We start from the raw sequence: 57,671 nt of genomic DNA on the forward strand, positions 1-57,671 counted from the left end.
TTGGCTGATTTACTCGTGAATTTTCACGATTTACTCGTGAGTTTCTGGTTTACTCGTGAGTTTTCACGATTTACTCGTGAGTTTGGCTGGTTTACTCGTGAGTTTTCACGATTTACTCGTGAGTTTTCACGATTTACTCGCGAACCTATAATTCACACAAAAAAAAAGAACCAAATTTGGTTCTTCCTTCTCGACTTATACAGATCGTTTCCTATTTATATTAATGTTTACGTTTCTCATGATTGTCTATTCCCTTATGCTTCCGATAATTGGCGCAGGAGAGCTTCATACAGTCTCCTTGGACATCCGGACCATATTTTTCACGAAAAGCTTCCAGGCAATAGCATCTATCTTCTTCCTTTTTTGGTCCATCCATTGAGTGCTTCCCTCCTACTATTTAACCGGAGATAACGCGCTTCTCCAGTCTTACATTGATTCGGCCCAACAGCGCGGCACCGATTGACTGAATGACTGTTTTAACAATGATTTGGCCAAAAATCGCAGCGGGGACGGCTTCCCATGGCAGAACGTTGGCACCCAGTGGGCTAAGTCCAATCACAACAAATATCACCGAATCGAAAAATCCTCCGACAATCCCGCTGTAAAATACTCTCCAACTCATCGGAAGTTTTAACCGGGTATATATTTCAGTATCAGCTGTTTCTGCCACCACGAACGATAGTGCGGAAGCAAACACAATTAATAGGGTATCTCCTAATAAAAATGATACGCACGCTGATAAAATTAGTGCCGTGACAATGCACACATACGTCTTCACTCTGCCAAATTTATTCTGAACTAGATCCCGAAAGATAAAGGTTCCCCCGATTAGTAATGTCCCCATCGGAATAATAAACACACCAAGCTGTAATGGTGCAAAAGCTGCTGTAACCACATTCGCGGTGACAATGGACACTAAATACAATATAATTCTTAACATTTCTTACATTCTCCTTATACAGAAAAAACAGCACCCTAAGAAAGAGCACTGTTCTTCTTAGTTTTTTTGAGAGGGTAGCTAGAACCTCTTCCGCATGAGCGGATTATCTTTTTCCTAATTTATCGTAGCTTGAAAACGAATGGAAATCAAGAAGTTTCCACATTACCTATTTCTAAAACGAATTCAGTAAATACTTTATTAATAATTAGACTTATGGCTGATGTTTCGAATTTTGTTACTACATATGTGAATTGGAGTAGATCCTGTTAAATCATTTTATTCTAATATTTGACAATTACAAAACACTGCTATATGATGTTATTAACCACTGGTCAATAACTATGGAGGTGATACTATGTCCCCAAGGAAATCAGAAGGAAAAGAATTATCTAAGGAAATGGTATTGAATGAAGCCCGGAAACTTTTTGCATCCGTTGGGTATTCAAAAGTTTCAATGCGGCAATTAGCTAAAACATTAGATTGTAGTCATGGCGCCATTTATTATCATTTTAAAAATAAGGCCGAAATATTTTATAGTTTGGTAAAAACGGATTTTTCTCTATTGAATAATAAAATAGATGATATCATCCTAACTGAAAATAATGCTTCTCAAAAAATAGAGAAGATATTACTATGCTTTATAGAGTTTGGGTTAACCCAGCAAAATCATTATGCAATCATGTTTTTATCTAAAGAAAAAGAAATTCAACATTTACTTCAACTTGATTCTAATAAAACATATGAAAAACTAATCAGTTCTCTGACTGACCTTACAGAAAATAAACTAAACCCCGCATCAATATGGTCTATTTTCCTTTCGCTCCACGGCTTTATAACTTTTTATATTAATACACAACTTTCATATCAGGATGTAAAAAGCTTAGCTAATTTTCACGTTAAAAATATTATGAAGAGTATTGAATAATTTTTTTCACATTCATTGACCAATGGTTAATAAAGAATAGGAGGCTTAAATATGGTGAAAAAATTAATACATTCTGAAGGGCTTATGGTTCTTATAGCGATAATTTATATCTATTCAATAAATGAATTTAGCTGGTGGATTTTCCTTTTATTACTATTAACACCTGACATTTCTATGTTAGCCTATCTAATCAATAATCAAATTGGTGCCAAGGTTTATAACTTGTTTCATACTTATACAATATCAATACTCGTCATTTTGCTAGCTGTTTCTCTAAGCCAGGATACAATTTTAATGGTAGGTTTAATTTGGACGGCTCATATTGGAATGGATCGTTTTTTAGGATATGGCCTTAAATACACAACGGCTTTCAAGGCTACACACATTCAAGAGGTATAATCAGTGGTATTTAGCTTATTGTCCGCATAAAAAAGCAGTGTGATTGATCTTGCGCATCACACTGCTTCTTCCTCTCTTACTTTACACTCCCCGCTTATTTCCCCATATATACGTATGCAGCTGCGGCAGCACTTTCACATTTCTAAGTTCATCATCAGCTATTACTTTATCAATTAGCTCTTCATATTTTTTCAAAAGTCCGCTAATCAGCTGTTGATCATTAGCCGTCCTGCTGTCATCATTGCCAACCTGCAAATAAAAAGGAATATCCGGGTACCGGAAATGTACGTTTTTGGCATACTGATAATCTTCATCATCAAAGACTACAACCTTCAACGAGACATGATTATCGGGATTTCGATTGGCAAGATTAGATATTATTCGATCAAGCACCTCAAAGTCCGTGTTCATCCTAGAACTCGGCGGCTTAGGTGAAATAGTCAGTTCATCAATATCGAGAAACCAATCCTGCCAACGGCTTCCCTGTGTTTCCACGCCGATTTTCATTCCATTATCTTTTAAAATTGCTATCAAGCCATCTAGATTTTTCAGCAGTGCTGGATTTCCACCTGATATTGTAACGAAGGAAAAGCCCTCACCGCCAATTCGCTTCAGCTCATTCCATATTTCTTCGGCAGTCATTTGATCTGTATCTTCCTTACCAGTGCCGTCCCAAGTAAACGCGGAATCACACCAGGCACAAGAATAATCGCATCCTGCCGTCCGAACAAACATGGTCTTTTGTCCGATGACCATGCCCTCCCCTTGGATTGTCGGACCGAAGATTTCCATAACAGGCAGCTTACTCACTTTCCATCCACTCCCGTCTAGCTTCAGCATAACTCGTCGGCGTTTCATATAGACGAACAAATTCGACTCTAGCACCCTCATAATTCTTGGTTAAAAGGGCTTCGGCCATTTTTTCATAAATCCAGACAACCATATTTTCAGCTGTTGTATTCATGAGCGGCAGTGTTTCATTCAAATAACGATGATCAAGGTGTATTTCAATCTCATTTTTCCAAATTTCTTTGATGTCACCAAAATCTATCATCAAACCGCGTGAATCCGTATATCCGCTCAATCCGAAAATGACCCTATACGTGTGGCCATGTAAGTTCTTGCATTTGCCTTCATAGTCATGAAGATGGTGAGCGGCATCAAAGGTGAATTCCTTGCTGACCATGACCCGCTTACTTGAGTAGTTTAATTGATTCCGCTGAATATCTTTATCTATTTTTTGAAGCTTATCCACGATAGTAAAACCGTACATTATTTAAGCACCTGCCGTCTGCTTACATAGTCATCCAGCCCTTTTTTCCGAAGCTTACATGCCGGACACTCACCACAGCCGTCGGATATAATCCCGTTATAACAAGTCAGAGTCTTCTCACGGACGAAATCAAACGCGCCAAGCTGATCCGCAAGCTCCCATGTTTCCTCTTTATTCAGCCACATAAGCGGCGTATCAATCACAAATGACTGGTCCATCGACAAATTCAAGGTCACGTTCAACGATTTAATGAATACATCGCGACAGTCTGGATATCCGCTGAAATCCGTCTCGCAGACACCAGTGACAATATGCTTAGCCCCAATTTGGCTTGCCAATACACCGGCAAACGAAAGGAACAGCAAATTCCGCCCTGGTACAAACGTTGACGGCAGTTCCCCGTCTTCTCCGTCCTCTACTGCGATATCACTTCGCGTTAACGCATTCGGCGCTAGTTGGTTCAACAGCGACATATCCAGAATATGATGGGTAATGCCCAGTTCCTTAGCAATCTTTTGCGCGCATTCGATTTCCAAGCTGTGCCGCTGATTATAATCAAACGTAACCGCTTCTACTTCCTCAAATCGCTCCATTGCCCAGAACAAACACGTCGTACTATCCTGTCCCCCGCTAAACACAACCACTGCCTTTTCCTTCTTCATCATTTCTATAAAACTCCTTTTTACGGAAAAAAACAGCACCCTAAGAATAGAGTACTGTTTCTCCTTAGTTTTTTTGAGAGGGTAGCTAGAACCTCTTCCGCCTAGCGGAATATTATATTTTTCCAAATTAATAGTAACTTGAATATGAAAAGAAATCAAGAAGTTTATATCAAACTGATTATTAGACGAAATGGTAAAGTTTGTTATACAACATATCTTCCTTTACCTCCTTAAATATCCTATTATTTTTCCGATAAAAAAGGGTAAACAAAAATATAGCAAAAGGGGTCCATTAACGTGAAAAGTATTAAAGGAAAGATATTGGTGGCATTTTCACTCATTATATCTTTGTGTATCATCTTAGGAGCATTTAATATCTATAGTAGCAATAAGTCACTTGTGCATTCCAAAGATATTATTAAACATGAATTGCCGGTTCTTATTGATGAAGAACAACTACTCAATAATCTTGCACAAAGAAGCGCATTCGCAAGAGGCTATATTCTATTTGGCGACGAAAGTAATAAAGAGAGGTTCTTAAAATATACCGAAGAAAGCAAAGTCATTCAGGAGGATCTTTTAGCCTTAAGTGATTCTGACAAAATGAAGGAATTGATTCAGAAAAGCGTGGATTGGAGAACGATTATTATTGACCGCGTATTTACACAATATGATCAAGGAAATGTAGAACGCGCTAAAGAAATACTAAAGGATGAAGTTGCACCAATAAGCAATGAATTGATGGATGGGTTTAGGGAGCTAGCTTCCGAACGCGAGAAATCGATTGTCGCTTCCGGAGAAATCGTCATCGCAAGTGGAGAATCAGTTAAAACGACTAGTATCATTATATCCATTGCCGCGGTCATCATAGGCCTTCTGCTTGCGCTTGTAACAGCCAATATTATTACAAAACCTCTCCTTAAAATTAGGGACAGAATGAAAGTAGTGGCGAATGGTGAGCTGAACCATGAACCTTTAGAGCAAAAGTCAAATGATGAAATTGGAGAATTAACGCTGTCCTCCAACCAGATGCAGAAAAACCTTAGTGATACTATCGAAAAAATGCTAGTTGTATCTGAATCCGTTTCGAACCAAAGCGAAGACTTAACTCAATCAGCAAATGAGGTCCAACAAGGCAGCAGACAGATTGCGACAACCATGTTCGAGCTATCGGAAGGTTCAGAGTCTCAAGCCAACCGAGCAGCTGATATGGTCCATATGATGGAAGAGTTCACCAGAAAGATCCAGCAGGCCTATTCTTGCGGGGAAGAAGTTTCCCAAAGCTCCACCGAGATTCTATCCTTGACCAAGGAAGGAATCATATTAATGCGCAACTCGGTCCAACAAATGAAAATGATTGATGAGATTGTCAAAAATGCTGTCGAACAAGTGAAAGGACTTGACTCACAATCAAAGGAAATCTCACAGCTTGTACAGGTCATCAAGGATATTTCCAATCAAACCAATTTATTGGCCTTAAATGCGGCTATAGAAGCTGCACGAGCCGGCGAACATGGAAAGGGCTTTGCCGTCGTTGCAGAAGAAGTACGAAAACTCGCAGAAGAGGTCACACATTCAGTTGGAGATATCACAAATATTGTCACAGCTATCCAAACTGGTTCAAAAACCGTCGTCCACTCTTTAGAAGATGGATACACACAGGTAGATGAAGGCACGAGACAGATTACCCTCACCGGCCAAACCTTTGAAACAATTAATAATTCGGTCGGGAACATGGGTACAAAAGTACAACATATTACAAATGACTTAAACTATATCACTACCAATAGTATAAAAATCAACCAAGCTATCGAAGACATCGCAGCCGTGTCTGAAGAGTCTGCGGCAGGTATTGAACAAGTCTCCGCCTCCGCCCAGCAATCCAGCTCTTCGATGGATGAAATCACTAATCATGCCCGTGAGCTCGCCTCTGCTGCTGAACAACTAACTGACCAGGTTAAAAAGTTCCAATTATGATACTAGCAATTTCCTGCGTGTTGCACGAGGGAAATTGCTTTTTTTGCTTTTCTTTCCTTTCCCCCCTCTACCTTCTATTTCCCTAATGTCTCTATAGATTGTGTTTCGTTTTCGTTAATTTAGGGAATATATTACTAAACACATTAATAAAAAACATATGGATCTAGGCACGTATCAAACAAACATTTTGATTTATTTTCAGAATATTTAGTGTATAATATATATAACTACAAGAATATTTTTTTACCACTAAAATTAATAGTATCATCTACTTCCACTTCACCTACTTACTGGCAAGTTCCAGTATCAAACGCTCATGATCCAAGCATCCCATTTTAACCAATTGCATAGGAACTTCTTCTCAAGAAGGTTCTTTAGTTATTATTCTTTCAAAAGTGAATAAAACACAACCAAATAACTAATAAAACGTACTTTTCTCTCCATTATTGTAAAAAAGGGTTAGGTTTCACCAAACCTATGTTACTATTAAACTAAGACCTTTTTAACCCCACAAGGAGGAATTCATATGAAACGTTTTTTCAAATTCATAGCAGAGTTTAACGAACGGAAAGCCCTAGAACGAGAAACGGACGAGTTCTTTCGCAAAGAATACGAAAATTATATGAAGATGAATTCTGAAAAACAAGGAAAAACGAGATTAGCTCCTAAGCTTTATGTTATTGATGGTGGTAAAAAGGACTCCAATCCTCAGATTTCTGACAGAAAGAAATCCAGTTAACCTTAATTATTCCAGAATCAGCTACTTTCGTCGTGGCTCCTTTCCCTCAAATTACGAATACTCCATAACTAGCGGAGATTTCTTACCCATTCTATTATTCTAAAAAATACAAACGGAAAGCTCAGATATCCTTCTGAGCTTTTTTTCTTTTCATTCTTCTATTAACACTATATTAATAGAAGAAACTAGGCATTTTTCCAAAAAAATTTGCTTGAATTTAGTTTATTTCATTTTAAAGAAAGAAGTCACACTATAGCCCCATGGGTATTTCCCATCTAAAAAACCGAAAATCATAAAAAAAAGAGGGGTGTTCTTTTACTCATCTTTGTTCATATTCAAAAGAGTCCAACTATTTGAGTCGATAGATGCAATCTCTTACATTGAATGACAAATGCATGATTATTGTTACGTAGAAGTCAAACAAATGGGTATAAACAATTATTAAACTGTAATAAACCTTACTTTCAGAAACAATTCATTATACAAATATAGCCATTAAGAATTGGGTTCAAATACTCACGAAACTATTTTGATGCTGTTCAAAATGAGTTTTTATTTACACTTTCCATATTTTAGTGTGAATAAGCCAAGGTTTTACTGGATTTTCACCCATATCTTTGTACTCATAAAACATTTAATCATTTAGATACTATTACACTTATATATACATTTATTTGTAAAATACGATAATAACTATATTGCGATAGAATTTTTGACCCTTGCCTATTAAGTTTAAAATCATGTAGTGTGTATTCAGTAATTCAATATTTGAAAAAAAGAGAGGTTAAAAAATGGCACCAATATTTATTTGTGCGATCTTTTTGCTTGGCTATGGCATTTTCGAACAAAAACGCCATCAGAAGCGTCTCGACTCCATCCCGGTACGTGTGAATGTGAATGGGATTCGAGGGAAATCGACTGTAACGCGTCTAATTACAGGTGTGATCCAGGAAGCTAAGTACAAAACAGTAGGTAAAACAACCGGAACATCAGCAAGAATGATCTATTGGTTTACGGACAAAGAAAAACCGATTAAACGCCGTCCAGAGGGACCGAATATCGGAGAGCAACGCCGTGTAGTTAAAGAAGTTGCCGATTTAGGAACAGAAGCACTAGTTTGTGAATGTATGGCTGTACAGCCTGACTATCAACTAATCTTCCAAAATAAAATGATTCAAGCCAACATCGGAGTTATCGTAAATGTACTAGAGGATCATATGGATGTCATGGGACCAACATTGGATGAGGTTGCACAAGCCTTTACAGCAACTATTCCCTATAATGGGCATTTAATAACCATCGAAAGTGAATATTTGGAATTTTTTAAACAAATTGCAAAGGAACGTAATTCGAAAGTAATTGTTGCTGATAATTCAAGAATTTCGGAAGACTTTTTACGCGAATTCGACTATATGGTATTCCCGGATAACGCATCCCTTGCTTTGGCCGTTGCAGAAGCATTGGGCATTGATGAAAAAACGGCTTTCCGTGGCATGTTAAATGCACATCCGGATCCAGGTGCCATGCGTATCACTAAATTCGGAGACCCAATTCAGCCATCTTTCTTTGTAAATGGCTTTGCCGCAAATGACGCGTCATCGACGTTAAACATCTGGGAACGTGTAAGTACGTTTGGATACAGCACAGAAGCCCCTATCGTCATCATGAACTGCCGTGCTGACCGTGTGGACCGTACAGAGCAGTTTGCAAGAGATGTATTGCCGTACATTAAATCTGAAATCGTCATTGCCATTGGTGAAACTACATCACCGATTACCCGGGTATTTGAGCAAGGTAAATTAGATACAAAAGAGTATTGGGATTTAGAAAACTGGTCAACAGAAGAAATCGTAGCCCGTCTCCGCCCATTAATGAAAAACCGAATCGTATACGGAGTCGGTAACATCCATGGTGCAGCAGAACCATTAATTGAAGCATTTATGAAATCTAAAACGAAGCAAAAAGCGAGTTAAGTAGGAGGAACCTTAATGTTTGGATCGGATTTATATGTAGCCCTAGTACTAGGGGTAACGCTTAGCCTTATTTTTTCAGAAAAAACGGGTGTCGTACCCGCAGGACTTATTGTGCCAGGTTATTTGGCATTAGTATTTGATCAATGGGAAATCATGCTGGTCATCTTGATCATTAGTGTAGTAACTTATTTAATCGTCACTCACGGCCTTTCAAGATGGGTGATTTTATATGGAAGAAGAAAATTTGCAGCTATGATGGTAACCGGAATTTGTTTAAAGCTCCTATTAGATTTCGTCTACCCTGTCATGCCATTTGAAATTTTCGAGTTTCGAGGAATCGGTATAATCGTACCAGGTTTAATAGCGAATACCATTCAAAGACAAGGAATGCCATTAACACTTGGCAGCACACTTCTATTATCCGGTTTAACTTTCGGCTTAATGAACGTGTACTACCTATTCTGAGGTGCATAAAATGAAACGAACTTTAAATGCAAAAGAAAAAACACTTATTTTTATTAAACATACGAAAACAAAGAATCTTAAGTATGCTGGAATCATTCTCCCTATTTTACTTATAGCATTAGTCATTACCACTTGGATGGGACGGGCTGAAGAAGTGAACACAGTCGCTTCAAAATCGGATCAAACATTAACGATGACAATGGTCGGTGATGTGATGATGGGACGATATGTTGAAAAAGTGACAGATAAACACGGGTATGATTACCTCTTCCGTTACATGAAGCCCTATTTTACTGCTTCAGATTATGTTAGCGGAAACTATGAACACCCTGCTTTAAAAGAAGATGTATCTAAATACAAAGAAGCAGACACAGCGATTCGATTAAACTCACATCAAAGTGGTGTAGAAGCTGTAAAAAATGCTGGCTTCTCTGTAATGACCCTAGCCAACAACCATATGATGGACTTTGAAGAACAAGGCCTGCTTGACACAATTGATGACTTCAAAAGTGCGGATATGGATTACGTCGGTGTTGGATCAAATACTACAGATGCTAAAGCAAGTATCAATTATTCAGATGTTAATGGCGTACGTGTGGCTACTCTTGGCTTCACCGATGTTTATGGCAAGGATGCAGTATCCAAAAATAATCAAGCTGGTTTATTAAACTCTAATCCGGATTTATTATTTGAAATGATTGGTAAAGCTAGAGATGCTAAGCAAGGAAACGCAGACTTAGTTGTGGTAAATATGCACTGGGGACAAGAATACTCTACATCTGCTACATCACGTCAAACAGAATTGGCTAAAGCAGTCATTGATGCTGGTGCGGACGTTATCATCGGTCATCACCCCCATGTCCTTCAATCGTTTGATGTATATAATGACGGAATTATCTTTTATAGTTTAGGAAACTTTGTATTTGACCAAGGTTGGACACGCACAAAAGATTCAGCCATGGTTCAATACCATTTAGCAGAAGACGGACAAGCTACCATTGATGTCGTTCCCCTGCAAATTGAGGAAGCAACACCAAGACCAGCTACCTCTTCGATCGACCAATCACGAGTTTACCGTCAGTTGACGAAGGAAACTAGTGAAAAAGTTCAATGGTCTAAAAAAGAGAATCATATTGAGATTACCATGAATCATAAGAAGGTAATCGACCATAAGACACAACGTGAACAAGAAGAAAAAGTAGCGCAAGAAAAGAAAGCTGCACAACAAAAGAAAGCTGCGCAAGCAGAGAAAACTGCTGTACAACAAGATATCCAACCAATACAGTAAACAACTATGAACAAACACGTGAATAAGAATCTTATTAGAGACGCACGACTTAGATGCTCACCGAAAAGAGGGGATCAATTAGTGATTAATCGTATGACGAGGAAAGTACTTCTTTCCCTATGTTTGCTTATATATTTAGCAGGATGTTCGGAGCCATCCCCTCTTTCTGACACGAATAAACCGATAGACAGTAAGTCAGCCAATCAATCGTATGGAGTTAGTTCTTCCAGCCCTTTCGCAATAGATGTTGGAATGGAGATTTTGGATAACGGCGGAACAGCTGCAGATGCCGCTATTGCCGTATCTTATGTATTAGGTGTAGTCGAACCTTATGGATCTGGAATTGGTGGCGGCGGCGGTATGCTGATTGTACCCGAATCCGAAGATCCCAATTTTATCGATTACCGTGAAACGTCACCTGAAGACCCAAGTTCAAAACACAATACGGGCATTCCTGGCTTAGTAGCCGGCATGCAGGTTGTTCACGATAAGTATGGAAGCGTACCGATGGAAGATCTTCTTCAGCCGGCGATTGACCTGGCTGGAGAAGGATTTACAGTTGATGAAACGTTAACATCACGATTAATTGCATCCCAATTCAGAGTTTTTTCTGAAGATACTCAAATATTTTATCCTGATGGTGAGGCCATTAAACCAGGCAAAACTCTTACTCAAAAAAAGCTTGCTGAAACATTGAAACTTATTCAGCAGAAAGGCCCTGATGGTTTTTATAAACAGGACATCGCACGAGATATTAAAAGAAAAACAGACATCGACTTGATGGATTTAAAGCACTATGAGGTTAAAGAGCGAAAGCCGGTTCAAGGAACATTTGCCGGGTACGACATTTTGTCAGCCCCTCCTCCCTTTTCTGGAATTACAGTTCTTGAAATGTTAATGCTTGCTGAGAAAACAAACCTTGGTGATTCTTCCGGCAAATCAGATTACATGAAGAAGCTAGGGGCCATCACAAACATTGCCTATCAAGACCGAGTTTCTCATACTGGGGATGGAATCAGTGCCTCTAAGGCTGAACAACTTCTATCCCCCATTCACCTAAACAATCTGGAAAATAAGATCCAAGAGGGAGAATGGAAAAATATAGAGTCTGGAGATTCCGAAGAACATGAAAGTACGACTCACTTTGTGATTATGGACAAATATGGTACTGTCGTTTCTGCAACAAATACGCTCAGTAACTTTTTCGGTTCAGGTGATTATACGAATGGTTTCTTCCTTAACGATCAATTGAAAAATTTCCGATCCGGTTTGAATTCTCAAAATGCGTATAAACGGTCAAGAACCTTTACAGCACCAACAGTTCTCAAAAAACCTGGCGAAGAAACGATTGGCATCGGTTCACCAGGTGGTGACAGAATACCTCAAGTACTGATGCAAGTCCTTTATTCATATACACAGAATAAAGGCTCATTTCAGGATATTATTGACCGCTATCGGTTCGTCTTTGATGGAAAGACCATCTATACGGAATCTCGGCTTTCAAATGAAATAATCTCATCATTAGAAGATTCAGGGTATAACGTCGTTCAAAAGGTTTCCCCCATGTATTATGGCGGAGTTCAAGTTCTAGTTAAAAACGAGCAGAACGGCCGGTTATCCGGAGCTGGAGATCAAAGAAGAAATGGTAGCTGGAAAGCACAGCAATAAAAAGAGCATCCAGCGTACCAGTTCATCTTTAAACATATAAATTTTTAAAGATCTATAAGGGGACGAGAATATGAATATTGTAAAAAAAGTAGCAAGCTGGGTTATCCCTGTTATTCTTATAGCAGGCCTGCTTGTAACTATGAATACGTTTAAACGGTCGGAAACATTAACACCGGATGAGCAAAAGAAAATAGAACAATATACTAATTTCCAAGAATAAAAAAAGCCAGGGTTCCCCCCTGCTTTTTTTATTTTTGATTTCAAGGGGTAATAATCTAATCTACAAATTGGGAGAGGAAATCATGCTGAAAAATAGCTATACAAATTTTGCTGAACTGCAACAGAAAGAACAAGAAAAAATTGATTACAGCATCACCGCTTATTACAGAAATCCTGATATAGCAGTCCTAGCCATACATGGAGGAAATATCGAACCAGGCACAAGCGAAATTGCTGTAGCTCTTGGAGAAAAACTGAATGCTAGCACCTATCTATTTGAAGGTCTGAAAAAAAGAAATAACCAAATCCTCCATATAACATCCAACTTATTCGATGAACCAATCGGTGTTAGAATAGCATCTAACGCAATGACCAATCTCTCCATCCATGGTCATTATGACATTCATAATGCGCTAGTCTATATTGGCGGGAGAGATGAAGCCTACAAGAGATTGATTGAACATTCCCTAAATTCAGCCGGATTTCAAACGGATGACGCACCTAGGCACCTTTCAGGCATGGGTGAAAGGAACCTCACAAACTTATGTAAAACTGGGAAAGGCGTTCAATTAGAGCTCTCGACTAAACTACGAAAAAATTTTTTCAAAGAAGATAACTTCACTAGAAAAAACAGAAAAAACCAATCGGAACTTTTGAATCGATTTGTCAACGCATTAGAAAAGGCGACTATAAGTTATAAACAAAACTTTTATTCATAACATTTTTTAAATGTAAAATTAATTCAAAAAAAGACTACCCAGAAACATCTAAGTTAGTCTTGTGATCACTCGTATATATCATTAGTTCATAAGGTTTTCGACTTGACCAAAGCTTTCGAACTTCTCCGCAAAATAAGCTGACTCAAGATTGGATATATGAACACCAGCGTTTTCTGTTGTATTGATAAAACGGCCATCCCCTAGGTATATGCCTACGTGGGTCACGCCTAGTCTTGTGCCTGTATCCCTAAAAAACACTAAATCCCCTGCCTTTGGATTTTCGATTTTCGGCAGCAAGGAAAAGTAGTCCTCTGCTGAACCGCGTTTTACTGAAAGGCCCTGCTCCTTCATGACCCAATAGATGAAACCGCTGCAATCCATTCCAATCATTGGATCATCTTCTCCGAAAACATAGGTAAATCCACGTAGAGTGTAGGCATACTTAATGACATCATAAGCTTTATCATAGGAAGCCTCTTGATTTTCATAAAACGGATACAAAGTATTGCTGTATACTTGAAGATACTGCCCCTGCATCAAGCTATCAGTTGGTAAAGCGTTACGCTTTTTGATTGTCTTAATCGAAATACCGTAATTAACCGATATGCTATTAAGTGTTTCCCCATTTTGGACGATATGCTCTCCCTTAGGTGTATACGTTTTATACACGGCTTGGTATTTTGCAAAATATTCTTCTGTGGTCGATCTCACCTGAACTGTTTCTGCTCCATATCCAGAATTGACAAACTGATCTTTCCCCAAATAGATACCAGCGGTCACGACTTTTGAACTGCCTCTTTCTAGAAAAAATATAATGTCTCCATCCTTAGGTGTATCTGTATCCATTCCTTGCTTATAATAACCTTCTACTGTCAAACGGTCGATGGGCACATTTTGTTGGGAGAGTACCCAATGAATCAATCCGCTAGAGTCAAACCCTTTTTTAGGCGTCTCTTCTCCAGCTGTTTTTTTAAATCCTGTAAAGGTTTTCGCGTAGTTTGCAATTTGTTTTCGTCTCTCCACCCATTGATAAATTGAAGGGGTATAAACCGTTTTAATGATTCGTAACTTCTGCCCCGCATATAACTTACCATCCGGTAAACCATTCGTCTTCATTAATTGCTCTTCCGACATATCATAAGTCAATGCAATCGATTCTACCGTGTCTGTAGAGGATACAGTATGAACTCGATCAGCCGCTTCAACTTTTACACCAGGGGAAAAAGTAAAACTAAACATGACTAGTAATAAAAGCAAAATACTTCCTAATGTTCTTTTACCCATTTTAACCCTTCCTTTATAACCAGAAATATTTATTAAAACATGCAGTCATCTAGTCAAAACACTTGATTACAAAGATGTTTTTTTAAAATAAATCAGGTATATATATAACTTTTATCTCAATACCTTATTCAACATTACAACTTAATACTCACCCTATTTTATAATATCGGTAATTAGCCTATGCCTTTTATCCTGTTATCAATAAATATATATTTGTTTAGTTTTTTAACAAATTCCCACACCATTAATAGTTTTTTATACTCATATCACATGATAATAAATCAACATCCAGTCGATTTTTAATTAAACATAAAAAAGGAGCCTCTTCTTCTGAAATTCAAGAGACCCCTTCTCTTACCTTATCAGAACACTTCTTATGAAAAACGGATATAATTTAATGGGGAGGGATTTAGTTGAACAAAAATTCATTAAAACAAAAGGCTATCGAAATAGGGAAGGTACATAGTGGATATACATTAGAAATTGAAGATTTTCATAAAAAAAGTGGGACATTGATGTTCGCCTGGAAATCAGCTTGCGGATATAAGGAGATAATCGTAGAGCTGGATGTATTCGGCAATCTGCTAGATTTTCATCTTGATAAGGAGTCTGTATCTAAAGTGGTATTAGCGGAAAAATCACTTCATGAGAGGGCCTTACAATATGTCATGGTCTACTATCCCGAAGCACTGGATAATTTTATCCTGGAAAAAATAAGCGTGAACAATGATAAGAAATCTATGCAATTTACCTATGTTCAGCAGCAATTAAATTTACCGCTTCCTCGTACTGGATTTTTCGTGGAAACTGCTCTAGACGGCGAGGTTATCCACTTCCATTATTATGGAGCTGTAAAAGAAATCACCCTGCCAGAAAACCTTCTTGCTAAAGAGCTAGTGATGGAAAAATGCCTGAAAGATCTCGATATGAAGCTTTCTATTACTATGATTAACTCGGATGTCCATGAAAACGGCAAGGACTTGCCTCGTCTAGTATATGAACCGGTTCTCCCCTTTTATAGCCACCCTGCCAACCCTTCATCTGTAAAGAAAAGGGATGAACAAGTGGATGAAAATGAAGAGAACTCATTAGTACTCCCGCTTCCTCAACAGGAAATGCCATTACCTGATATTAATAAAGCTATCGGTTTTGACCTCGATGCCTATACGAAAGTACGGGAAGTCGATTTAGGTGATGAACTTGTTACAGTTTGGAGACAGGGAGAACCGCCAGAAGTTCAAGATTTAAGTGTAGACAGCTATTTCATTACTCAGAATGACCAGGCCTTCAAAATCAAGACAAACAAAGAAACTGGCATGGTATCATCGTTTGCCAATTTCGAAGACACGAGGGGCCCCCTGTCCTTATCCATCACAGAATGTAAAAAAATCGCCAGCCAATTTCTTTACAAGTTGTATCCTGATGCTAACCGTTACTTTTATATTAATGAGGTTATATCGGATACAGAGAATCATAAGGTCGCTTTTCACTTTACGCTGAAATATGAAGGAATACCTTTTGGGCTCGCTTATCTATCAGTTAATGAAACAACCGGTAACATTGATTCCTTCTTCGGACCTGATCTTGATCCACTTACCCTGTCGCAACTCCAAACGCTGCCTGCAATTTCCCCTGAACAGGCCAAGAAACTATTCATTTCGGCTTTCGAGCTCGAACTGCTCTGGGATATTAACTACAAAGAGAACAGCGATGAATATTATGAACTTGTCTATAAACAATCCTCTAGGAGAATATCATACATTGAAGCACAGACTGGTGAAATCATATGGGCGAAGTTACATTAGAGACATTCCATATCCAAAGATATCACTACTAACGCATTTATTTAAAAATTTCAAAGGTGTAAAAAATGCATACCACTTATTGAATTATTGTCATGAATTCAAATTTTTTAAGAGGTTCTAAAAATCGGTTGAGTAAAGAGTAAATGGTATCGATTGTAATGTTTATCATGATAAAGTGAGCCTAATGTATTGGAGTGAACATCTTGATAACAATAACAGTTAAAGCCCAGGAAGTAATTAAAGGCATGCAGCAAAGTATGGAAGAGGAAACATTTTTGAGATTTGGTGTAAGAAGAGCATGTTGTAATCAGATGAACTATTCATTAAGTTTGACAAGATTTAAAACAGAACAAGAAGAAGAACTAGTTTTACATGGTATTAAAATTTTAATCGATCCATCTGATGCCCGATTTACGGATCAAACAGAAATTGATTATGAAGGTGATGGTTTTTTGATAAATAACCCTAATCCGTTAGTTTCACCATTAATCTATTAGAAGAAAAAGGGGGAACCACATTTGTAGCTTCCCCCTTTTCTCTAAATCTATGTCACTACCCTGAGTAAATCTATGCACATGTAACATCGGAAAATATAGAAACTGTTGTCCATTAAATAACACAAGAATATCTGAACTTAGATCTGTAAAAATTCCTCTATAAGATTTACTTCCTGAGAGTTGAGCATCAATCTGTTCACCTAGTAATGCACCCTCAACACTAATTACTAATTCCTCCTAGGGTATTATTAGCTAAATACCATTTGCACCCAATAGTATAATAAAAGCAGCGTCACCACGGTAGATAATGGTATGACTATTAGGGATACGTTTAAATAATCTTTCCAACTTATTTTCATTTTATTTTGTTTCAAGATATGCATCCAGATAAGGGAGGCAAGCGTACCAATAGGTAATAACAATGAGCCCATGTCACTCCCAATTATATTCGCGAGATAGATCGTTTTTAACGTGATTGGATCAAGTCCCATTTCTGTTAAGGTAATGGTACCAATCATTAAGGCTGGATGATTATTAAAAATGTTTGATAGAATCGAAACTAATCCTCCCATGACAAAACTCGCACTTAATAACCCCTGGTTTACAATTGGTTCACATATTTGCACGAGTATTGCTGTAAGTCCTACATTGTGGAGGCCATAAATAATGACATACATAGAGAATGCAAATATCAGAATATGCCATGGTGTCTTTTTTAAGATATCAACAGGATTGGTTCGCAAATGATACCATCTCCACACCAGTAAAGATAAGGACCCAAGTACAGCAACCAATTCAATTGGTATGGAAAGATACGAAGCAACAAAGAGTAAACAGCGCACCACAAAGACATAGAGCAATACCTTTAACATAAATTTAGTACGTTGACGTTTTGTTTTAACCGACATTTTTCCCTTTAAAGGATGGAAATTCTTAGTAAAAAAACTATCCTCAATGTCATAAGTCAGATCGGGCAACTTTTTGGGCAATTTTTTCTTTACCACTACGAACATCAACCATGACATAAAGATTAAACCCAATGTTGCAGGTACAAACATCATGGCTGTATGCATATAAAGTGTCATATGCACAATTTGCAATGCGATTAAATTGACAATGTTACTAACCCCAATAGGAGCGCTAGAAGCAGTTGCAATCAGTGCTCCGCTCAAAAGATATGGAATGGCTTCATGCGGTTTCAGTCTAAGATTTTTCAGAAGCAATATCAATATGGGTGTCGTAATCATGATGCTACCATCGTTATTAAATAACAGGGTCATTAAAAAACATAATAATTGAATGTACCAATATAGGCGATATCCTGAACCTCTAGCAAGGGTAGCAAGTTTTGCAGCCGCCCAATGAAAAAAACCAAAACTTTCTAGTATGACAGCCATGACAATCGTTGCCATGATGGTGATCGATGCGCCCCCGATTTTATTGATAATATCCAAAATATCTCCACGTGATACTATGCCAGTTAGTAAAATAATACCCGCACCGATTGAAGCTGGCCACGCTTCATTTATACCTCCTGGCCTCCATAATATGACTATCATTGTCATGACGAACACAAAGATAGCCATTCCAATTTCGATATGCATGTTATTCTCCCCTTTTCGGGCCTTGAGCCATTGGACCCTACTTGTCCGATCCCTATATATATATTCCTCCTTATTAAAAAAGCACAAGATAGTAAACCACTTCTTCTAAATTGTACCTTTGTCCTTCTAGTAAAAATGTCCACTAAAGAGAGAAGTCTAGACCTTTTAATCATGGTTAGGTACCTACTACATTTCACATATCTTCTAATAAGATCTATAGATTCCACTATTCCGGTTTGAAAAGAGAGAAACCACTATAGTGCTTTCCCCCTTTTCAAACCCTATATGGCCATCTGCTATTTCTACATCTAAAATTCTCCCAACATATGCTCTAAGTCATTTATTAATTGTGTAAGCTAATTCGTATATTGAGCAAATTCAATGGCTGAAGCCGCTTGTTCCTCCATCGACGATGCAATCTCTTCAGATGAAGCAGTTGTTTGCCGAGATACAGTATTTCTTCTATCATTCTTACCCCTAATGGAAAAACCCTTGAATTCTATAGAATCCAAGGGTTTCACATGGGGAATAATACGATTTATGTTGTAAGCAAAGATTTAGCGTAATGCTGCAGCTAAGCTTTCACCAAATTCTCTAGCTCCATCTGGGCCGTCACCTGTGATAATATCATCATGTGCAACAACATGTTGTTCAACATATTCAACATGATTAGCTTTCAATTCGTCAATTTGGACATCAACTGGGTAACACGCTGCTTTTCGTCCAGAAAGTAAACCTGTTTTAGCCACAGTTACAGATCCTGCACAAATTCCTGTGACAAGAACCTTTTGCTCATGAGCTTGTTTCAAGTAGCTTTGTAATTCTTGATTGCCCCATAGATGATCGTTCGTACCAGATCCTCCAATTACAGCTATAGCATCAAAATCACTAGCTGAAACGTCAGAAAAGATCACTTCAGCATTTGCCTTACCTTGATAGTCACCAGTAATCTCACCTGTCTTTATACTTGCAATCGTTACTGTAACGCCTGCATTTTCTAATACTTCTTTTGGTTGAAATAATTCATCTTCATTAAAACGTTCTGGTGGTATAATAAGTAATGCTTTTTTACTCATATATGTCTTCCTCCTAATAATTGAAAAAGATTGTCTGTCCGACTACTCATATTGTAGCGCTGGTTTTAAACGTTGTGAAGAACGCACTTTTATGTGCGGAGGTTACCTAAAAGTTACTGGTAAAATAAAAAAGGAGTTAAATATCCATGTCAGAAACATTAAGAGATGAAATCAAAGAAAAAATCTTAAATGGCTATTATAATTGCGAAAAAGAACTTACTTTATCAATTTTCAGCGGCAAATGGAAAATCGTTATTTTATGGCATTTAGGTGTAGAAGGCCCACACCGATTCAGTGACTTACAAAGACTTTTCCCAAAAATATCTCATAAAATCTTAACGAATCAGTTGCGTGAACTTATAGAAGATGGTGTTGTTCACCGAGAAGTTTATCCTGAAGTTCCTCCAAAAGTTGAATATTCCATGACTGAACTTGGAATGACTTTACTGCCAATTGTTGAAATGATGTATGAGTGGGGAAAAAACAGAATGAATGAAATCAAACAAGAAATGCATTCTGAAAATGATAAGAACAATTAATGCGTACGTTTTTTTCACATAAAGTAGACCGACAATGAGATGTGTCGGTCTTTTATTAACACTGTGCAATTGGATATTTCCGAAAGTAAATGAATAAAGTGATTATATATAAACCAACTATTGCTTAAAAAAATCAATTAATGACAAAACATCACTGATTGACTACGATAATATACTTTTCATGCAATTTTTCCCATTCTCCTTTTGGAAAGTCCATATAATGACCATTCAGTAAAGCACTCAGCATATCAAGACAAACATGCCATCCTGCCAAATCTTTTGATGTATGGTCACTTAATGTGGGGATCGATTCTTTTAATACTAATAAACAACCATCAGTTTTAGGGGATAATTCGAAACGAACCCAACCGTCACCCCATTCGAATTCTAGGACGGAATGTTTTTGGAAGTCTCTTATCTTCATATCAAAAGATGAGCCAGTCCCATCATTCATATTAAATTTTATTGTCCCTTCTTTCTTAAGTTCCTCAATTTCAAGATTCGACATCCATTTTTCTAACTTATCATTTTCAGTTAAAGCAGCCCAGACCTGTTCTACTGAATGCTTTAGTAGACGTTCAAAGCGAGCGATATTTCCACCTTCAACTTTTTCTATTACTGCTAGCATATGTAATTCCTCCTCATTCAAATTTTTTAAGTGTATCAATCCTGCCGGTCAATAGTTACTTTGTACCCAATGCGGTTTTTAAAATAGAAAATAGTTGAATGTAATTTACCATCCCTTACGATTCAATAAAGAAGTAATATGCGCAAGATGATGTCGACCATGCCACGAGTAAATACCTATATTTTCACCTACTGAAACTTCTCCTGAATCCGGATGGATGAATGTTTTTTTTAGATCAGTTGAATTAATACTATATAAAAGGTTAGCCCAGCGTATATGTAACGCTTCAAGTAGGGATAGCGAAATATCAACCGGCAATTTTTTATCAGGTAGCTCTGCCCATTTTCCCTCATCATAAGGCTTAATGACAGGATTATCTTCCGTAAGAGCCAATTTAAAGCGAATATAAGCATTCATATGGCTATCCGCAAGATGATGCACGACTTGGCGAACAGTCCATCCTTCCGTACGATAAGCCGTATCAAGCTGTTCTTCATCCATGTTTCGTACTGCCTCTCGCAGCAATCCAGGCAAAGCTTCAATCTCCTTAATCCAGCCCTCAGCCACACTATTCGTTATCTCCCCATCAAACTGAAACTTCCCTATTGGGTATCTTGCTTCCATCTTTATTTCCTCCTGGTGTTTTTATAGTACCTTTATTTATTACATTCTTTATCCTTACCAATAAATCCTTTATGCCTACATATCTTCTCTTCTCTTCTCTGACTACCTTTTCTTTTCGAATCCAAACCAAAAAGGCTGGCGCAGCAGCCTTGATATTTTAGTGACACTATTTAGAACTACTTCATAGACCCGGCAATTTCTATCATTTTCTTCATAGGACCCGCGAACTATACATTTCTATATACGTTCCTTCTTGTACCCAACGAAGTAAACAACCAGTAATCTTCCTCATCTAATTAAATAGCCTAATGGGCGTTTTATTTTTTGTCTTAGCATTTGCACCCTAATTTCTAGGTTGATTCGACGTCGTTTTCATTTCATGTCTCCCTAGCCAGTCTTCCTCTATCAAGATAATACTTTTAGTTTCCTTTTGATATGCGTTGCGAAGATTTCAAGACAGATTGCAATAATTAGGATAAAATAAGTGATTGCTCCAATTTCACTCAAGTCAAAGTAAAATCCACTTGCCATAAACATATCGAAGCCGATTCCTCCCGCGCCTGCAGCTGCGCCCATTGCGACTGCCACTGCAAAATTGATTTCAAAGCGCATGAAAGTCCATGAAATGATATAAGTAATGGAAGATGGAATGACTACTTGGAAAACGATCTGCCACCAATTCGCACCGCTTGCTTGTAGGGCTTCAATAGCACCTTTATCAATTTCTTCGAAGGATTCTGAGTAGGCCTTTACAAGGTAACTTATTGAGTGAAACGTCATTCCTATAACTGCAGCTACACTACCTAATCCTGCTGCGACTGCAAAAATGAGGACCCACAACACAGTTGGAACGGCTCTAATCAAGGCAACCGTTCCCTTTATCACAATCGATAATGGCTTAGTCGAGATATTTCCAGCCGCTAAAAGTCCCAACATCAGGGCAATGATTGCACCAAATATTGTCGTTAAGAAAGCTAAACCTAATGTAATCGACACCTGATATAGTGCTTGAGTAAAGGTAAAGTGCTTCAGATGCGGCTCAAAAAACATGATCTTCAAATTGTCCATAGTCAATAATAGTGCGTCCAGAAGTTTAACATCCTTATAATCAAAACTGACAAATGCGTACATAGTCAAAATCGCAAGGATCAGAACACTCAACCTTATAACGATTGTAGATTTTGAGAAGGGCTTTTTGGATAGTAGATCAAGTAGCCGTTTATCTAAATCCTGGCCAGTATGAGAGGGAAATGGTTTGATAGGACCTTCTGCCTGCATTATAAAATCACCCTCCTCACGTAATTTGAGATATATTCAATACATAAAATCGAAATAATAATCGTGATGACGACAAGACTAGCAATGTCATAATTCAAGTTTTTATAATACAGATTAAACGTAAAACCAATACCTGATCCTGTAAGCAGTCCGACTAATGTTGCATTTCTTATATTTGTTTCAATCATAAAAAGAACCCAACTAATCATTTGCGGGATTGTTGAAGGAATAACAGACTGCGAAATAATAGTTAGATAGCTTGCACCCGTTGCCTGCAAAGCTTCTACGGAACTACTGCTTACTTCATCGATCGTTTCTATAAAGGCTCTTGTTAAAAAACCGAAAGATCCGAAAAACAAAGCAAAATAACCGGTTAAGGAACTTTGTCCAAATGAAAATAACAAGACCAGCGCCCATATTGAGACATCAATATTTCTAAATAAAACCGCTATCCCACGGCTAAAACCTCCGAAAAAAGCATTCACTCTTGTAGTATTAGAACCCAAAATAGCAAATACAAAGGCCAATATTCCAGCGAGTGTCGTTGCAGCAATAGAAATTAAAAGTGTTTCTTTCAGCTTTATCAAAATGTCTGGCAGTTTAGTCAGGGAATCCTTTGTTGGATAAAAATTCGATAACGACCATTGTATAGCCTTAGGAACGGAGGTAAATCCTTTTGCCATGCTGAATTCTGTAATGATAATAGAAACAACCGTCGCAGCCCCAATAATCAAAAACAATACAAGCGAATTTCTTCTCTTTTTTGCAAAAATATCAGCCGACATGGGAACCTCCCAAATCAAAAATCAACTTTCCTTCATCTGACCCATAAATCTGATGGATATCACTCGAGGTTATATTTTGAGATGTGCCATTGAAAACAATCTTGCCACTATTCACACCAATAATTCGATCCGAATATTTTAGCGCAACATCGACTTGATGCAGATTAACTACTACTGTGATTCCCATGGATGTACAGATATTCCTTAAATGATCCATGATCACTTTGGATGAATTCGGATCTAGAGAGGCAATCGGTTCATCACATAAAAGCAATTTAGGATTTTGGATAAGTGCCCGCGCAATACCAACACGCTGTTTCTGGCCTCCGCTCAATTCATCAGACCTTTTATAGAGCTGATCTTCCAGACCGAGAATTTGGAGAATATTAGCAGCCTGAAGTTTCTCATCTTCACTGTGCAGACCAAGGATACCTGCCAAAGTAGATTTATAGCCTAATCGTCCATGCAGGGTATTTTCAATCACGCTAAGTCTATTTACCAGATTGTAATGTTGAAAAATCATCCCTATTTTCCTCCGTACTTTCTTTAACTCCCTTTTATTTAACTCGTATACATGATCATTATCAAAAATGATATCTCCACTAGAAGCATCAATCATCCTATTAATGCACCGAAGAAGAGTTGATTTTCCTGCTCCAGATGGCCCTATGATAGAAACGAATTCTCCTTCTTTCACAGAGAAGTCAATATTGGATAACGCTTTTGTATCATTTCCAAAGTGTTTTGAGACATTTTTCACTTCCAATAATGTTGTCATGTATTATCCCCCTACATTTTACTACTTTAGGATCTGCAAATTATTTAGATAATTCCCGAATTGGATTGAACCAGTCATCCTCAACTTGCACCAATCTTTCTTTTCCGCTTGCCTTTTTAAATAGACCTGATACCTTAGAGTCCTCTGGTACAAAAACTTTCTCGTTATTTGCTATCTCATCAGACATCAAAGTTTCAAGAATTATTTCACGTGTTTCCTCACTAACTAATTCGGTATTCACCACGAAGGGTGCATTCAAAACTGGAGTCACTGAAATGAGTGAGAATTCTTTGTCTACAACTGTGTTAAAGGGTTCAGCTGCATCCTTCTTTACCTTATACACAGCACCTGCTTTATTCTCTTCTCCATCTGCCAGCTCCACATAATTATTAACACATGTGTCACAAAAAGCTGCCACGTCTGCTCTCCCAGTCAAAAGATTTACAGCCGAACCTTGGTGGGAACCACCATAAAGTACTTCACTAAAGAATTTATCCTTCCCGCCTTCTAATAAATCCTCGGCCTTTAATTCCTTAAACTTATCTTTTTGAGAAAAATAATCAACGATTCCTGTGGAAGGAACTTTGAAACCAGATGTAGAGCTATTTGATACGAAAGAGAATTTTTTTCCTTGGATATCGTCTATGGAATATTCGTCGTTCATTTTATAATCCTCTGCATTTTGAACAGCCAGCCAGCTATTGTAGACTGCATCATCCAAGGTTCCTGATTCACCGCTTGGAACAACTAGAGATTGAACCTTATCATTTTTGTTTTTTGCTTCAATATATCCTTGTGCTCCTAGGAATGCTAAATCAGTGTTTCCATTAGCAATTGCCTCGATTGCAATATTATAATCTGTTGTGGTCTTATGTTCGACTTTCTTTCCTGTGGCTTCTTCTAAGATCCGCCCGATTTCATCGCGGGCTTCCCCTAAATCTTCCCCAGATTCATTTGGCAGCCACGCTATTGTTAATGTATCATCTTCTTGTCCCTTAGCATTATCTCCTGTTGAACTACTAGAAGAGCAGCCTGTAAACACCACCAAAATTACAAACATCAAGATGGACATAATCGATTTTTTCATGTTAAATCTTCCCTCCTATTTAAAAAATCATTTCTTATTTCAATAACTATCAATTTAACAATACAGGTACAATACTAACCTGCCATTAAGCAAACCGAATATTCAGTAAAGTTTCCGTGAAGCAATCGTTAAATTTTTTGAATAGCTTGATTAAAACATCCATTCTGTATGCTATATTCTTTATTTACTAACCGATTCATGAACTCCAAGTCATGAAAAATACCTAGCATGGTCGTTCCTTCTTTCATTAGCTGTTCTAGCAGGGTTTTCACCTTCAATTTAGAATCGTGATCCAAACTTGCTGTTGGTTCATCCAACAAGAGCAGCCGTGGCCTTTTTACCATTGCTCTTGCTATATTTAACCTTAGCTTCTCTCCTCCTGAAAAAGTAGCAGGGTAACTGTCCCGCAGCTCTTTTCCTATTTCAAAGTGGTCGAGGATTTTTTCTGTTTCCATATTGGCTATTTCTCTAGATTGTCCCATTTCAAGGATAGCCTCGGTTACGAGCTGCCTTGCTGTAGTTCTTGGCATGACATTTAAAAATTGAGAAACATAGCCTATCTCATGCTTACGCAGGTAAATCATTTCTCTTTCTGTAGCTTTTGCTAGATTAATCGGACCATAGTGGGAAGACTCATACCAGATATCTCCTTCTTGAACCCGATAGGTACCATAAATCGATTTTAAGATCGTCGATTTTCCACTGCCACTCTTGCCTGTAATGCCAATAAATTCACCTTTTTTCACTCGAATCGTAATATTGTTAACTGCTTGAATGTCTTTGCATTGATTATGTAAAATAAAAGACTTGGATAAATCTTTAATATCTAATATGTTTTCCACTTTACCACCCGCTTTCTAAAAAATTTATATCCTGTAATTAGTCTTTTGAATCAATTTTCCATCTACAATCACACTTGTTATCACAGGGAAATCACCAGAAATTTTTTCAATAATAAGTATGTCAGCCTTTTTCCCTTCATGAATCGATCCAATTTCGTCATCCATTTTGACTGCCTTTGCGGGATTAATCGTAACTAGCTTAAACATGTCAACAAGATCCATCCCATGGTTATCCACTAATTCAAACATTGAATGTAGGAGGGCTGCAGGGTAATAATCACTGCATAATATGTCTATGCTTCCATCTTGAATGGCTTCAGAGGCACTTAAGTTCCCACTGTGAGAACCTCCCAAAAGCACATTTGGTGCACCCGCTATTGTATACATCCCCATCTCATGTGCCTTACGGGCAATCTCAAGTGTGATTGGAAATTCACTTATATTCGTTCCAAAGCTGTGAACTAATTCAAGCTTCTCTTTCGAATCATCATCATGTGAGGCAACTGCAATATTGTTTTCTCTTGCTAGCAGTGCAATTTCTTTCATTCTTTCAATCGTCAGCTTTTCTTTCACTTGATGAGTCTGGATCATTACATCAATAGCTTCATCACTATAATCGTTATACCCTCTTAAAGTGTTTCGATAAATCTCTAGATGTCTATATTGTCCTTGACCTGGAGTGTGGTCCATGAATGAGACTAGATGCACTTTCTTTTCCGAAATATATTCTTTTAAATTATCAATATCCTCCAAATTATCTATTTCATAACGGGCATGAAACCGATGACGGACTAGGTGCTTCATCTTATGTGTTTGATCAATTAAGTCAATTAGCTTTCTTACATTCTCAGGCTCCCGAATTGGCTTATATGCGTATTCAGTTGATTTATAGAGAGATAGAGAGTGAAACATGGTCGTAATCCCATGCGTAATCAGTTCCTTTTCTGTTTCTCTTAAGCTCAAATGAAAATTCATTAAAGATGTAGGGCGCGGTGCAGTCATATGTTCAATGTAATCCGAATGGAGATCAATAAAACCAGGTGTAACATATCCACCCAAAGCGTCCAGCACTTCCATCTCAGGACTCGTTTCGATTTCTCCCACAGGTGCAATTCTGCAAATTTTATCATCCTTAATTAAGAGATCATGGTCTATCAATATCAAGTCTTCCGTTATAATTTTTCCATTTTTAATCAGCAACAATATCTCTTCCCCCATTTTCCTTTAGTTTCTATTACAGCAGCGAATGTACTAATTGTTGGGTATAAGGATGCTGTGGATCTTCGAGTATTTGATCTGTTAATCCTCGCTCGATTACTTTACCCTCCAGCATAACAAGCGTACGGTCTGCAAGCATTCGGATTACACCCAAATCATGAGAAACCAGTACAATACTAATATTCAAATCTCTTTGGAGGCCTTTAATTAAATCCAATACACTTGCTTGAACTGATAAATCTAAACCTGTGGTGACCTCATCCAAAAGCAGTATGGGTGGATTGTTAGACAACGCTTTGGCTATCTGGACCCTTTGCTGCATACCACCAGAAAAATTCTTTGGTTCTTCTTTCATTCTATGAATGGGAATATTCACTTCTTCAAGGAGCTCGGCACCTCTTGTTTCCATGCTGCCGACATGTCTATTCCCAGCTGAAATTAACTTCTCAGCAATATTGCCAATCGAGGAGAAATTCATTTTCAATCCTAGAATAGGGTTTTGATAAACCTTCCCCATTAGGTGGTTTCGAACATATCTTTTTTTCTGAGCAGACTCTATGAATAAATTCTTTTTTCCATCCTCAAAGCCAGCCACATACATTTCTCCATCGGTTACTTCTTCGTCAAAATACAAACTTTTCATTAAAGTGGATTTGCCACTGCCACTCTCTCCTACAATTCCAAGAACTTCACCTTGATACAAATCAAACGTCACATCTCTACAGGCATAAACCGTTCCACATTTGTGACAATAGTTTTTAGTCATCTTTCCTAATTTCATATTTTTGCATGTTGAACATCCGTTTCCAAACTGTTTGTTCATCTGTTTAACTGATAATACGGGTACTTCAAGTACAGACATTTATTTCACTCCCAATGATTGTTTTTGATTGACTATTTCAAGACAATTGCTTGTATCATTACATTGGAAATACGTTTCTCCTGTATCCTCATCAACAAGTTCATCAAAAAACACATCATTGGAACCGCAGAGAATACAAGCTTGATTTGTAAAGGACTCTATTTCAAATTCATAATCATCAAATGCTAAAGATGATACCTTTGTATAAGGAGGTACAGCATATACCTTTTTCTCCCTACCTGCGCCTAACAAAATGAGCGCTTCACTATTGTCTAGCTTTGCATTATCGAATCTCGGAATTGGACTTGGTGCCATGACATACCTGTCGTGAACCATTACCGGATGGTCTGCATCTGTCGCCATTATTCCGTACTTCATAATTTTTTCAAATAACATAAGCCATGCTCCACTATACTCTCTCTCAGCATGTAGCTTTTTCGTTTCATGTTCGCTTGGCTCAAAACCCCTTAAAGGTTCCGGTAATGGAACTTGAAGAATTAAAATCTGGTCTTTTTGTAACGGCACTTCAGGCACCCTGTGTCTAGACTGGATTAAAGATGCATCAGCTGTGCTATCCGTTGTCCTTACCCCAGTAGTGTCTGATACGAGTTTTTTTATGTTAACGGCATTAACGGATTCATCCGAGCCTTGGTCGATCACTTTAAGAACGTCATCCTTTCCGATTAATGACAATGTCAACTGTAGGCCACCTGTGCCCCAACCACGCCCAATCGGCATTTCCCTAGAAGCGAATGGAACTTGATAACCGGGAATAGCAATCGCCTTTAAGGTTGCTCTTCTAATTTCTCGTTTCGATCCTTCATCAAAGAATGCAAAATTATAGGTTTTATTCATGCAATCCCACCTCCTGCTCTGTGGTCTGATCTTTCGACTTTCGAATACTATCAAGTTTGGATTGAAACGTAACGTAATGAGGCATCTTCAAATGGGAGATGAAGCCCGTTGATTCCACTGAATCTATATGATAAAGAACGAATTCCTCGTTATGACTTGGAAATTCATTGTTTGGTCTTTCAAGGCAATTATCTAAAATTCCCATTGCTATTGCTTTTGTTTCATTTTGTCCCATACACATGCCATAGCCAACTTCAAACTCTATTTCTTTTTTGCCTTGTTCTTTCTCTACCGTTAGCGGAATGAGCATCTCTACTTCCGTCGCTGTGAAATCTCCAATATAATAGCTATCTTCCTCTTGACCATCGTCCAGCGGATGATCGAGATAGACAGGCAGCTGACCTACGCGTAACTCTCCTACTGTCGGGTGCAGGGCACCATATCCACGAATTACTGCATAAGCTAGTGATGTTACTGCACCTGTTTGGCCTCTTGTTAGAATTTGTAAGCGTTCACTCCGCTTTGAAGGAAACTCTAGACTCTTCCTTGTAACATCTCTAGGCTGCAAATCATTGTTTTCACAGCTTGCTAATAAGCCTTCACTTCTTAAATAGTCCAAAACTTTAGGTAAATTGTTTAAATCATCCATGTGCTTCTGATTATATTCTGTTGAACGATTCTCTTCTTGATAAGCCCGTAACCAATCTTGAATGCTTTTATCCGATTCTTTTTCCAACTCCGAATCTAGTAACCGATGTGTATAATCTGTCGTAGCACCCAAAATCTGTCCGCCAGGTACATCCTTAAAACTGGCTGAAATCCTGCGCACTACTTTCATATTTTCAGAACTGATAATTCGTGAAACATGTTTTCGCGGCAAAGTTGATCGATAGGCTCTTAAGAGGAAAACAGCTTCTTCCGGATTGCCTTCAGCTTGTTTAATTGCAATTGCAGACAGTGATTGATCATACAAACTGCTTTCGGACATAACCTGATCAATTAACCCTCTCATGCCAGCTTCTATCTTATGTAGCTCTATTGCCGTCCCTTTATGAACTCTTTCATACTTTAAGCGTTTTATGGATTCCTCAATGGCCTTTGTTCCGCCCTTTACTGCAACATATCCCATTTAATCTCACCCCCATTTTCTTTGATTTGAGTAGTTCTCGGTAAAGCTATTAAACGATCTTGTTCATCCACAAAATACATATCGATTCCTAAAGGGAATTCTATGTTTTTTTCGTTTCTTACACTCATCCAGGTGGAGACATTTGGGAGACATATAAAAGACTCCTGATGAATTCCTGGTCCTGAAAGGATCATTGAGTTCCCTTTTGTTACATCCGAGACTTCTAGAATAATCATTGCTGATTCATGAGGATTCAACAGATTTCCTACCTTTGCTTTATTTATTGCGTCTTTCCTTTGCTCGTTGGAAGCATCCTGTAAAATAAAGATAAAATCTGCTTCTGACAAATCAACAGCCTTTGAATAGGTAAGCTGATTAATCATTCTTGACACTATCTCCTCTTCCTTTGAAATAATCTTAAAAGTGACTTCTGGGTCAAGTACCGTGAGTGCAAGTAGGATAGTAGAAGATAAGCATTCCATTTGAACATCCAACATCTTAGCTTCCCTCTCCAAAACCACTAAAGTACCAGGTCTTGAAGTCGCCGCTACAAGCTTTTTATAAACAGTCTGTATATCATGAACTACATCCAAATTCATCGCTTTTCCCCCCTTATTGAACATCCATTGTTTCAAAATTCACCTTGGTTCTTAAGATTGATTGATTTAACTCTTGAAGATTTTTCTGTATATTCTTCTTCTCATTTTCTAAAACATGTGACCATAATCTTGTTTCTACAAGATCAGCCTGATATGCCGCATCAATGATAGCTAAACAATGAGCCAGCTCTTCTCGATGCCCTTTAACGATACCAATACCGATTGAATCCTGGATTTGGACAGTGCATTCTGTCACCAGTAATTCCCCTAGATAAAACAAACTCTTTTTTGCCGTTTCCCTTGCCTTTAGCAAGACAAGAGCACTCTCTGGCTTTTGAATGACGTTTACTTTATATCTCATTTCTATTTCCTTGGCAAAATCCTTCGCAATGTCTGCAGTGCCTTGAATCAAAATCTCTGTTCTTTCCTTTCTTCTCATTCCATTGGCCTCCAAATGTTTTAGTTTCTCTCTACATCTTCAATGTATCTTGTTGCCAAGTGAACCTACGTTAAGAATGAGTAAATCTTTGTATGTAATTTGTAAAAGCACTAACGTGAACGGGCATATTCTATTCAAAGTTTCGTGCTTTACTCGTGAATCTGGAGCATTTACGTGCTTATATTCGTGAATTCGAGCGTTACTCGTGAATTCGGAGCATTTACTCGTGAGTTCCGTGCTTTTACCCGTGAATTTGGAGCATTTACTCGTGAGTTTCGAGTATTTACTCGTGAATTCGAGCGGTATATGGGATGGAAGTTTTTTACATAACATAGGTGAAACAATCGCTGCGATAGACAATGACCGTATGCTCAAGGACTTGATTACTCCCCTTATCCACGCATACTGATTCCACTTGCAAAAGTGGAATTAAACTTGAACACTGCAAAATATCTCGTTCAAATAGAGTTGGAAAAATAACATTCAGCGTGCTGCTACTGGATCCGAATTCTACATAACCACGCTGCCTATAGTATAGAAACATAGAGGTAATATCAGGACCATCCTTATCTATTTCAGGAAAAGTTGATTTTGCTACATAAGATGTATGAAGAGCAATCGGAAATTCGTCTATTAACCTCAGCCTGCCAATTTTATAGACTTTCTCATCACTTTCCACATCGAGGCTTTGAAAAATCTTCTGATCATAAGAAATTTCTTCGCAAAAAATAGTAATCGTTTGAAAGGCAAACTGGAATTCCTTCATTTTCTCAGTGAAACTTACATCTCCAGACAGAATTAACGGAATTTGCTTCTTGCTGTCCTGGACATAACTTCCCTTCCCTTGCTTTGAATAGATATAACCTAAATCTTGAAGCTGTTCATATGCCTTTCTAACAACCATTCTTGGAACATTAAATTGATCAGCGAGTATATGCTCTGAAGGTAACTTTTTATCCAATTGAAAGGTCCCTCTCTTAATTTCTGAAATCAAATGATCCACTAAAAAGTTTTTTTCTGCCAACAGACATCTCCCCCTTTATTTATCCGGTCTGCCTTACACCTGTACCTTTTTCTTATTAGTGTTAGTGTAATGAGAAAATATGAAGCTACCATGATTTTCTTGTAAAAAAAAATAGTCCTGGTCAATTACCAGGACAAAAGGAATACCTATTTTCTGAATCTTTCCATACACTACTCTACATTGTCTCTTTCAAAATTTAATAGCCATGCTTTTTTTCTTTAATGTCAAAGCATTCACACATTCTGTTCCAGGGCTATAATTACCTAGCCGAATCGGTTTATCCCCATACACCCCATGAAAATCTGAACCTCCTGTCTTAATGAGTTTGTATTGATCTGCATATTGAATCGCTCTTTCTTCTTCTGCATGACCATGATGTGGGTGAAGGACTTCAATCCCTTCAAGTCCTGCTTCTACAAGAGCTGGAATAATTTCGAAGCTATCGTATTGTCCAGGATGAGCAAGGACCGGAACGCCTCCGGCAGCACGAATCGCCTTTACAGCTAGAACAGCATCCACATACTCCATAGGAATAAATGCAATACCTGGCTCTTCTCCATTTTGACCGCGACTGAAGATTTTCTTATACAAATCTCCATAGATAGAATCCGTATATCCCGCTTCCCTTAGCGCTTGCATAATATGCTGTTTATAAACCCCGGTTCCCCCCCTAAACTTAGAAACCTGCTCCCAAGTTATTTGATATCCTGCATTGATTATTCGCTCCACCATTTTTACAGAGGCTGCATTCCTCTTTTCAATCAATGGATTACATAGCTCCTCAAGTGCCTTATGACCATACTCAACAAAATATCCCAAAATATGTACACGTCTACCTCTTGCAAAATCATAACCAGAAACTTCTATACCAGGGATGATTTCAATCCCTTTTTCTTTTCCCTTTTCCACCATCTCTTGCAACCCCATCGTAGTATCGTGGTTGGTAATCGCTAAATGACCAATACTCTCCCTTTTTGCAACCTCCAATAGTTCTCCAAACGAACAAGATCCATCTGAGATATTCGTATGACAATGTAATTCAACCTTCATTGTTAATCCCCCCCCATTCTTATTGGTTACCTACTAGCATCCTAACTTGGTGCCAAGTTGGCCACGTTAAGCTGATGTAAAAAAAACGTAAAAGGGCATGGGATTTTGTATGGACTCTAATTCCTAAGTCACTTCCTACATGCAGAAAATCTTTTAAAATGACCGAGAAAAATGGAGTCTTTGAGGAAGGCTTCATTTTTTCATTATTAATTCTATCTCACTGCTTACATGCTTAAAAAGTTCTTCATAAGTAAAATGAAACCTAATCATTGAGCAGTCGTATATGTATTTATATGTAAAAAGGCAGGTGTTATTTTGAAAATATTACTCTTTTTAATCGGAGGTATTGGACTATCTCTATGTTTGATTCTAGGAATTGGGATGTGGATGTTTAAGAAGGATATCAACAAAGAGGATCCAGAATATATAGTTCAGTTTATCAAGGAGAATGCAGAGAACAAGAACGTTTCTTTATCCATTCATCTTAATGATGAGAAATGGGTACATGTTAATGCCAACACGCCGCTTCCTTTAGCAAGCACCGTCAAAATCATCGTAGCCATTGAATATGCACAACAGGCGGCAGTGGGGCAAATCAATCCAGAGCAAGAAGTGAAATTAGCCGACCTAGACAGATTTTATGTTCCTAAAACAGACGGGGGAGCACATGAGGCATGGATTACTCAGGTCAAAAAGGATAAAGAGATAGATAGAGTTCCTTTAAGTGAAGTAGTAGATGGAATGATTGCTTACAGTTCTAATGCGAATACAGATTACTTAATAACTATGCTTGGCCTTCAAAACATCAATCATGTTCCAGGGAGCTTAGGCATTACCAGTCATGAGCCAATGTATCCCATTGTAAGTTCGCTGTTCATACCTGACCAATTAATGAAAGAAAAAAAATTAACTAAACAAGATACCCTAAAGGCCCTGAAAAATATGGACAAAGGTGAATACCGTGATCGGGCGATTGCTATTCACAAAAAGTGGCAGACTCACCCCCCAACAGATCAGGAAAAGAAACAAGCAATGAAAATGATGGGTAGTGATTTTCAAAAAAATTGGTCTGATCGTTTGCCCCGAGCAACTACAGAAGACTATGTCTCCATAATGAAAAAACTAAATAGCAAGACGCACTTTGATAAAAACGTTTATGTGTATCTCGATCCGGTATTAGAACAGATAATGAAAAGTCCAAGCAATCGTGAGTGGCTTGTTCATGCAGGTCAAAAGGGAGGCTCTACTGCCTTTGTTCTTACGATTTCGATGTATGCGAAGGATAAAGATAATAACCAAACAGAGCTTGCATTTTTTGCAAACGATTTAACCTCTATTGAACAAGCAAAACTTTCCAAAAATATGAATGCGTTTCAGCTTAAATTTCTAACAGATACGAAATTTCGAACATACGTCAAAAAAGAAGTATCCAATCTATGAAGCATTAGGCAATGAATCGAACAGTTTATTCACAGCCACTTATCAATAAATGGTAAATTAAGAGTATTCTATAAAATAAACACTGGAGGTTCATTACATGGGTATTCAAAAAGCTACTTTAAATGAGCTTGATTCCTTAACAGAACTTTTTGATTTATACAGAGTGTTCTATGAGCAAACGTCAAATCTTGAGGGTGCAAGGGAGTTTTTAAAGGAAAGGTTAACGAACGAAGAGTCGGTCATTTTTATGGCCTTTGATGGGGTTAACCCTATTGGTTTTGTTCAATTATATCCTTCATTTTCATCAGTGAGCATGATGCGGTCATGGGTGTTAAACGATTTATTTGTGAAGGGAAATGCTCGCAAAAAGGGATTTGGTGAGAAGTTATTAAAAGCCGCTATTGCTTTTGCAAAAGAAACTGGTGCAAAAGGAGTGTCGCTTGAGACAGATAAGGATAACGGCAATGCGCAAAAACTTTACGAAAAAATTGGTTTTATTCGAGAATCTAATTATTTTTATTACTTCTCCATATAAAATGAAAAAAGTGTAGAGAAAATAAAATTTTCTCTACACTTGAATGCTTTTTATTTAAAATGAATTATTTAGCAGTTTCATAGCTTGCTTGAATTTCTTTAATTAGAAGTTCAGCACCTTCACGGCTAAGTATTAATTTACCGTTTGCAAGTTTCATATTGTCATCAGATATATCGCCCGTTACCTGACAAGTCATGTTTGCTTTGTATTTTTGAAGGATTATACGCTCTTGTTCTACGTAGATTTCCAAAGCATCTTTCTCTTTAATTCCTAAAGTACGGCGTAATTCGATAGGAATTACTACCCGTCCTAATTCGTCAACTTTACGTACAATACCTGTAGATTTCATTTTTATTTACCTCACTAATTTTCTTTCAAATTTTACATCTATACTTTTCGTCAACATTCGACATAATTTGCACTCCTATAAATATACCACTCCCTCCCAAATTCGTCAATTCTCGTATCTTCGTATATTATCTACCTCTATATGATTATTATCTTATAACTCAATAAAACCTCTATAAATAGCGCTATTATGCTATTTTAAAGGTTTAAATTAGGTATTTTTTGTATGATAAACATAAAATTGGCATATTAATTTTTTCCATATCCAAACATCAATACTCTTATTTAAAGATATAATTTATGTCGAATATTGCAGAAGACATATTCACAGTCTTAAAGAATGCAGTTGATTTTTTTGTATAACTGAAGGACAATTTAGTATGATTGTTAGATTTAATATTTAGAATATTCACCTTATCTTTCCGTAACAAATCTCCTCATTAGCTCTTGAAGGGAAAGTACGTTAAAACATGACAACCTGGTTCGTTACTCCAACCCTAAGGTTTGAATCTCGTAAAAGGTATGTTCTAAATTCTTTTCTAATCATAAGAAAGCCGAAACGATTGCCATACTTCAGAGGCTTGGCTAATTATTGGCTCATAAAACAGATTGAGGTGAGTCGATTGCGACCAATTATATTAGGTATTTGCTCTGCTTTCTTTTTTGCATTTACGTTTGTGTTAAATCAGTCAATGGAATTATCTGGTGGAAGTTGGATATGGAGTGCTTCGCTTCGATATATCTTTATGGTTCCTTTTCTAGTATGTATCGTCCTAAGTAGAAAAAACCTCCGACCACTCTTGCAGGTGATGAGAGAACGACCAGGGCCTTGGTTGCTATGGAGTTTTGTAGGGTTTGGATTGTTCTATGCCCCCTTATGCTTTGCATCTGCCTACTCACCTGGCTGGCTAATCGCCGGCACTTGGCAAATCACGATTATCTCAGGTGCTTTACTTGCTCCGTTATTTTTTGAAAATGTTCAAACACAAGATGGACTCGTAAGGAAAAGAGGAGAGATTTCTTTGAAAGGTCTTCTCATGTCCCTTATCATTCTGTTGGGGATCATACTTATGCAACTAGAACACACTAAGCATATTTCTATGGCAAATCTCTGGTTGGGGGTAATCCCAATCGTCATCGCCTCATTTGCATACCCTTTAGGGAACCGCAAAATGATGGAAGTGTCTCAAGGACGTTTAGATGCTTATCAGCGTGTGTTAGGGATGACTTTAGCGAGTCTGCCATTCTGGTTCTTACTTTCGTTGTATGGTTTTTTTACGGTAGGAGCACCAACGAAAATGCAGAGTTTTCAATCCCTTTTGGTAGCACTATTTTCTGGAGTTATTGCAACGGTCCTTTTTTTCAAAGCGACCGATTTGGTAAGGGGAAATATGCAGAAGTTAGCTTCCGTTGAAGCCACACAATCAATGGAAGTCCTTTTTGCTCTTGCCGGGGAATTACTATTTTTATCTTTACAATCCCCTTCTCCTTTATCGTGGTTCGGCATCTTTATCGTTATTATTGGGATGATTTTGCATAGTTATGTTTCTCATATAAAAGAAGTCAATCCTCGAAATCAGTCAGTGAGTGACTAATATAAGAGTAAGGCAGGACTATAAATGCATCTGATAAGACCAATGTGTTGGTACTTGTCAGATGCATTTTTATTGGAACACTAGAGAAAGTATGTAATTTAAAATCTTAATTAGCGGTAATTTATTGAGGTTTCATTCGAGCATTTTATTTGTCCTCATCCTGTTATCGTAATTATAGAAGGCTGGAAAGGATTTGGATGCCTTTTTCGAATAGATTCATACATTCATTGGAAAAAGTAAATAGCCCTTTAACCTTGAGTAAATTTAAAATGTATGTATAATATAACTTAATTGTATATGTTAAATGTTTTCTAGGGTTCCGTTGCAAGTGTCTGTGCTAGTCTGGTCCGAGAGAAAACTCACAGTTTTGCTGTGTCACGGAAGGATAAAAGCCTGGGAGAAACTGTTTTACAGTTATCTCTTAGGCTTTTTTTGTTTTTTGGTAAGAATAAAATTGGAGGTGTTATTTTTAATGAGTACAAACTGGATTAAGGTATTTATTGCTGCTTTTTTTGAAGTTTTTTGGGTTATTGGTTTAAAACACGCAAATGACTTTTGGACTTGGACTGGAACTGTTATTTCTATCATCATCAGCTTCTATTTAATGATAATGGCTGGACGAAAACTTCCCGTTGGAACCGTATATGCAGTATTTGTAGGAATGGGGACAGCAGGAACCGTTTTTTCCGAAATCATATTCTTTGGAGAATCATTTAAATTGAGTAAAACACTTTTGATTTTACTGTTATTAGCAGGGGTAATCGGCTTGAAACTAGTGACTAAGAATAATGTTGAAAAAGGAGATGAATCCTAATGGCTTGGGTCTCTTTAATCTTAGCTGGGCTATTTGAAATGTTTGGTGTTGCGATGATTAATAAATTGCACAAAGACCGTAATTGGCAATCCTTGGCGCTGTTGTTTTTCGGATTTGGGGCAAGTTTTCTATTTCTTGCTTATGCCATGAAAACATTACCCATGGGGACGGCTTATGCAATCTGGACAGGAATTGGTGCGTCTGGTGGAGCAATAATCGGCATGCTTTTATATGGGGAATCAAAAGACTGGAGAAGAGTCGTTTTTATTGCAATGGTGTTAGGTGCAGCAATAGGATTAAAACTTGTTTCATAAGAAGTTTTCACTCCTTCTTTGTATAAAAAGTTCTTATATCAATTTAGAACAAATCGATTTGGGTTTTATCACTTACCTACCTACTGCTATAAAAATTTGGTATGATAAATTAGTTAAATAAAATAGTGAAGGTGATTTTACTTTGTCTGAAGAAATTCCAGAAGAAAAAAAGGAATATGACACCACAATTATTTATGACTACGCAGATTATCCTGACATCGTTAGTGGTCGCTGTGACAATTGCGGTAAAGCTCAATTTGAAAGTTCGGTTAAGAACTATGTATATATTCGTAAATGCAGAGAGTGCGGCATGAAGAAATCGATTTGACCCTATATAGTTATAGGGTTTTTATTATTTTTTACTTTTTGTTCGTTTGGATTTATCACATATACTCTTTCCTTTCTTCGGAGATCAAAATCAGAAAAGGTTATAGCAATAAATGAATTCCTTCAGCGAATCATGGTAGATGCCAGATTTCCCTCGCAGTATGACCTGATCTGATTGTTTTCTTTTTAATCAGCTTTCTTCTTTCATAGTGGCGCCCGGAACGCTCTCAAATTTCATGTTACCCTTCAATAGTCAAAACTTAAAAGGCCGCCAATTGGAGGGCGGCCTTCTTGGGCTAACACTATAATTGACTAGGAACGCCGTTAAAAGTCCTACTACATTTTGTATAGTTGGAATGCTATATATAGCGACAATCCATATCATAATTGCAGATACTTTGTTGATTTCGTTTATAAATCTCCCATCGGTATCGATATCTCCTACCTTTTTCCCCACGATAGCCAGACTGAAATACCAAATCCAAGAAATTAATATAGTTGCAGCGGTAAACGTCATTTTCTCTATCCCGGTATAGCTAAGAGAACTGATTCCAATAACCCCAACGGTATCAATAATCGCGTGGGGGTTTAGTAATGAAACAGACATAGCAAACATAATCTGTTTTTTAGAACATTGCTGCTAACATTCTGTAATTCCCCTAGCTCTCTATATCATCAATATTTCCCGAATGTCCTCTTCAGTAAGAGCAGATGACGATTTCTCCTCAGGGTCGATGATTTCTTCAATCAGATGCCTCTTTTTCTCTTGCAGTTCATTCATTTTTTCTTCGATTGTGCCGCGGGCAACAAGTTTGATGACCTGAACAACATTTTTCTGTCCCATACGATGAGCACGGTCTGTTGCTTGTTCCTCGACTGCTGGATTCCACCAAAGATCATATAAAATGACAGTATCGGCACCCGTCAGGTTAAGACCTGTACCGCCTGCTTTCAATGAAATGAGAAATATATCACGTTCACCTGCATTAAATCGATTACAGATTTCAACGCGTTCTTTTGATGGTGTTTGTCCATCTAGGTAGAAAAAGGGCTGCCCTTGATTCGCTAAATCTCTACCAATGATCTGAAGCATTTTCGTAAACTGTGAGAAAATCAGTACCCTTCTTCCAGAAAGCTTTGATTCCTCAACAATCTGCATTAGTTGCTCATATTTAGCTGAGCTTCCTTTATAACCGTCCACAAATAAGGCGGGGTGACAACAAATCTGTCGTAACCGAGTCAAGCCAGCGAGGATTCTAATACGATTTTTCCGAAGTGTATTTTTATCCAGATGTTTCAATGTGTCTTGTCGCAGCTTTGCCAAATAAGCAGCATACAGTTTCTTCTGATCAGGTAGCAGTTCCATCGATTCCATCGACTCGATTTTTTCTGGAAGCTCCGATAATACATCCTCTTTCAACCTCCGAAGTAAAAATGGCCGGATCCTACGAGCAATTTTTTCCCTTGAGAGGTTACTGTATTCCTTTAACCCCATGAATAGTTCAGGAAAGACAACGTGAAAAAGGGACCACAGCTCTTCTAGTGAATTCTCAACCGGGGTACCAGTGAGGGCGAAGCGATGATCCGCTTGTATCTTCTTCACCGCTCGTGCCGTTTGTGTCCCTGGGTTCTTAAATGCCTGTGCCTCATCAAAAAACACCGTGTGAAAATCTTGTTTCTCAAACCACATAATGTCCTTACGTAATAACGGATATGAGGTAATGACAACATCTATGCCCGTTATTTCCTTCTGTATCTTTGACCTTTCTGTTTTATTGCCATCCACGACGATGGCTTGTATATCCGGGGAAAATTTCATGAATTCACTCAGCCAGTTATATGTCAAAGATGATGGACAAACAATAAGAGCGGGGAGGTTCTTCTTACGGATGTCTGGAAGCTCGGATAAAATGAATGCGATGCTTTGCAGAGTTTTACCCAGTCCCATATCATCTGCGAGAATTCCTCCAAAGCCATAGCAAGCAAGTATTTTCATCCATTTGTAGCCGCTTTTTTGATAGTCCCGTAATATTGACTCTAAACTCTTTGGCACCGCGAACTCCAGGTTACTTGGATTGCGGATGTTTTCCAAGAACTTGCGGAATGACTCCTCTATTGTAAATGTATTGCTGTCATTTACAGAATCAAGAAGCTGAAGCCCTCTTACGATTGGTACATTTAAGCGACTTTCCAAATCTTCATTCTGGACCGGAAGTGCATTCAGAAAACGATTGATTTCTTCAAACTCCCTTGTCTCAAGGGAAAGCAACGATCCATTCCTCAAACGATAATACTTCCTTTTTTCCTCTAGAGCTTCTAGAACTTCTCGTATTTGTTTTTCAGGAATGCCATCCATTTCAAATTTGAATTCCAGCCAATTAGTCCGTTCTTTTTTGATTTTCACCCTAATTTGCGGAGCAGCATTCCCTCGGGAAATCCGATTTCTTACAGCAGTCGTGGCATATATTTGAACAAGCTTTTGAAGTTTCGGAACGACATGGTACAAAAACTCATACTCCAACTCTTCATTATGTAAAAAATATCCACCGTCTGTCTTGGCAAACATGCTATCATCCATCAGTTGCAGGATCTCTTCCTCTTTATCCACATCTCTTATAAGCTTGGAAACTGACTTGAGTTCCTGATTTTCCAAAGGATTAATCACGATATTTTCATAGTGAAATTCCAACCCTGCAAGCAGCCTATTTTTTACGCGATCTAAGTATAGCTTAGCAATCAATGGTGTCTTCTCGAACTGCTCAGAAATGGCCCCCGAGAAATGAACATCACCTAGTTTTTTCAAACCTGGAACCACTTTTTCCAGGAATAACTCTAATTGCTCCTGATGAATTGGAATTTTATTCATTCCTGAATCTTCCAACATCTGTTTTAAATCTGAGAGACGTTGGCAGTCTTCACTTTCGAGGGGAACCAATTTCCCTTCAGATAAAACAGATCTGTATGCATTCATCACAATTATTTCATTCAACCCTTTAATATTCAGTTTATATCCTTTGCCCTCACTTTCGGCAAATTCAAACTGTAAAGGAAGCGGTTCGCCGGATATCTGAAAACTGTCAAACGTATTCCCGTCATACGCAAGCTTCACCAATGGTGCGATTGTAAGGATAGGGACAAGCCTTTCAAAAGAAGTTGGCGGAATGAGTAACAGGTGATTGCTCATTGTATAGTCAGATTTGTACGGAAGGGCGTCAAGATAGACCTGTTCATCATAAGTCACTTGGATAAGCTGCTGAATAACTGCATCTGTTTCACGCTGAAAACAATGGAGATCAGGATCATACAGAAATGAAAGGGACACTTGGGCAGGTTTTCCTTCTTTTACCTGCTTCAGAAAATCCCTGAGATTTAGTACATTTGTCGGACCAATCTTCACTTCAATTCCGAACATGTATCTGCCCTGGCCTATCGTGATGGGCTTACATGTAAACTCCGCATCAAGCACCTGCCTGTTTTCAAAGTGGAGCTGATGGCCACTTGAGCGTACAGGCTGATTATTGAAAAGCGTAAGCAAACCATCTGTCAGCTTCATATTTGCTGAAGCGTCAGACTGAGGTTCGTTTAGACCTTCAGGAATTGTTCCTTGACGCTGGTGTTCGTATACCGACAGTAATACGGCCGCAATATGCTGACAATCCCGTTGAAAAGAAGCAAGCGTTGGGCAGCTGCATTTCGTGCGAAAGCCTCCGGCAGCATCCACTTCAATAGAGACATGGAAATCTTCTATTCCTTTAACAGTTGCTTCACAACCATCAGGACGGTAACTTTCAAATGTCACTTTATTAGCACGATAAAAAGCATCTCCTCTTTTGAAGGAGACTGTCCCGCACATATCTTTAATGATTTTTTGATTTAATTTGATATTCAAAATGCCGTTCTCCTTCCTGAGGACCTCTGTGCTATTGTTATTTATGTAAAGGTGGTTTTCCATTCTATATGAAAAATAAGCTCATTTTATCATCATACTATGAAATGGGAATCCGAGGTGGTAAAAAAGCAAAAAGACAAACCCCCTTATTCAAATCAGATTTGAAATAGAGTTCATCTATAGTGCAGCAACGGGAATATGTAAATCTTTATTGTTGTCCTTTGGCTTTGTTTCCTTTCTTTTTTTTTCGATAAAAGAAACTAAACAAAAGCATAACAAGAAGAAAAAGAAAGAGGACAAGTTCAGTCACATCCTTCACCAAAAAAGGATTAAATGCATGTTTAATGGAATTATCCAAATCAAACCCTAAAAGATTATCTAGGCCTAAAGACAAGGCCACTAAAAGGATTAGCATCAAAATAGTAATACCGAAGATTTTCATTTTTATCAGCTCCACCTTTTAGGGTTTTGGTGGTACAAAGCCCTGCTTTTTTTTTCTATTCTTAAAATAAGCAATAACCAAAAGAAATACTGGAATTATCACTTGAAATGGTAAATGAACGTAGATGGGCACAGCACCTAGCCCTTCATGGATATGTTCCGAATAGCTACTTGCAATCACAATGGATATTAGTAAAATGACAAAACCAACTGGATAAGCCAGCCGAGAAGGTTCTTTAAAGTTGAAAACATTTGCCGTACCCGTTACCGCTACATATGTAAACACACTTATTTTGATGAACCCTCCAATCATGAGTTTAACCAAAAAATAAACATCGAGTCGTTCCAAAAAGCCAGCGATCTCAATTGACTGAATGAGGGAAAGAAAAGGATATTGCGAACGTATTGTAAGATCCACCCCAAGCACAGCTACATTCAAAGCCATTATAAACGCGAGAAAAATACCGCTTGCAGCCAAACTCCCTATACCAATTTTTTTTAGCCTCTGAGGTTCGTTCAAATAAGGAAAAATCATTAAAAAGACAATGATTTCGCCAAATGGAAAAAATAAGGTTTCAGTAAAGGACATTTTCATCATCTCTACCCCACTGATTTCAAAAACAGGTTTTAAGTTGTTTATATGGATCATTCCTGAAACAACAATCAGAAGAATGAATGTCATGAAAAGTAAATTCTCTAACACAAAGAAAAGTTCTCCCGTCCTTGCCAGTACCTCTATCCCTTTACGAACCGTATACACCACCACCAAAATAAATACTGCGTTCGCAAAAAATAACGGAACATGAGGATAGGCGAAGGTAAGCAGGGTCTCTCCGAAATCCCTCAACACTCTTGCAGCAAGATACATGAAATATAGAATGTATAGAAAAGCTACTATCCTTCCTAAAAAATTCCCCATTATATGTCTTACATATTCAGTTAGCAGCTGATCAGGGTAGTATTGAAAAAGGCCATAATAAACGAAAAATAACAAAAAACCGCCTATCATCGCAATGAGAATGACTAGCCAAGCGCCCTGTTTGGCTTCACCTGCAAGCGGAACCAAAAGTGCACTTCCTATTTCAAACAGGAAAATAAGGACGAATAGCTGGAAGCCGCTGATTTTTGCCTTTTCCACGAGGATGCCACTTCCTTTCCATTATTGATCGCTCTTTTTTAAATTTGAAAGATACGGCTTGTTACGTAATCCTGTACGGCGAATGAAAGTCTCTACCTGTACATCTACTTCCAGCTTAGGAAAAGAAACATCGTCCCAGTCCTTTTCGATTTTTTTCCATTCTTTCGGATGGGATTCGTGCATGATTTCACCAAAGCCAAAAATATCGGATTTATTTTTTTGTGCACGAACGATCGCATCTTCCATCTCCTTCTTTAAGTCTTTTGCTAACCTCTTTTCAATGTCTATCAGAACGTGCGGACTGTTTAGATTCACGGGAATATTTGCCTCGCGGATATCTCCTTCAACAAGGACCTTTATCAACATTTTAGGTTTGCCATTTTTCATTTTTGCCGCGACGTTGGTTTTTTGGCGTTGCACTTGATAGGTGATTGCGTCTTTTTTATCATTCCAATCAATGTTTAAATTGGTATGTGCAATCCTATCTAAAACCCACATCGAGCCTATTGCCTTATTACCATCCAGCCAGTCAATCAATTTACCATCTTTAAATACACCTATTCCAGCGGTAGTTGGGTTAGCCTCAATATCAGAGGTCTGAGTATTCTCCATTTTATCCTCTTTATCTGTGTTACCCTTCACGGTAAAACCACTAATTATCGGTTCTTTTCCGGTACTCACAAGGTTTTTAATCACTTCTTGAAGATTGACACTGATACTTCTCCCCTGCTGTTTTTCCGAAGATTCAATCGTCCTAATGACTTTTTCAGCTGATACTTTATCGATTGCCGTTAATGTTTCGACTATATCCCTGGCTTTTACACCTCGGGCTATCACGATCCTCGAAGTTGCCCTAAATTCAGGGGAGCGCTCAAAGGCATCGAAAATAGCGTTAATGCCCTCTTCTTTTGCTATTTCCTCACCTATGACGATCAGGTTTGCATGAGCGAAATACATATCTCTTGAAATTTTTGTTGAAGCAATACTATCTAGTCCAAGCACATTATTTCCAGTGGCCCTATAAACGGATATGGCGGGATTTGTCCCGCCGCCTCCCTGAAGAGACCCCGCAACATTGCCTGGGTTAATGATTTGAAACGTTCCCACTAACTTTCCTTCTTTATCTTTATCGATTCCCATTGCCGAGACGATGGCTATCTCGTTTAACTCTTTTTTATCCCAGCATCCAGAGGTGAACGTGGTGCCGATCATCAAGAGCAGAACGAGCCATTTACGATTCATTGCCTTCACCTTTTTTCTTGTCAGAAGTTTTCATTCCCCGCGATTCAGGAGGCAAAGGTCTTTGATTATCGCCTTCCCGTATCAGATTATTATTGGAGCTTAATAATTTTGGTCTTTCTTTGAACGCCCACATAGGTCTTCTAAAGAATGTGTCACCTAATCCTTCTGGGTTAAGAGGGGCGAGAGGTGACATATAAGGAACGCCGAATGAACGGAGGCTGCATAAATGGACGATGAGGACGATAAAGGCTAAAATCATGCCATAGAAACCTAAAACGCCGGCACAAATGATAAATCCGAACCGCACTATACGTGCAGAAATGGCGATGGAATAAGAAGGAGTCGCAAAACTGGCAATCGCCGTGATCGAAACGATGATGACCATTGCCGGTGATACAGCGCCAGCCTGGACTGCCGCCTGCCCAATCACCAATGCTCCGACAATGGACATGGTTGAACCAACCACCTTTGGCATCCGAAGGCTTGCTTCCCTTAAGATTTCAAAGGTTATTTCCATGACGAGTGCTTCAACAACGGCCGGCAAAGGAACCGTTTCCCTTTGCGCTGCAACAATGACTAGCAACTTGGATGGGATCATTTCCTGATGAAAAGTTGTGGCTGCAACATAGACAGCCGGTCCCACTATAGAGATTATAAAAACGATGATCCGTAAAAAACGTGTGGCTGAGGCAATGTCGAAACGATTATAATAGTCTTCGACAGATTGGAAAAACTGTACGAATAAGGCTGGGGCCACCAAGACAAAAGGCGATCCGTTAACAAATATCGCCACTCTTCCTTCAAGAAGATTACCCGCAACCATATCAGGTCTTTCTGTATGATTAAGGGTAGGGAATGGGGTCATGACCTGATCTTCTATCAATTGTTCAATGTATCCTGATTCAAGAATACTATCGATATTTATTCCTTTTAAGCGCTTTTTGACCTCCTCGACGATTCCTTCTTTAGCAATCCCATTTATATACATAATGGAAACATCCGTCTTTGTCACAGTACCTATTTTCATAGACTCAATCCATAAATCCTGACTGTTAATAATGCGGCGTAACATGGCGATGTTTGTTGCATTCGATTCAGTAAATCCTTCTCTTGAACCGCGGACCGTCAAATGTGTGCTTGGTTCCTGAATGGAACGCCGTTCTCCCCCTCTTGTACTGGCAACCAAGGCTTTGTTTATGCCGTCAACAAAAATGATGCTATCCCCTGATAATAATGACAAAAATAATTTTTCCCAGTCCGTGACAGATTCTACACCACCGAGAGAAACTACTTCTTCAGAAATCACGTCCAGTGCTTCTTTAGGAAGTAGTTTTTCTTTTAGATGAGGGTTTTTCATGATTGATTCAATTAAAAAGTCCGTAACGCTTGGATTATCTATCAAACCCTGCACATACAAGATAGTCGTTTTAATTTCAGGGTTTTGACTGATTTTCAACGTTCGGACAATAATGTCCGGGCTGTTACCCGTTTTCTTTTTCATATGGTCTAGATTGGCTGAAATAGAGCTGTCAATATATTCAAGTTTTTTACTTTTAGATTGATCTTTATCATCTATCTTTTGCTTCTCACGTTTCTTCATTTGTCCTTTATTTTTGAAAAAAGAAACCATCGCGCCGAACCTCATTCCTTTTTCGTTTCACTCATTTTGTCCAAAGCACATTCCCTTTATTCTACGTTCAAAGCTCATCCTCTCCGCTTTCCCGTTTGAATGACATATGAAAAAGGCTGTCATAATGACAGCCTCTGATGTTTATATAAGATTATGTAATGAAAGTTCAGACTTGAACGGTCCTTTATCATTTTTTAAATCTACTATAATCACTTTCTTTTTCCCTTATTTCTTCTAAAAATTAAAACAACGAAAAGAATAAACAGTAATACAAATATTGCATATACGATGTTTGAATAAATGTCCATATACCCTACGATGTTTTCCCATGAAGAACCTACAGCTGCTCCAACATTCACCAGAATCACGTTCCAAATCAATGTTCCGGTTGTTGTGTATAGTAAAAAAAGCCAAAAACTCATATGAGACATACCTGCGGGAATGGAAATTAAGCTTCTAATCAACGGAACGAGTCTACAGAAAAAAACAGTCCACGCTCCGTATTTGTCAAACCAAGAATTTGCCTTATGGACGTCCGTTACTGTTAACCGAAAAATATGTCCCCATCTACCCACAAACTTCTCTATCCTTTTCACATCAATCAGTAAACCAATCCCATAAAGCACCACAGCCCCTGCCACTGATCCAAGAGTTGATGCAATCACGACTCCGAATATAGTCAAATTTGTTGATACCGTGGTCATAAAACCTCCAAAGGTTAGAATGACCTCTGATGGAATAGGCGGAAAAATATTTTCCAATGCTATTAATAGAAAGATTCCAATATACCCAAAATTATTCATAAATTCCGTAATCCAGTTTTCCATTTAAAAGCTCCTAACTATTTCAATCATTTGATATAATCAGCAGATAACTTGTTTAGTCCCTAGCTGCTTTCTTATTGAATTGCCTGTCCTAACTTTAGTTAACTTCTTTGTTTTTCTGGCTTTCTTTATACTTTTGGAAAACCCAAATGGAAATGGCAAGCCAACAGCCACTCGCTAAATATCCTCCAATAATATCACTAGGATAATGGACCCCCAAGTATATTCTACTTATTCCTATTGTAAGGATCATCATCACGCTGAACAAAATCAACAGAGTTCTCCCCCACATAGTCGAAATATGCCGCCATAGTAGAAATGTGAGAATACCATATAAAGTGAATGCATTCATCGCATGTCCACTTGGAAAACTGTATCCCCCTATCTCAATGAGTCGATGTAAATCAGGACGAGCTCGTTGAAAGAAAAGTTTCAATATCAAATTGAGGAGAGTTGAGCCAACCACGACAGCACTAAATAAGACTAGCTCCAAACGATGTTTCAATACCTTATACAAGTAAAATAAAACAAGTAAGGAAAGTATAATTATGGAACTAGATGAACCAATAAACGTAAAGACCTTCATGATGGTTGTTAAAAACGGAGACTCTAATCCTTGAACGAAGGAAATCACCGCTCTATCAAAATTCAAGAATTCATATGCACTTATTGTAAATGCCATTATACTGAATCCAATTAAAAAAATTACACTTAATACAAAGGCAATAGACAACTGAAACTTTAATTTCATAATAACATCCTTTCACTTTTTAAAACCGCTGTTGCATGATTAAAGTAAGATCTCAATATAGAGTTTTAACTTCATTCTATATGATCTAAACCATAACAAAGAACGAAAGGAACTTGCATTTCTTTCTGTTTATCCAGTGTAAATACTAATAATTCATTAGTTTAATTCATTAGTTAACTCATTTATTCTATCTGTTTCATTTATGATTATATGTAGCGAGCTTTATAAAACGTCTTTTTGATTTCCCCCCATCTTTGTATTAGAGAAAGATTTCTGTTAATAATAAACAGTGGATTCGGAAGGACATATGATGCATCTTCAACGTATCCATTATTAAAGTATACATACTGAATGAAGAAGGAATAAGATTTTGATTAGATTTTGATTAGATTTTGATTAGATTTTGATTAGATTTTCATTAAAATTTGCTAATCTTTCTACAAAAAAATAAACAGGTCGGTTATCTTCCTCAATTAGCTCCACAATTTATTCAAATAATAGGTAAAGAACCACTCGTGAAATGAAAATCCCTGCTCCCGCTACATAATTTAAAATCATTCTATCTTTTAATACTACTCTATACAGCTTAACCAACTCAACTTAAGGTTACGGTAAATATATCTCCTTATCCAACTTCAACTTGCTGGATTCTACACCAACATGGTCTTAACCTTAATGATGAAAGTAATATCTATATCGAATAACCCTTATGTACTTAGTCCTCTTTAACATTGGTGCTATCTAAAATACTTCTATTACATTTACATAATTACCCATTATGATACAATCAAAGATATACATATTCTGTCATCCGTATTTGAAAGGTAATTATTATGGGGGATTTTCTTTCTAGCTTTCTACTTATTACGGGTTGGCCATATTTGTTGATATGACTTTTTGTATGGTTAATAAAGCTTGATAAACACAAAATTGCTTGTTTCTTTATAGCTCAATCCTATCACTATAGATCACCTGAGTCTGAGCAAAAAAAAAAGAAGGTGGAAAATGAATGAAAGTGAATTTCGGAAAAGTAGCTAAAGATTATGCTAAATGGAGAAATGATTTACCTGGTGAATTAATAGAAAGCTTAAAAATCAGAGGAATAAACTTTGCTAATGTTCCGGTTGCAGACTTAGGTTCTGGGACTGGCGTTTTGAGTAGAGCTTTATTTAAGGAGAGAGCTAAGGTGGTTGGCGTTGAACCATCAAAGGAATTGATAGAAGAAGCGCATAATATTGATAGACAAGAAAATAGTAGAATAAAATATGTTAATCGATATTCAGAGGATACAACTTTAGAAAGTGATACTTTTGACTTTGTAACCGTTTTAAGGGCTTGGCACTGGTTTGATCGAGAAGCAGCATTGAATGAAATAAAGCGGATTATTAAAGAAAATGGCACGTTAATAGTGATGGATTCAGGATTCGTTTCTAAAAGTAACGTAATAAAAGAAACGCTTCAAATCATTAAACGTCATATGCCGGATGGCAAACTAACCTCTGCAGGATCTAAAGCGAATGTCCAACAATTTATTAACGGCTTTCCGGTTAAGTGGTTTAACGAATGGCAGGAACATCAATTTGATTTAACAGATACATATAAATTCTATTACGATGTGACATTTAAAAACGAAGAATGGTGTGGAAGAGTGGGGTCATTATCCTGGCTTTCAAGTTTTTCCGAAGATAAGCGGGTACAAATCCTCGATGAAATCCACTCACATTTGGTAAAAGAGTTTGGGAACATTCAGCATACCATTCAACATGTATGCAATGTAGTAATCTTAAAACGAAAAAAACCTTATGCTGGTTAATGGCATAAGGTTTTTCTTTTTAATGTTTACTGAATGCCTTAAGTGGTAAGCTAGTTAGAGTTTGCCCGGTCGCTGAATCGGTCAGATTCTCTTCCAACTGAAACGAATCCACTGATTCAATATGTGAGTATTTCTCTAGAAATGTGGTAAGGGCAATTTTTGCTTCCAGTCGTGCTAGCGGAGCACCTAAGCAGAAATGCGGCCCATTTCCAAAGGCTAGATGTTTCTTATTATTAGGACGGTGTATATTAAGAGTGAATGCGTCTTCAAACATATCCTCATCCATGTTTGCTGCACTCATCCAGGCAACCACGACATCCCCTTTCTTCAAATCTACTCCTAATAAATCGTTATCTTCCTTTACTGTACGATCTAATTTGGTTAAATTGAATCGGTAACGCAGCATTTCCTCAACGGCTTGTGGTACTAAATCCAGGTTATTACGTAACTCTTCATAGACTTTATTGTCATCATATAATAGTGAATAAAAGGTATTGGCAAGTAAATGACTGGTTGTCTCGACTCCCGCTCCTAAAATCAACATGGTCGTACGCACAACTTCATCATCTGTAAAGGTTTCACCATCTACTTCAGCCTTCAATAGATCGGATATGATATCATCAGCTGGATGTAACCGTTTCTGTACAACAATTGGATATAAATACTCATAATATTCTCTTGCTGCCACTTGCTTCATTTCATTAACTTTTTCTTGTTTTTCTTTGTCAAAGGGAAGGAATAAGATATCTACCCATTTTTTAAACAGTAAACGATCTTTTGAGGGAACGCCCATTAAGTCTGACATGACAATAATCGGAAGCGGACTTGCCAATGATTGCACAATATCAATTTCCTTGTCTGCCCCCATCTGTTCGACTAATTCATCTGCAATTTCCTGAATGCGAGGTTCCCAGTTTTGGAGACTTCTAGGTGTGAATGCTGCGGCCAACAGTGAACGGCGATTTCTATGCACAGGTGGATCCGCTTCAGTGATTTTGATCTTTTCAGGTGCTGAACCTTCCTTGCTATCCGTTCCAACCGATATGGTAGTCCGTTCCCGCACACTCGTAAAATATTTATAATCACTAAGAACACGCTTAACATCTTCATATTTAAAAACATTCCACGTATTTGTTCCTTCGTGATAGCTCACAGGGTCATTTTCTAACATCTGTTTACACCAGGCGTATGGACTAAATTCCTCTGCACGGGACTTAAACTGAGTGACTTCTTTAATTGCAATAATTTCTTTCATGATACCGACTCCTCCTACTTCTCAAAGATACCTAACAAAAGGATTGAATGTTTAGCATTCTTCATCTCCGACACTTAGTTATAGGGTCATCATTCATGTACGTAAATTTTTGATGGTTTGTTTGTATTTTCTTTATTTCCCTTAAATATCTAACCCACTCCATTATAAGATAAGAAGCCATCACAAACCATGCATCATCTATACCAACTCCTTAACATGCAGTTTGCCCAACAAATGTCATGCATTCCATCATCTCGCCATGTAAAACTGCTTATTTTTAACAAATCCTATTTCTTTTTATGATTCGTTATGTCTTTCAAAAGATGAAAAAAACCTATCTTCTTTTCAAATTCTGAGACAGGGGTTTTTCATTAGCTATTTTAATTGATGATTCCCTGACTAACCTTCACAACCATCAAAGCGGTAATTAGACTGTACCCAATGACTCCTTTTGCATAGAAAAAACGGCCACAGAATGTAGCCGTCAAGCGCTGTCCTTTTTAATTAGTTCATATAAATCATCCATTTTCTTTTCCATGATATCCAGTCTAGTTTTGCGTTGCTTGACAGAACGGAAAAGCGATACGATACCTACTATGATCAGGATTAGAAATACAAGGCAAAACAATTGGTATATCATATCCGCCATATTAAAACTACTCACTATGTAATCCCCCTAAATAGCATTCTAAGTTTTCTATTATACACCTTAAAATTAACAATTTAACCTTTAAAGGGGAATTAAGAATGAAAATCCATTTTTCTTTCCTGATCTTTTTTATGTTCCAAAAACTCCATCGTATATTGTATGAAGCTCTTTACAATATCATTACATGGCCGGCTTTTATGCCAAACCAACCCAACTTTTCTTGAGCAGTGAGGCTCAATGATCTTCAATTTTGCCGTTTGTAAATCATGTAATCTTTCATTTGATAGCAATGATGGAAATAAGGCAACGCCGAGGCCTTTTTCTACGAGCTCATGAGTGATTCCCGTTTCGTCTCCTTCAAAAGCAAAATCAGGATAGAAGCCTGCTTCTCTGCAAAATCGTTCCGTCATATCGCGAAAATCATAACCTAATGGCATAACGATGAAAGGAGCATTCTCCACTTCTTTTAGATAGATGCTCTTTCTATTAGCCAAAGGGTGGGAAAGGGGCACGGCTAGAAGTATTTCTTCTTCTAGGATGGGGACCCACTCAATATGTTCCCCTAGCACAGGTACTGTTGAGATACCGACGTCTATTTCCCCTATTTCAATCTGTTTTTTGATTCGTTCGAAGGAAGCCTGATGTTGTCTAAATCGGGCATTGGGATGTTTCTTTAGAAAACCGCCTAATAACTCTGGCAGAATACTCGGAATGGTAACAGCTATGGAGATTAATTTATCCTGCTTATCTGCCAGGAAGGCTAATTCCTTTTCCCCTTCTTTTAATTGTAAAAAGACCTGTTCGACAGTTCGCAAATAGGATTCACCGAGTTTATTTAATTGAATTTGCCTGCCTCTTCGATCAAATAATTCATAACCAAGACTATTTTCCAATTTACTAATCATTTTACTGAGGGCTGGCTGAGTGATGTTCAATGCTTCCGCTGCTTTTGTTAAATGTTGATGTTTTGCAACGATTTGAAAGTATCTCATTTGTAAAAGATCGATCGGGGACGCCCTCTTTCTACGTATTTTAAAAACCCATTATATACTATAAGACTTTTCATCACTTTTTTGGATTTTCTTCAAAGCAGGTTTCCTTTGACCAACAAAGGCACCGGATATAATTAATAATACAGTAATGAAAATCAGGATCAGTTTTGGTAATGCCCAACTATGAGTAAGATCATGAATCAAGCCAATCAAGATTGGTCCGATCGCGGCAAGTAAGTATCCAATAGATTGTGCCATTCCTGAAAGATCAGCTGCTTGCTGTGCACTTTCCGTACGTAATCCGAATGTGATCATGGCAAAGCTGATGGCCATACCGTTCCCTAAACCTATCAAAACCATACAAATTGGTATCAGCGAAAGCTGACCGAAACCCACACCCACCATACCGATGGTCATTAATATCCCTGATATGATTCCAAGAATGCTCCTGTTTGGGATGCGCATCGCGACAATTGGGGTAATGATGGTCGCCGGAAGCGAAGTGAATTGATTAATGCTTAGCATCCAGCCGCTTTTAGCCTGATCCATGCCTTGAGCCATCAACATATCAGGAAGCCATGCTGACAAAATATAAAACGGTAATGATTGTAAGCCCATGAAGAGTGTGATGTTCCAAGCTGTCGGCGATTTCCACATTTCAAAGGAAAAAATCGATGTTGTTGATTTTGAAGCGCGATTCTTTCTTTCTCCCCGCTTTCCCTTCACTTGGGGCAACCAAAGAATCAATGTGGCAATAGCTAGAATTGCCCAACATAATAAAGATCCTTGCCATCCTAAGCCTGCTTCTTTGGCTAATGGAATACTGATTCCAAAACCGATGGCTGATGAAAGGTTCATGCTCGCTATGTAGGCACCAGTCAAGATGCCTGCTTTCTCTGGATGTTTCTGTTTGATGATACCTGGAAGTAGAACATTCCCAACTGCAATGGCAATTCCCATAAAAGCCATTCCGGTCATTAAAGCCGTAACTGATGAAATCGATCGAAGGAATAATCCCACTATGAGTAGCAGTAATGAGTATAGTAAAGTCCATTCCATTCCAATTCGCTTTGCAATCAATGGGGCCACAGGGGAAACCAAAGTAAAGGCTATCAGCGGAATCGTCGTCACCATCCCTGCGACTGCATTATTGATTCCTGTATCATCACGAATCAGGCTAATTAATGGACCTATTGACGTAATAGGTGCACGAAGATTGGCCGCTATGAACAGAATGCTGATTACCCAAATGATGCTGATCTTTGCATTATTGTCTTTGATTCCTATGGTTTTTCTCATTTTTCCGTTTCTCCCCTGAACGCATAGAGCCATTATTTTTCGATTCAATCTCATTATACTCCCGCTCTCGTGAGGAAAATAATAGAAATTCAATCATCATTTCATAACCAAATGGTTATGAATGGCTGTGAAATAAGATATGCGGTAGGTTATGAGTAAAAGCCAAAGTCCTCCCTTGGATTCGTTCCATCCTTTATCAAAACAAAGCAATAGTCTACAATACTGTCATTCTCATATATGACTAAATAGGAGATACTAAAAATAAAAAAACCGATAGCAATTTTGCTATCGGCCAAGCGTTTATGCTTCTATTTGATCGTTGTCAGAATCATCTTGAGGTACAATTAATTCATTATAGAATGCTGCCATTGTTGTTCCCGCATAAGGGGCCAACCATAAAAGTCCAATCCCTAAGGTGAATATACATAGTATTCCCCAGCCTATGAAGCTTAAGTGCATTAGAAAATACTTCCATTTCAACCCTTTCATTCGTTTCTTACTTTCTGAAAATGCTTCAAGCACTGTTAATTGAGGGTGATCTTTTAATAAGAAAAATAGTTGGGAATATGACAGACTCTTGATGATTCCTGGAATAATAAATAATAATGACCATAAAAATATGAAAATAGCTTGTAAAATTGATGCACCGATAATCTTAAAAGAGGTTTTTCCTTCTTTATAGATAGCGAATACCTCTGGAATATCAGGGTTTCCTTTCCTGACTATATTCAGGTAAAACCAAGTGGTTGCTATAGTCAGCGGGATTAAGGCTATAGATAGTACGGTTCCGAAGATATCCGACCATACCGGTGTTTCTTCTTGCGCGAACCACTGTGTAAACCCACCGCTTCCGATCACTTCAACAATCATAGGTAAAATGACATTGATCAAGAACAAGAGCAACATAAGTGAAACGGCTACTCCCCATTTACCTTTCAAAGAAAGTAGGGCTTCTCTTTTTAATTCTGAGATTCTCATACGTTAATTAACCTCTCCTTTTTTAAATAGCAGAAATCTGAAAATACACTCACTTAACAAGTATGGGTAAATTCAGAAAAACTACTATTTATTTGATGTTTAAATCTCCTGTTGTATTCTAACATAATATTTCTAACTATAGGCTTAAATTCCTATAAACTTCTCTCAGAAAAATATCCCTATGATAATAACCCGACTTTTCTAGAAAAAAGAGAGAGAGAATCTGTTTCGAATAATCCTTTATCACCTCCCAAATTGTACTCAAAAAGTATAGTACAATTCTTTTTAAAATTTCCTGCCTTGTCTTTTATCATAATATTTTATACAGTTTATGAAAGGGAATATAACAATATTCCATCTATTACTTAAGGCACAATGAAAGCCTCGAACTTCAGCAATGTGAACTCCGCGGATAAACGTGCTCTAAACTAAGTCGGATTCCTTTCAAATGAAAAACACCTTCGTTGAATATACAATGAAAAAAAGTACATGCAGCAAAGGTGTTTTTATTTATAATGCAAGGAATCCGCTGATCAATATTCATGCATCCAATGTCCTGTTATTTTGCTATTTATTTCATTATCTTCAATAGTATTAAATCCCTTATAATGCGTTTACTTCACCATCAATAATTGTCATTTCAACTTTTGTTCGTAATAGATCGTCCGGATTTTCCATTGAAAAAAGATCGTTCGAGTAGACCGTCATATCTGCTAATTTCCCTCTCGTTATTGTCCCCTTTAGATGCTCTTCATTTGTTGCATAAGCCCCGCCAACCGTAAATAACTTAATAGCATCCATCATGGATATCTTTTCATTTTCATTCCATCCACCATTGGACTGTGAAGGTTCTCTTCTAGTAATCGATGCATGAATGCCGAGTAGTGGATTAACAGGTTCTACTGGGGCATCCGATCCGCCTGCACACAACACACCAGAAGAAAGCAGCGTTTTCCAAGCATAAAGATTCGCTTCACGTTTCTCACCGAGTCTTTCTTTCACCCAGGGGTAATCACTAACTACAAATCTTGGTTGGATGTCTGCAATCCTGCTAGGATCCGCTAGTCTCTGAATTAAATCGTTACGAATGACGGACAAATGGATTAATCGATCACGGTGCTTTACTTTTGGAAGTTGTTCAAGGATTTCTAAAATGTTTTCCAAGGCTTGATCACCAATTGTATGCATGGCAATTGGCATCATGTGATTTCTTACCTCTTTTACCATTTCATAAAGGGTGGCTTGATCATGCATCGCCTCCCCAAATTTTCCCGGCGCATCATAATAAGGTTCAGAAAGTAAGGCAGTTCTTCTCCCTAACGCTCCGTCTGCAAACATTTTGATCGCCCCTATTTGCAACCTCTCATTACCATATCCCGTATACATCCCCCTTTCTTTCAATTGGTTAAGAAATGGATAGTCTATAAGGAGATTGCACCGTAATCCTTTTCTTTCTTGATTAATTAACTCATCATACATCTTATATGTCTGATTCAAACCACCAAGATATAAAGGATCATTTGTATGGACACTTGTTAAACCATTTTTTACAGCATGGTTCATTGCTTGCTCCAGCCCGCATATTAATTCATCATACGTTTTTTCAGGAATAGAGGCCGTAATAAGATTTGAGGCTGATTCAAGAAGTAATCCCGTAGGCTTTTTGTTAGGATCAAGAACAACGCTTCCTCCCATCGGAACCTCAATTGCTGAATGATAGCCGCTCATTTCAAGGGCTTTGCTATTTACTAAAAAAGCATGGTGACATATCCTTTTCAAAAATACAGCACAATGCGGTGCCACATAATCTAATTCAGCTATTGTTGGAATTGTACTTTTGTCTTCAAACAGATTCTCATCCCATCCCATTCCGATTAGCCATTTTCCAGGGGAAAGCGTCATTGCCTTCTCCCTTATCTTATCTAGCATTTCTCTTTTAGATGTAACACCACATAAATCAAGGTCTAAAAAATTGAAAGCAACACCTGAAAGATGAAGGTGGCTATCTATCAATCCAGGAGTAGCCATCTTTCCTTGTAAATCAATGATGTTTGTCTTCGCCCTGCCCCATTGCAATATCATTTCTTTGTGAGACCCGACATCTACAATCCTTCCGTTCTCAACTACTACTGTTTCAACCTTAGGAT

The 57,671-nt window shown here is 37.9% G+C and carries 58 protein-coding genes, 1 pseudogene and 3 riboswitches (1 of these 62 running past the window's edge); of the genes and pseudogenes, 21 read left to right on the forward strand and 38 right to left on the reverse strand.

Annotation, left to right across the window (positions count from 1 at the left end):
- Positions 1-220 precede the first annotated feature (220 nt).
- Together AKG34_RS28075 and AKG34_RS18295 are read right to left on the reverse strand one after the other, a co-directional pair.
- On the reverse strand, positions 221-376 hold the full coding sequence (locus AKG34_RS28075; RefSeq protein ID WP_161804952.1) for a hypothetical protein: 156 nt from the start codon (positions 374-376) through the stop codon (positions 221-223).
- Positions 377-397: 21 nt separating this feature from the next.
- Complete coding sequence (locus AKG34_RS18295; RefSeq protein ID WP_053347407.1) at positions 398-940, reverse strand: VUT family protein; 543 nt, start codon at positions 938-940, stop codon at positions 398-400.
- 51 nt (positions 941-991) lie between these two features.
- Positions 992-1,034: riboswitch (PreQ1 riboswitch) on the reverse strand.
- Positions 1,035-1,295: 261 nt separating this feature from the next.
- On the opposite strand from AKG34_RS18295, the gene AKG34_RS18300 reads away from it, so the two are divergent.
- Complete coding sequence (locus AKG34_RS18300; protein ID WP_053347408.1) at positions 1,296-1,865, forward strand: TetR/AcrR family transcriptional regulator; 570 nt, start codon at positions 1,296-1,298, stop codon at positions 1,863-1,865.
- A 51-nt stretch (positions 1,866-1,916) separates the two neighbouring features.
- On the forward strand, positions 1,917-2,264 hold the full coding sequence (locus AKG34_RS18305; RefSeq protein ID WP_053347409.1) for a DUF4260 domain-containing protein: 348 nt from the start codon (positions 1,917-1,919) through the stop codon (positions 2,262-2,264).
- Between the two features lie 81 nt (positions 2,265-2,345).
- Here the strand turns inward: AKG34_RS18305 and queE are convergent, their stop codons facing one another.
- Genes queE through queC form a run of 3 tightly spaced genes read right to left on the reverse strand, consistent with a single transcriptional unit; the run spans position 2,346 to position 4,199 of the window.
- Positions 2,346-3,074: a 7-carboxy-7-deazaguanine synthase QueE gene (queE, locus tag AKG34_RS18310; protein ID WP_053347410.1), complete on the reverse strand. Its 729-nt coding sequence runs from the start codon at positions 3,072-3,074 to the stop codon at positions 2,346-2,348.
- Positions 3,067-3,537, reverse strand: a complete 471-nt coding sequence (queD, locus tag AKG34_RS18315) for a 6-carboxytetrahydropterin synthase QueD (protein WP_053347411.1) — start codon at positions 3,535-3,537, stop codon at positions 3,067-3,069. The genes queE and queD overlap by 8 nt, the downstream gene beginning before the upstream one ends.
- The gene (gene queC, locus AKG34_RS18320; protein ID WP_053348157.1) at positions 3,537-4,199 is read right to left on the reverse strand and encodes a 7-cyano-7-deazaguanine synthase QueC; all 663 of its coding nucleotides are present in this window, start codon (positions 4,197-4,199) and stop codon (positions 3,537-3,539) included. The genes queD and queC overlap by 1 nt, the downstream gene beginning before the upstream one ends.
- A gap of 58 nt (positions 4,200-4,257) precedes the next feature.
- A riboswitch (PreQ1 riboswitch) is annotated at positions 4,258-4,300 on the reverse strand.
- Between the two features lie 196 nt (positions 4,301-4,496).
- Between queC and AKG34_RS18325 the strand changes: the two genes are divergently transcribed.
- The 8 genes from AKG34_RS18325 to AKG34_RS18355 all read left to right on the forward strand — a co-directional run bounded on the left by AKG34_RS18325 (position 4,497) and on the right by AKG34_RS18355 (position 13,247).
- On the forward strand, positions 4,497-6,176 hold the full coding sequence (locus tag AKG34_RS18325) for a methyl-accepting chemotaxis protein (protein WP_053347412.1): 1,680 nt from the start codon (positions 4,497-4,499) through the stop codon (positions 6,174-6,176).
- Between the two features lie 526 nt (positions 6,177-6,702).
- A complete protein-coding gene (locus AKG34_RS18330) occupies positions 6,703-6,915 on the forward strand; it encodes a hypothetical protein (RefSeq protein WP_053347413.1) in 213 nt (70 codons plus the stop codon).
- 791 nt (positions 6,916-7,706) lie between these two features.
- Positions 7,707-8,888 (forward strand): poly-gamma-glutamate synthase PgsB, encoded by a 1,182-nt coding sequence (gene pgsB, locus AKG34_RS18335; protein WP_053347414.1) that lies wholly within the window; start codon positions 7,707-7,709, stop codon positions 8,886-8,888.
- Positions 8,889-8,903: 15 nt separating this feature from the next.
- The gene (pgsC, locus tag AKG34_RS18340) at positions 8,904-9,353 is read left to right on the forward strand and encodes a poly-gamma-glutamate biosynthesis protein PgsC (protein WP_053347415.1); all 450 of its coding nucleotides are present in this window, start codon (positions 8,904-8,906) and stop codon (positions 9,351-9,353) included.
- A 10-nt stretch (positions 9,354-9,363) separates the two neighbouring features.
- A complete protein-coding gene (locus AKG34_RS18345) occupies positions 9,364-10,641 on the forward strand; it encodes a CapA family protein (protein WP_053347416.1) in 1,278 nt (425 codons plus the stop codon).
- An 81-nt stretch (positions 10,642-10,722) separates the two neighbouring features.
- A complete protein-coding gene (locus AKG34_RS18350; protein WP_330219158.1) occupies positions 10,723-12,309 on the forward strand; it encodes a gamma-glutamyltransferase family protein in 1,587 nt (528 codons plus the stop codon).
- A 70-nt stretch (positions 12,310-12,379) separates the two neighbouring features.
- A complete protein-coding gene (locus tag AKG34_RS28080; protein WP_169787510.1) occupies positions 12,380-12,529 on the forward strand; it encodes a CapE family protein in 150 nt (49 codons plus the stop codon).
- An 82-nt stretch (positions 12,530-12,611) separates the two neighbouring features.
- The gene (locus tag AKG34_RS18355; RefSeq protein WP_053347417.1) at positions 12,612-13,247 is read left to right on the forward strand and encodes a poly-gamma-glutamate hydrolase family protein; all 636 of its coding nucleotides are present in this window, start codon (positions 12,612-12,614) and stop codon (positions 13,245-13,247) included.
- Between the two features lie 81 nt (positions 13,248-13,328).
- Here the strand turns inward: AKG34_RS18355 and AKG34_RS18360 are convergent, their stop codons facing one another.
- Positions 13,329-14,531 (reverse strand): C40 family peptidase, encoded by a 1,203-nt coding sequence (locus tag AKG34_RS18360; RefSeq protein ID WP_053347418.1) that lies wholly within the window; start codon positions 14,529-14,531, stop codon positions 13,329-13,331.
- 413 nt (positions 14,532-14,944) lie between these two features.
- Between AKG34_RS18360 and AKG34_RS18365 the strand changes: the two genes are divergently transcribed.
- A complete protein-coding gene (locus AKG34_RS18365; protein ID WP_053347419.1) occupies positions 14,945-16,336 on the forward strand; it encodes a YcdB/YcdC domain-containing protein in 1,392 nt (463 codons plus the stop codon).
- Positions 16,337-16,539: 203 nt separating this feature from the next.
- Entirely contained in the window at positions 16,540-16,833 is a 294-nt protein-coding gene (locus AKG34_RS18370; RefSeq protein WP_053347420.1) for a HesB/IscA family protein, read from the forward strand.
- 248 nt (positions 16,834-17,081) lie between these two features.
- Here AKG34_RS18370 and AKG34_RS18375 read toward each other — a convergent pair whose 3' ends face one another.
- Entirely contained in the window at positions 17,082-18,437 is a 1,356-nt protein-coding gene (locus AKG34_RS18375) for an arsenic transporter (protein ID WP_053347421.1), read from the reverse strand.
- Positions 18,438-18,994: 557 nt separating this feature from the next.
- On the reverse strand, positions 18,995-19,513 hold the full coding sequence (locus tag AKG34_RS18380; protein ID WP_053347422.1) for a DJ-1/PfpI family protein: 519 nt from the start codon (positions 19,511-19,513) through the stop codon (positions 18,995-18,997).
- A gap of 146 nt (positions 19,514-19,659) precedes the next feature.
- On the opposite strand from AKG34_RS18380, the gene AKG34_RS18385 reads away from it, so the two are divergent.
- Positions 19,660-20,052, forward strand: a complete 393-nt coding sequence (locus AKG34_RS18385) for a winged helix-turn-helix transcriptional regulator (protein WP_053347423.1) — start codon at positions 19,660-19,662, stop codon at positions 20,050-20,052.
- Between the two features lie 151 nt (positions 20,053-20,203).
- Here AKG34_RS18385 and AKG34_RS18390 read toward each other — a convergent pair whose 3' ends face one another.
- The 13 genes from AKG34_RS18390 to phnG form a co-directional block, all read right to left on the reverse strand.
- Positions 20,204-20,680, reverse strand: coding sequence for an SRPBCC family protein (locus AKG34_RS18390; protein WP_053347424.1), 477 nt, complete (start codon positions 20,678-20,680; stop codon positions 20,204-20,206).
- Between the two features lie 105 nt (positions 20,681-20,785).
- On the reverse strand, positions 20,786-21,304 hold the full coding sequence (locus AKG34_RS18395) for a YfiT family bacillithiol transferase (protein WP_053347425.1): 519 nt from the start codon (positions 21,302-21,304) through the stop codon (positions 20,786-20,788).
- Positions 21,305-21,709: 405 nt separating this feature from the next.
- On the reverse strand, positions 21,710-22,582 hold the full coding sequence (locus AKG34_RS18400) for a PhnE/PtxC family ABC transporter permease (RefSeq protein ID WP_053347426.1): 873 nt from the start codon (positions 22,580-22,582) through the stop codon (positions 21,710-21,712).
- The gene (locus AKG34_RS18405) at positions 22,582-23,367 is read right to left on the reverse strand and encodes a PhnE/PtxC family ABC transporter permease (protein ID WP_053347427.1); all 786 of its coding nucleotides are present in this window, start codon (positions 23,365-23,367) and stop codon (positions 22,582-22,584) included. Before AKG34_RS18405 ends, AKG34_RS18400 begins: the two co-directional genes overlap by 1 nt.
- The gene (phnC, locus tag AKG34_RS18410) at positions 23,357-24,145 is read right to left on the reverse strand and encodes a phosphonate ABC transporter ATP-binding protein (RefSeq protein ID WP_053347428.1); all 789 of its coding nucleotides are present in this window, start codon (positions 24,143-24,145) and stop codon (positions 23,357-23,359) included. The genes AKG34_RS18405 and phnC overlap by 11 nt, the downstream gene beginning before the upstream one ends.
- A gap of 40 nt (positions 24,146-24,185) precedes the next feature.
- On the reverse strand, positions 24,186-25,232 hold the full coding sequence (phnD, locus tag AKG34_RS18415; protein ID WP_053347429.1) for a phosphate/phosphite/phosphonate ABC transporter substrate-binding protein: 1,047 nt from the start codon (positions 25,230-25,232) through the stop codon (positions 24,186-24,188).
- Positions 25,233-25,360: 128 nt separating this feature from the next.
- Complete coding sequence (locus AKG34_RS18420) at positions 25,361-26,074, reverse strand: phosphonate C-P lyase system protein PhnL (protein WP_053347430.1); 714 nt, start codon at positions 26,072-26,074, stop codon at positions 25,361-25,363.
- Between the two features lie 24 nt (positions 26,075-26,098).
- Positions 26,099-27,277, reverse strand: coding sequence for a phosphonate metabolism protein PhnM (gene phnM / locus AKG34_RS18425; protein ID WP_053347431.1), 1,179 nt, complete (start codon positions 27,275-27,277; stop codon positions 26,099-26,101).
- A 31-nt stretch (positions 27,278-27,308) separates the two neighbouring features.
- Positions 27,309-28,154, reverse strand: a complete 846-nt coding sequence (locus tag AKG34_RS18430) for an ATP-binding cassette domain-containing protein (protein WP_053347432.1) — start codon at positions 28,152-28,154, stop codon at positions 27,309-27,311.
- A complete protein-coding gene (locus AKG34_RS18435; protein WP_053347433.1) occupies positions 28,155-29,009 on the reverse strand; it encodes an alpha-D-ribose 1-methylphosphonate 5-phosphate C-P-lyase PhnJ in 855 nt (284 codons plus the stop codon).
- The gene (locus AKG34_RS18440) at positions 29,002-30,138 is read right to left on the reverse strand and encodes a carbon-phosphorus lyase complex subunit PhnI (RefSeq protein ID WP_053347434.1); all 1,137 of its coding nucleotides are present in this window, start codon (positions 30,136-30,138) and stop codon (positions 29,002-29,004) included. The genes AKG34_RS18435 and AKG34_RS18440 overlap by 8 nt, the downstream gene beginning before the upstream one ends.
- Entirely contained in the window at positions 30,120-30,737 is a 618-nt protein-coding gene (phnH, locus tag AKG34_RS18445; RefSeq protein WP_053347435.1) for a phosphonate C-P lyase system protein PhnH, read from the reverse strand. Before phnH ends, AKG34_RS18440 begins: the two co-directional genes overlap by 19 nt.
- A gap of 13 nt (positions 30,738-30,750) precedes the next feature.
- Positions 30,751-31,176: a phosphonate C-P lyase system protein PhnG gene (gene phnG, locus AKG34_RS18450; RefSeq protein ID WP_053347436.1), complete on the reverse strand. Its 426-nt coding sequence runs from the start codon at positions 31,174-31,176 to the stop codon at positions 30,751-30,753.
- 174 nt (positions 31,177-31,350) lie between these two features.
- Here phnG and AKG34_RS28085 point away from each other — a divergent pair, with 174 nt between their 5' ends.
- Positions 31,351-31,506 carry a hypothetical protein gene (locus tag AKG34_RS28085; RefSeq protein WP_161804953.1) on the forward strand — a complete coding sequence of 52 codons (156 nt, stop codon included), beginning with the start codon at positions 31,351-31,353 and terminating at the stop codon, positions 31,504-31,506.
- Here the strand turns inward: AKG34_RS28085 and AKG34_RS18455 are convergent.
- Both AKG34_RS18455 and AKG34_RS18460 read right to left on the reverse strand, forming a co-directional pair.
- Positions 31,499-32,200, reverse strand: a complete 702-nt coding sequence (locus tag AKG34_RS18455) for a GntR family transcriptional regulator (protein ID WP_053347437.1) — start codon at positions 32,198-32,200, stop codon at positions 31,499-31,501. The genes AKG34_RS28085 and AKG34_RS18455 overlap by 8 nt on opposite strands.
- A 189-nt stretch (positions 32,201-32,389) precedes the next feature.
- A complete protein-coding gene (locus AKG34_RS18460) occupies positions 32,390-33,250 on the reverse strand; it encodes a PHP domain-containing protein (protein ID WP_053347438.1) in 861 nt (286 codons plus the stop codon).
- Positions 33,251-33,565: 315 nt separating this feature from the next.
- On the opposite strand from AKG34_RS18460, the gene AKG34_RS18465 reads away from it, so the two are divergent.
- On the forward strand, positions 33,566-34,690 hold the full coding sequence (locus tag AKG34_RS18465; protein ID WP_053347439.1) for a serine hydrolase: 1,125 nt from the start codon (positions 33,566-33,568) through the stop codon (positions 34,688-34,690).
- Positions 34,691-34,787: 97 nt separating this feature from the next.
- Entirely contained in the window at positions 34,788-35,225 is a 438-nt protein-coding gene (locus AKG34_RS18470; protein WP_053347440.1) for a GNAT family N-acetyltransferase, read from the forward strand.
- 64 nt (positions 35,226-35,289) lie between these two features.
- On the opposite strand, the gene AKG34_RS18475 is transcribed toward AKG34_RS18470, so the two are convergent.
- Positions 35,290-35,574 carry a transition state genes transcriptional regulator AbrB gene (locus tag AKG34_RS18475; protein WP_053347441.1) on the reverse strand — a complete coding sequence of 95 codons (285 nt, stop codon included), beginning with the start codon at positions 35,572-35,574 and terminating at the stop codon, positions 35,290-35,292.
- A gap of 622 nt (positions 35,575-36,196) precedes the next feature.
- Here AKG34_RS18475 and AKG34_RS18480 point away from each other — a divergent pair.
- The 4 genes from AKG34_RS18480 to AKG34_RS18495 all read left to right on the forward strand — a co-directional run bounded on the left by AKG34_RS18480 (position 36,197) and on the right by AKG34_RS18495 (position 38,624).
- Positions 36,197-37,168, forward strand: a complete 972-nt coding sequence (locus tag AKG34_RS18480; RefSeq protein ID WP_053347442.1) for a DMT family transporter — start codon at positions 36,197-36,199, stop codon at positions 37,166-37,168.
- 300 nt (positions 37,169-37,468) lie between these two features.
- Positions 37,469-37,570, forward strand: a riboswitch (guanidine-I (ykkC/yxkD leader).
- Positions 37,571-37,640: 70 nt separating this feature from the next.
- Positions 37,641-37,982, forward strand: coding sequence for a DMT family transporter (locus AKG34_RS18485; protein WP_053347443.1), 342 nt, complete (start codon positions 37,641-37,643; stop codon positions 37,980-37,982).
- A complete protein-coding gene (locus AKG34_RS18490) occupies positions 37,982-38,296 on the forward strand; it encodes a DMT family transporter (protein ID WP_053347444.1) in 315 nt (104 codons plus the stop codon). Before AKG34_RS18485 ends, AKG34_RS18490 begins: the two co-directional genes overlap by 1 nt.
- Positions 38,297-38,438: 142 nt before the next feature.
- Positions 38,439-38,624: a DUF8096 family protein gene (locus AKG34_RS18495; RefSeq protein ID WP_053347445.1), complete on the forward strand. Its 186-nt coding sequence runs from the start codon at positions 38,439-38,441 to the stop codon at positions 38,622-38,624.
- Positions 38,625-38,984: 360 nt separating this feature from the next.
- Here AKG34_RS18495 and AKG34_RS18500 read toward each other — a convergent pair.
- From AKG34_RS18500 to AKG34_RS18535, 8 genes and pseudogenes are all read right to left on the reverse strand, one after another.
- Positions 38,985-39,251, reverse strand: a pseudogene (locus AKG34_RS18500) (LysE/ArgO family amino acid transporter); the annotation flags it as partial.
- A gap of 39 nt (positions 39,252-39,290) precedes the next feature.
- On the reverse strand, positions 39,291-42,512 hold the full coding sequence (locus AKG34_RS18505) for a DEAD/DEAH box helicase (RefSeq protein ID WP_053347446.1): 3,222 nt from the start codon (positions 42,510-42,512) through the stop codon (positions 39,291-39,293).
- Between the two features lie 208 nt (positions 42,513-42,720).
- Complete coding sequence (locus AKG34_RS18510) at positions 42,721-42,954, reverse strand: YczF family membrane protein (RefSeq protein WP_053347447.1); 234 nt, start codon at positions 42,952-42,954, stop codon at positions 42,721-42,723.
- A gap of 18 nt (positions 42,955-42,972) precedes the next feature.
- Positions 42,973-44,091, reverse strand: a complete 1,119-nt coding sequence (locus AKG34_RS18515; RefSeq protein WP_053347448.1) for a GerAB/ArcD/ProY family transporter — start codon at positions 44,089-44,091, stop codon at positions 42,973-42,975.
- Between the two features lie 21 nt (positions 44,092-44,112).
- Entirely contained in the window at positions 44,113-45,333 is a 1,221-nt protein-coding gene (locus tag AKG34_RS18520; RefSeq protein WP_053347449.1) for a Ger(x)C family spore germination protein, read from the reverse strand.
- Positions 45,323-46,963, reverse strand: a complete 1,641-nt coding sequence (locus tag AKG34_RS18525) for a spore germination protein (RefSeq protein ID WP_053347450.1) — start codon at positions 46,961-46,963, stop codon at positions 45,323-45,325. The genes AKG34_RS18520 and AKG34_RS18525 overlap by 11 nt, the downstream gene beginning before the upstream one ends.
- A gap of 209 nt (positions 46,964-47,172) precedes the next feature.
- Entirely contained in the window at positions 47,173-47,790 is a 618-nt protein-coding gene (locus AKG34_RS18530) for a DedA family protein (RefSeq protein WP_053347451.1), read from the reverse strand.
- Positions 47,791-47,884: 94 nt separating this feature from the next.
- A complete protein-coding gene (locus tag AKG34_RS18535; RefSeq protein WP_053347452.1) occupies positions 47,885-48,538 on the reverse strand; it encodes a phosphatase PAP2 family protein in 654 nt (217 codons plus the stop codon).
- A gap of 1,009 nt (positions 48,539-49,547) precedes the next feature.
- Here AKG34_RS18535 and AKG34_RS18540 point away from each other — a divergent pair.
- The gene (locus AKG34_RS18540) at positions 49,548-50,351 is read left to right on the forward strand and encodes a class I SAM-dependent methyltransferase (RefSeq protein WP_053347453.1); all 804 of its coding nucleotides are present in this window, start codon (positions 49,548-49,550) and stop codon (positions 50,349-50,351) included.
- A 19-nt stretch (positions 50,352-50,370) separates the two neighbouring features.
- Here the strand turns inward: AKG34_RS18540 and AKG34_RS18545 are convergent, their stop codons facing one another.
- The 6 genes from AKG34_RS18545 to AKG34_RS18570 all read right to left on the reverse strand — a co-directional run.
- Positions 50,371-51,609 carry a cytochrome P450 gene (locus tag AKG34_RS18545; RefSeq protein ID WP_053347454.1) on the reverse strand — a complete coding sequence of 413 codons (1,239 nt, stop codon included), beginning with the start codon at positions 51,607-51,609 and terminating at the stop codon, positions 50,371-50,373.
- 481 nt (positions 51,610-52,090) lie between these two features.
- The gene (locus AKG34_RS18550) at positions 52,091-52,270 is read right to left on the reverse strand and encodes a DUF4083 family protein (protein ID WP_053347455.1); all 180 of its coding nucleotides are present in this window, start codon (positions 52,268-52,270) and stop codon (positions 52,091-52,093) included.
- A gap of 77 nt (positions 52,271-52,347) precedes the next feature.
- Positions 52,348-53,262, reverse strand: coding sequence for a LysR family transcriptional regulator (locus AKG34_RS18555; protein WP_053347456.1), 915 nt, complete (start codon positions 53,260-53,262; stop codon positions 52,348-52,350).
- A 36-nt stretch (positions 53,263-53,298) separates the two neighbouring features.
- On the reverse strand, positions 53,299-54,546 hold the full coding sequence (locus AKG34_RS18560; RefSeq protein ID WP_053347457.1) for a CynX/NimT family MFS transporter: 1,248 nt from the start codon (positions 54,544-54,546) through the stop codon (positions 53,299-53,301).
- 300 nt (positions 54,547-54,846) lie between these two features.
- Positions 54,847-55,524, reverse strand: a complete 678-nt coding sequence (locus AKG34_RS18565) for a DUF975 family protein (RefSeq protein WP_053347458.1) — start codon at positions 55,522-55,524, stop codon at positions 54,847-54,849.
- A 603-nt stretch (positions 55,525-56,127) separates the two neighbouring features.
- Positions 56,128-57,671, reverse strand: the 3' portion of a protein-coding gene (locus tag AKG34_RS18570; protein WP_053347459.1) for an amidohydrolase. Its footprint extends 52 nt past the window's final position; only the last 1,544 of its 1,596 coding nucleotides appear in the window; its start codon lies beyond the right edge, outside the window; it ends in the stop codon at positions 56,128-56,130.

Origin of the sequence: Peribacillus butanolivorans (assembly GCF_001273755.1) — a bacterium.
GTDB lineage: Bacteria > Bacillota > Bacilli > Bacillales > DSM-1321 > Peribacillus > Peribacillus butanolivorans.

Coding starts and splice junctions, on each gene's coding strand:
- AKG34_RS28075 (WP_161804952.1), bottom strand. CDS start 376: ATGGATGGACCAAAAAAGGAAGAAGATAGATGCTATTGCCTGGAAGCT.
- AKG34_RS18295 (WP_053347407.1), bottom strand. CDS start 940: ATGTTAAGAATTATATTGTATTTAGTGTCCATTGTCACCGCGAATGTG.
- AKG34_RS18300 (WP_053347408.1), top strand. CDS start 1,296: ATGTCCCCAAGGAAATCAGAAGGAAAAGAATTATCTAAGGAAATGGTA.
- AKG34_RS18305 (WP_053347409.1), top strand. CDS start 1,917: ATGGTGAAAAAATTAATACATTCTGAAGGGCTTATGGTTCTTATAGCG.
- queD (WP_053347411.1), bottom strand. CDS start 3,537: ATGTACGGTTTTACTATCGTGGATAAGCTTCAAAAAATAGATAAAGAT.
- queC (WP_053348157.1), bottom strand. CDS start 4,199: ATGAAGAAGGAAAAGGCAGTGGTTGTGTTTAGCGGGGGACAGGATAGT.
- AKG34_RS18330 (WP_053347413.1), top strand. CDS start 6,703: ATGAAACGTTTTTTCAAATTCATAGCAGAGTTTAACGAACGGAAAGCC.
- pgsB (WP_053347414.1), top strand. CDS start 7,707: ATGGCACCAATATTTATTTGTGCGATCTTTTTGCTTGGCTATGGCATT.
- pgsC (WP_053347415.1), top strand. CDS start 8,904: ATGTTTGGATCGGATTTATATGTAGCCCTAGTACTAGGGGTAACGCTT.
- AKG34_RS18345 (WP_053347416.1), top strand. CDS start 9,364: ATGAAACGAACTTTAAATGCAAAAGAAAAAACACTTATTTTTATTAAA.
- AKG34_RS28080 (WP_169787510.1), top strand. CDS start 12,380: ATGAATATTGTAAAAAAAGTAGCAAGCTGGGTTATCCCTGTTATTCTT.
- AKG34_RS18355 (WP_053347417.1), top strand. CDS start 12,612: ATGCTGAAAAATAGCTATACAAATTTTGCTGAACTGCAACAGAAAGAA.
- AKG34_RS18360 (WP_053347418.1), bottom strand. CDS start 14,531: ATGGGTAAAAGAACATTAGGAAGTATTTTGCTTTTATTACTAGTCATG.
- AKG34_RS18375 (WP_053347421.1), bottom strand. CDS start 18,437: ATGCATATCGAAATTGGAATGGCTATCTTTGTGTTCGTCATGACAATG.
- AKG34_RS18380 (WP_053347422.1), bottom strand. CDS start 19,513: ATGAGTAAAAAAGCATTACTTATTATACCACCAGAACGTTTTAATGAA.
- AKG34_RS18385 (WP_053347423.1), top strand. CDS start 19,660: ATGTCAGAAACATTAAGAGATGAAATCAAAGAAAAAATCTTAAATGGC.
- AKG34_RS18390 (WP_053347424.1), bottom strand. CDS start 20,680: ATGCTAGCAGTAATAGAAAAAGTTGAAGGTGGAAATATCGCTCGCTTT.
- AKG34_RS18395 (WP_053347425.1), bottom strand. CDS start 21,304: ATGGAAGCAAGATACCCAATAGGGAAGTTTCAGTTTGATGGGGAGATA.
- AKG34_RS18400 (WP_053347426.1), bottom strand. CDS start 22,582: ATGCAGGCAGAAGGTCCTATCAAACCATTTCCCTCTCATACTGGCCAG.
- AKG34_RS18405 (WP_053347427.1), bottom strand. CDS start 23,367: ATGTCGGCTGATATTTTTGCAAAAAAGAGAAGAAATTCGCTTGTATTG.
- phnC (WP_053347428.1), bottom strand. CDS start 24,145: ATGACAACATTATTGGAAGTGAAAAATGTCTCAAAACACTTTGGAAAT.
- phnD (WP_053347429.1), bottom strand. CDS start 25,232: ATGAAAAAATCGATTATGTCCATCTTGATGTTTGTAATTTTGGTGGTG.
- AKG34_RS18430 (WP_053347432.1), bottom strand. CDS start 28,154: ATGTCTGTACTTGAAGTACCCGTATTATCAGTTAAACAGATGAACAAA.
- AKG34_RS18435 (WP_053347433.1), bottom strand. CDS start 29,009: ATGAATAAAACCTATAATTTTGCATTCTTTGATGAAGGATCGAAACGA.
- AKG34_RS18440 (WP_053347434.1), bottom strand. CDS start 30,138: ATGGGATATGTTGCAGTAAAGGGCGGAACAAAGGCCATTGAGGAATCC.
- phnH (WP_053347435.1), bottom strand. CDS start 30,737: ATGAATTTGGATGTAGTTCATGATATACAGACTGTTTATAAAAAGCTT.
- phnG (WP_053347436.1), bottom strand. CDS start 31,176: ATGAGAAGAAAGGAAAGAACAGAGATTTTGATTCAAGGCACTGCAGAC.
- AKG34_RS18460 (WP_053347438.1), bottom strand. CDS start 33,250: ATGAAGGTTGAATTACATTGTCATACGAATATCTCAGATGGATCTTGT.
- AKG34_RS18470 (WP_053347440.1), top strand. CDS start 34,788: ATGGGTATTCAAAAAGCTACTTTAAATGAGCTTGATTCCTTAACAGAA.
- AKG34_RS18475 (WP_053347441.1), bottom strand. CDS start 35,574: ATGAAATCTACAGGTATTGTACGTAAAGTTGACGAATTAGGACGGGTA.
- AKG34_RS18485 (WP_053347443.1), top strand. CDS start 37,641: ATGAGTACAAACTGGATTAAGGTATTTATTGCTGCTTTTTTTGAAGTT.
- AKG34_RS18490 (WP_053347444.1), top strand. CDS start 37,982: ATGGCTTGGGTCTCTTTAATCTTAGCTGGGCTATTTGAAATGTTTGGT.
- AKG34_RS18510 (WP_053347447.1), bottom strand. CDS start 42,954: ATGAAAATCTTCGGTATTACTATTTTGATGCTAATCCTTTTAGTGGCC.
- AKG34_RS18520 (WP_053347449.1), bottom strand. CDS start 45,333: ATGAATCGTAAATGGCTCGTTCTGCTCTTGATGATCGGCACCACGTTC.
- AKG34_RS18525 (WP_053347450.1), bottom strand. CDS start 46,963: ATGGTTTCTTTTTTCAAAAATAAAGGACAAATGAAGAAACGTGAGAAG.
- AKG34_RS18530 (WP_053347451.1), bottom strand. CDS start 47,790: ATGGAAAACTGGATTACGGAATTTATGAATAATTTTGGGTATATTGGA.
- AKG34_RS18535 (WP_053347452.1), bottom strand. CDS start 48,538: ATGAAATTAAAGTTTCAGTTGTCTATTGCCTTTGTATTAAGTGTAATT.
- AKG34_RS18540 (WP_053347453.1), top strand. CDS start 49,548: ATGAAAGTGAATTTCGGAAAAGTAGCTAAAGATTATGCTAAATGGAGA.
- AKG34_RS18560 (WP_053347457.1), bottom strand. CDS start 54,546: ATGAGAAAAACCATAGGAATCAAAGACAATAATGCAAAGATCAGCATC.
- AKG34_RS18565 (WP_053347458.1), bottom strand. CDS start 55,524: ATGAGAATCTCAGAATTAAAAAGAGAAGCCCTACTTTCTTTGAAAGGT.